Below are 57,671 nucleotides of genomic sequence, written 5' to 3' on the forward strand. Positions count from 1 at the left end.
AGATCGTCGGGGCGCGGGAGGGGCGGCTCAATATCCACGGCTACACCAGCCGCTGGCGCAGCGGAGCGGACGGGTTCCGGCAGTGGCAGGCGAAGGGCCAGATGAACCCGGCGTTCTACCAACGGGAAGCGGACCACCTGCGCCCGGGAGAGCCGGTGCAGCTGATCGCCATCAACCGGGCGACGGGTTACATGGGGAGCTTGATCACGGCGGTGAAGCAGGCGGGGAGCGGTAACAATCCCCACGAGATCTCGTTTCCGATCCGGGATCTGATGATGGGCCCGCCGAACCTGAAGGTGTGGGCGGAGCGGACCTCGAAGGTGGAGCAGGGCCTGACCCGTGGAGAGCAACCGGAACAGGCGATCGGCCACGAAGGGGCGGGCCTGGCGGACGACACGGAGATCACGGTCTACACCGAATGGTTCGACCGGAACGGCCGGGCGCTGCCGGAGGGGCTGGACGAACACGGCTACACGGGTCGCCTGGCCAAGGTGATCGCCCCCAACCGGCTGGCGGCGGCGGGGGGTGCGAGCGAGAGCGGCAACAGTCTGAGCCAGTTCGAGATCAAGACGGGGCGTCAGACCCAGGTGATCCGGTTGCCGGAAAGGATCCTGGGCAAACAACACCTGTATGTACAGGTCAGCGGCGAGCCGATGAGCGGCAACCCGGAGTTCGGGGCGAGCGGATTGCACCAGGGCAAGCTGCAATACCGGCCGGACCGCTACGTGCCGGTGAGGGTGCCGGTGTTCGATGAAGATAGCACCCTGCTGCAACGCCAGGCCTATCGGGAAGCGAAGCAGGCGTTCGACGAGGGGACGATCAGCATCGAGCCGGAGAAGCCGGAGCCGATTTACCGTTATGTCTATCGGCCGGAGTTTCAGTTCAGTGTGTATGACCTGGCGATGCGGGAGATCAGGCAAACCGATCTGGAAAACGAGGTGGAAAACCTGCTGCCCCTGGACAAGCCAGTAATTGCCAGTACGGATGCCATAATTGATTTACTTTACAGTCTAACCGCTCCAGAGTCGGGTCCACTCAACGCTTATAGCTATGACAACGACCGGGAACTTGTGTTTGCGCTGGGCGAGCAGGAGATCCGAGCGACGTTGGGTGATGATCAGCAACTCCGGTTCGACAGTGATAGCCTGGAACACTTGGCACTGTTGGATCTGACCCCGGAAGATTATCTGACGCTCCGGCTCTACAGTAACAACGATGCCGGGAATGTCCTGTGGGAGTGGGCATTTGGTTTAGTGCCAGGAATTGTCCCGACTTCAGCAGATATCAGTGCCGATCTATCAGAGCAGATTCTGACGCTCTATCTGCCGGGGTTTAATGCTTTAAGCAATGTAGACGGCAACACCTACAACACCACAATACGATGGTCTATCGAAGGCCCTCCTGATGCTCAGTTGGAAATTGCCGTCACCGAGTCCGACCAAGGCCTGCATGCTAATCGCTTAGTGACATCGCATCGTGCAGGTGATGAATTTTGGGTAACGGCTGAGATTATTGGCACCGATCATCCCAAATTTGAAAGTGGAGAAGAGTTTCGGGCTGGACCTTATACGGTGTATCCTGGCGAACCTGCCCAGATTCTCTTGACTTCAACGGAAGACGAACTTCCTGTAGATAATGCCGCGATAGCCACAATCCAGGCTGAAGTAGCCGATCAACACGATAATCATGTGATCGATGGCACGCCTATTGAATGGAACGTGGCTGAGCGTGGGCATCTGGAGCACGCCGAATGGAATGTTGAAGGTGGTCAAGCGGAGTTAGTGGCTCGGTCAGGTGATGAAATTGGTGAACTTGAAATTATAGCCCGTTCTGGGGAAGTCACAGAGAATATCATACTGCAACAAATCGGCTTTGATATGGTTTTCTCAGGGAGTGTGGCTAGTGCCGAAGTGGATGGTGCACCGATGCCTTTAACCGTGAGCGCAATGGATGCAACCGATGGTGCTGCCGTCAATTGGATTGCAACTCATGGGAAGGTCATAGGGGGAGAAACGCTGGCTGCTGGCCAAGCACAAGCCATGTTTTACCCTGGCCCACGGGGTGGAGATGGGACGGTTTTTGCCAGCATTGGCCAACAGTTTACGCGTACCCACATCCCGGTAAATTACCCGCCTGGTCCACCGGTCATAGAGGTGATAGAGCCGCTTCTCATTGGTGACCGTACAGTAGCCGGTTCTGAAGCGTTAGAACGTCTTGATGGCCGTACACGGATATTCAACTATAAAACGGAGACTGAACTCAGTGTCTCCGGGTTAATACCAGGTGATGAATATATAATGGAACTGGGTTCGGCTCGTGCGCCTAATTTGGAGCCTGTTGCCTGGTATTTTATGGATCAAATTGATGGGACACAGGCCCCTGATATCTATCATGACCATAACGGCCAGGTGACGGGTGATGTTGTTGTTGATACAGCTCAGGTTTCACGAGGAACCGGTAGTTACCACTTCACTAACGGCGTATTGAATATACCAGCCAATTCGGCTCTTAATTTCACCGAACAGTTCTCATTACATTTGGCTGTACGACCTCAAATCCTGGGAGCAGTCCCAATTGAGCTTGTGAATAAAGCCGGACATTACGGTATTCGCCTACTCCCGGATACAACCGGTTATCGAGCCGAGTTTTGGGTAATGACTGGACAAGGTGAGGAAGCAATACAGTCGCCTGCTCTCATATCCCCAGATCATTGGAGTACTGTTTCTGTAAGTGTTAAACCCGGGCTTCTTCAACTAAACGTATCGGGCCAAAACACTGAGGCCAGTCTGACAGGTTCTGTCCTGACGTCTGTTGCTGGGATCTCAATTGGTGAAGGCTTTAGTGGTTGGCTGGATGACTTGAAGATTTTTGATTTGAGCCGTGGCATGTTGGGCGCATTTCCCAATGGCGGTAGTAGTGTAACCCTGGTAGCGGATGCCAACGGTGAGATTAGCACGATAGTCCAGTCCTTGGGCAACCTACGTACCCACTCGCCATTGGAATGGATTACTGAGGCTAGGTTGTACTGGCGAAATGCGGCCGATCAAATTGAAGACCTGAACAGCACAGGTGGCTTTATTCAATATATGGCGTACTCATCGGCTGCTGAGTTGAACAATGTGTTAGCGCAAGTGCTATGGGATGAGGGGGAGGATAGTGCGGCTAAGACGGTGTCTGAGTTCGCAGCATCAATGCTTTTGTTGGGCGATGTAAGAGATATCGCAAAGTACGGCGGAAAGTGGTACTTCGGTCTGGCCGATGATGGAGAGAAACTCACGACGACCCTGGCCGGTATCGGTATTGTCACAACGATTTTCCCTGTAGTTGATGCTGGGATTACTGCACTTAAAATCATTGTGAGAATGGTGGCGGACGCACCGGGGCCGGTAAGGAGATTTTTTACAGAGTTCGGTCATAAAATAGTAGATGAGATAGGAAGCCTGAACTTCACGACGGTAGACCGATTCAGTGGTGCGCTGGTGCATATTGCAGGCAGTACCCAATTTCGTAGTTTTCTACAACGGAATCTGATCAAGAATCTTGATGATCTAGAGGCATTTGCAAAATTTCAAGAGCGCTATGGAGACCGCACGGATGCTCTCATACAACGCTTTTATACCGGTCTAGACAGCGTTGCGGATGATGTCCTTGCAGCTACGACGAAAGAGGGTAAGGTTCGCAACCTCGTCAAACTGGCGGAGGGCGTCAGTGAACAGATCGGCCGTAATCTCAGCGAAGAAGCCCTGGACGGCATGGTGGCCCTGATGAAAATACGTGGTATCAACAAGGGGCGTATCGACTACTTGGTCAATCATGTAGGCGATGACATTGATGCGGTGACTCAAGCCGCACATGGTGATATTCTGGAGGGAGTTTTAACAACGATCAAGCAGATTGATGAGTTGCCGAATAGGCCAGATAATTACACCACCTTTTATAAGCAAGTTGCGAATACGGACCCTAGGATGTCCAAAGGTGGTATTCATGCGGCAAGGGATATTGATGCAGGAGGGATTAATCTTAGCGATGTGGCGGCTTTTGAACAGAGAAGGGATGTGCTGGAGCTTCCTCCGACACCAACAGGAAGGAATCAACATAGGCGAGTTGATGTCGCATTAAATGATAATTCATTAATAGAATATAAAGACGCACAGCAGATACTCTCTAGTAGTCACGAGAAGCTGGAGTTTATCAAAGATATCTTGTTGTATAATAGTAGTGGGAGGCTTCCCAATTGGGTTATTCGAGGTACGGACCAAAAGGTGCAGCAAGTTCGGAATAAAATGCTGAAAATGTTGGGTGAAGACGGAGGCACCTTGGATGATGTGCTTGAGGAGGCAATTGAGAGTATGGATTCTGAAGCGGCAAGGAATGCAGCTTATAATAATATTGAGAACGTGATCAGCGCCCTGAGGGGAAGCGGAATTGTTCGAACACAGAGCTACTAATGAATTATTTGGTGAATGAGTTTTCGTTTTGCAGGTTACTACCAGCTCGTCAGCTGCTACTAGCCCCAAAGCTAGTTGGTGACAGGTTCATTGATAAGGTAGTTAGTCGTAAAAGTATCGTTAGCAAAGGGAGTCGTCGTGGCGGAGTCATAATATTCGACGAGGTCGGTTTTCTGGATATTCATAAGTTTAATACACCAGAACACTATTATTCTACGCACGGTTACACGGAAGAAAAATTTTTAATAACTGACAATAATGGCTCACTTTACACTTATCACTATGATAAACCAGATCCTGTAGAGTGTATTGAAAATGTAGGCCTCTATCCAATAAATAGTGAATCTCATTGGGTGGATGGAACTCATTCGATACATTTTCATGGAACGGAAGGTATTAAAAGGCACCGAATAAGCGGCAATAAATATTTTTGTTTGTTTGATTGGGAGAAGCGTGAGATTGTCTGGAAAAGTAAGCCTGAAGAAAATCAAGGATTTGGTTATGCGATTGGTGCAGGAAAATTAGTTTATCAGGCCCATCAAAATTATGGGACAGTTTATTGTCTGGAATTAATGACAGGCAAGAACTCTTGGCAAAAAGACCCACTTGATATACTAGTGTTAACTGGTGAGCAAAAGGAGTACTACGATCGTTCACAGAAAGGAGTAGTAGGGAATCCTAGGATATTTAAAAACCTTGTAATAGTTGGTATGCCGTTTTATTCGATAGTCGCACTTGATATTGAGACAGGAGAAAAGGTTTGGGAATACAAGCTGGCTAGCGATGAAGATCAGTATAAGCAGACTTTGTTTAATATTACTTCAACACCTTATCGCATGGCTGTTACGGAAAAAGGAAAAGTATATCGTTTAGAGTCGGCAGACGTAATTTGTGAATATGATAAGCATTGTCATGAACTATTCTTAATTGAATTGGATGCAACTACAGGGAAATTACTGCAAAGACTCGAAGTGAAGGCGCCGGAAGGTGACCTACAAGAACATATCATTGATCAGTATGAGAAGGAGTTAGATTTTGGTCGTGAGACGTATTGTGATGTAACCAATACACACTATCTGACATGTTTTGATGGTGGTCCGATTATGGCAATCAATTTGAAAACCGGGATTGTCGACTGGAATATAACCTTACCAACTGGTAGTCCCTTTGGACCATTTTTCGTGCTGAACAATCGTCTTTATACCTCAACAGGGTATACCCATTATATCTTTGAGGGTGAGGGGGGTTACATCTCGGACTGAGAGAGTTGCTGCCTAAACAAAAGAACAGCGGAGAGCAAAGCGGAGAGCAAGGACACCCGTAAAAATCTTGCGATCAACTAGCTCTTGAGATAGGGTTTTAGTTAGCCATCAAAAACAACAAGGAGGTTGTTATGACACGTGCACGCGAAACGCTGGTTTGCCTGGAATCCAACTCTCTACTATCACTGTATCTCCCGCTGTGTACGCCGTGCTTGGCTGTGCGGTGAAGATCCCTATACAGGGCAAAGCTTCGAGCATCGACGACAATGGGTATTGGATCGCCTACGGGAGTTAGTGGATATATTCGCAATTGATGTCTGTGCCTACGCTATTCTCTCAAATCATTATCACGTTGTTTTACATGTCAATGTAGAGAAAGCAAAAGAGTGGTCAGACCAACAGGTTATCGAGCAGTGGACCCGTTTATATAACGGCCATATGCTGGCAGACCGGTATTTGGCCGGTGAAGTGATGAGTAAGGCGGAATGGACTGCACTCTCAGAGCTGATCGAAGCGTGGCGATCACGTCTTTATGATATCAGTTGGTTCATGCGTTGTATGAACGAATATCTGGCACATAGAGCCAATGCTGAAAACCAGTGTAAAGGTAGGTTTTGGGAGGGGCGCTTCAAGAGTCAGGCTCTGCTTGACGAAGGAGCGCTACTGACCTGCATGAGTTATGTTGATCTCAATCCCATCCGTGCCGGAATGGCAAAGACGCTAGAGTAATCGGATTTTACATCGACCCAAGAACGTATCCTTGCCTATGCCAAGCAGCAGATCTCAGAGAGAGACGAACAAAGAATCAATCTACAGACGACAAATCTTCTCCCTCTTAAGCAAGGGGGAGAGGTGAATTCAGAGAAGTTAATAGACTTCGATCTGAATGATTACTTGCGCTTGGTGGACTGGACAGGACGAGCCATCCGCGATGATAAACAGGGAGCGATATCGAGTGATCTGGCGCCAATTCTAGAGAGAATCGGATTAAATCCAGATGCCTGGTTAAAAAGTGTATCTATCAGTTCGGCACGACATCATCGTCGAACAAGGTGAGCCCCCCCAAGAAAAGTTGACACCAGTCTCTCATGGAGAGGTGTCAAATGAGGAAGAATCATTCGATTGATTTAAAGATCAAGGTAGGATCTTGCTATGTTGCTTTCAGCTGCATTAAAACACGTGCCAGGAAAAACGAGCGAGAGGAGTTTATGGCGCCTTCGGTAGCGCACGCTGAAAGTAAATTCCTACTCGTTATCCCTATTCCTTTACTATGAAAACAGGTGAGGTTGACCCGTTGTTTGAGCACAAAGTCGCCAGCCGAGCGATGAAGTTAAGGGGCGATTCATTCATTGACGTCGACAGATTTTAGACTAGACTGATTCTTACATTGACTGGGTGGTCCCATCTCTGCCTACGCCCGGTCAACGATGGAATCCGTTACAAGCGGACGTTCTGGATAGAAACAAGAAAACGAACTCGCGCAGTCCATGCGGGGCAAGGAGGGGACAAATGCCTGAGACGAACCAGCTGTCTCGAGAGGTGATCAACGAAATTCTCGACGAATATACGAACTGGCTCAGTTACGTCAATATTGTGGGGATCGACGTAGGACAGGTACATGGCGATAAAATTGATGGGCCGACCGTATACCTCCTCGTCGATGCACTTAAACCGAGTTCACTGGCTAACGCGAACAGTAATAAGACCGATCAGGGCTATTTCGAGATACCGGCGACGGTAAGTGTCTCTGCGGCATTGGTCGATAGGGTGCCTGCTCTGAGGGCGGGTGAGATACCGGTTAAAGTGTATTTTGTTGAGGAAATCATCGAAGATGAACTGCTCGACGCCGAGGACGAACGAGTCGCTCCTGCTGTAGCTATGGTACGTCCCTGTCCAGGCGGTTACTTCATTCGGACAGAAGGCCTGTCAGGCCGTGGTTCGCTCGGAACCAGTATCGAATTCCGCGGCAAGTTCCGAATGCTTTCAAACAACCACGTCATTTCCAAGAACGGTAGCGTTGGTAAATGGGCGCATCAACCAGCAGTGGTAAACGGGACAAATCGCCTCGCAAAAGTCACGGGATTCGAACAGATAACCTATTACGCTACTAAGAACCCATCGAACCCAAATCGAAACCGACTAGATATTGCGTGGTGTGACTCCGACCCCACTATCACATCTCAGGAAGTCCGAGAGATCGGGGGCGTAGCAGGTATGCGCGACCCGGTGGTAGGCGAGAGAATTAGGATGTTTGGCGCAAGAACTGGCAGCAAGATCGAAGCGAATATCGCGAGCGTCACGTATCGTTACCGTTCCAAGGGCTCTCTCGGATACTCGTTCTGGGAGAATGGTATTCGGCTTGAACAAGGCAATCTTACACAGTCGGGTGATTCGGGCTCTGCATACGTTGCCGTATCCGATTCGAATCTAGTCGCATTACATAGGGCTGGAAGCGAGCAAAGAACAGTTGGCTGCCCTCTGACCTGACTGTTTTCGTCCGAGCGTGAAGCTCTCGTGATACAGACCCTCATGGCAACCCGCAAGCGTGCCACTCAAATCACCGTAATGCTGTTTTATGCTATCCCGATCGTACTCGCCAGAGGAAACCGCGATGTCTCCTAGAATTGATGTTTTTTGGAATGACGGTACACAGACGAAGTTTGCGGAAGATGGTATCGAACCTCAGGGCGATGGCGTACATGTCGTGTCGGTGTCTTTTGGAGACGGCACTGGCGAATTACAGGGGGTCACCATTAGTGGTGAACGACTGGGTGATTTGAAGATCGAGGGAGACGAAATCCACTGTACAATTGTGAACATCCCAGCACTGATCACTTTGCCGGACACCGATGGAAATGGGCGCTCAGAGGATAATTGGAGCAAGGAAATTTCGCTCATGATCCGCGGTAGCGCCGCCAATGGGTATACGGTCATTGCCGAACGTGGTGACATCCCATGGTTAAAAGACAAGGATCCCTTATCGGGTGATTTGGGCGACTGGATAGCCGCCGATGACGGCACCCTCACACATAAGACAATTAAGTACCTGCCGTGGAAGCGGCTGGGTATCGGGGAGCCAGATGACGATGAATACCTTAACTTTGCCAACATCGGTCTGTTCGTGCAAACAGGGGACAAAGCGGAAGCTTCGCCACAGCTGGTTTTCATTGTGGTGCCCGTCGGTAATGAACAAAAAACGAGCGATCCTAATGGTTCCGGATTTCCAGGTCCAAAGACGCTACTGAGCGATGTAAACCTTAAGCGGTTAAGAAATTTCAAGCTCATGGGCATATCGAACGTCTCATCAGTGAATGTGGTGCCAGTCATCAATTTCATTCAGGTGTCATCGGATGATCAAACCTACAAAGATTGGTTCACGTTGTTGCTGTGGCGCTGGTATGGAAGAGAGGTTATACAGAGTCACGACATCAGTTTCGATGACCTATGTAGCTTGATCTGGAACCCGACGGTAGCACTCGGGCGCGCAGGCCTTCGTCTGACCAGACATGGTCGGCCTTGGTTCCCAATTGCGGAGATCAAATTTTCTGGCGACGAGAACAACAAGCAGGGCGTTAGCCCGGTGTTGGTGTATCAGCGCCCGAAAGAGGGACAAGCGAGGCTCAGGAGTTTTTATCCCTACCAACGGAATTCCGAGGTCGATCAGCCTGCCTATAGCCGGGCGCAACTGTCCATCCTGTGGCAGTCGGAACCGACGGTACCAGCGCAGTGCAAAGATAAGAAAGCCCACGCTGGAGCCCGAGTGCCGGAAAAACCGTCCGCATTGCACGAATCCCAACAGGTCAATCTCGAGGCGACGCTGAAGGGGCAAGTGACCGGTGAGTGGTCGGAGAACGAGTGGGATAAAAAGAAGCCTGCGTTCACGGCAGTCGAAATCCTGAGGCAAGTCGAAGCGGCTTTGTCGTCTAGCCCGCGTGGTAGTGGCGATGGCTTCCATGCTGAATGGCACTACGGTAACTGCGAGCCCGAGCGCGATAGCGGAAGTTGGGTGAGCATCGGTTCGTTCGATATCAGGTTCAAACAGGAAGGTAAGGGAGGTGATATTGGTGAGGCGCCCGGATCCAGCAAAGGAGAAAATACCAAGACAGGATATGTGCATAGAGATGATGATGAACCTGGAGGGAATGTAAATCCTTCGATAGTCAAATGCGTGTTGCACGGGGTTTGGAATGAAAGCGAATGCGACCTGTTCCTGGAGTTTCAACTTCTCAACCTGAGATGCGAGTTTCGACTGGGAGCGGGGGCCGATCTCGATAACGCCCAGCTGGCGGCGAGGTTTGACGAAGCAAACCCGACAGAAAGTGCTCTGCACCGAGAGTCTGGTCCAGTTATTGATCCAGGTGGCAATGTGTTCGGTGGCCGCTTCGGCCTGCGTGTACGAACGGAGCGCGGTCGCAACGCGGTGGTGCAGTGCAACCTGGAACGCGATGAAGGCGAAGCGAACGACAGGTCGTCATTCTATTTTCAAGCAAGACCATTCACCATTGCATACGTGGACCCGCCAACATTCGACGCGGTGCGTGCAGGTTCGGATTTTGCCTACTGGCGCAGCGACGACCCTGAAGGCGCACAGTGGAGGGTGCCGGATGCGACGATGCGGTTCATGTTTCCACCACAGGCAGTGGGTGAGGAAATGGAGCGAGGCAAGCGTTTTTGGAACGCGGAGGCAGGTGAAGACGGTGCTCTTACCCCGTCTCAGTACATAGACAAGGACGCTGTACTAAAATACCGATTTTCACCACCGACAACGCTCACGATCAAACCGTCACTTCGCGACCGGCGGTATCACCCGGTACCCAACAACCTCGGTAACATTCTCAGGCAGGCGAACGTAATCGAGTTTGCGACTGAGATGGTTTACCCGCTAGCCACACATTTTAAGCGTGATATCAAGGAGAAACCTGATATCCGTATAGCCGAAACGCGTTCCTTTACCGGCCATCCGACCGAGAACCTGCCCGTGTACCCGGGCAAGGCCAGTACCGGGGCCAGTAGGACTTTTTTTCCAGACGTGTTTCCAGGTGATCTCGGTGCATGGGTAGAGGCCAACAAAGACTTAGTTAGAGCGCATTATGTCGAGAAACGGGCACTCCACAGCGCGTCGCGGGCAAACTTCGTTGCGCGCGTTGCCAAGTATCACCTATTTGATTCGCGTGCGAGGGGAACGGAACTCAATCTGACCAAGCAGTTGACATTCAATATCCGCGCACACACCAGTGTTGACAGAGAGGAACGCCAGACTCTTCTCGGAGTTACGCCGCCGGTATTCAATCCGCTGCCAACCTTTGTACAGGCATTCCGCGAAGATGGTAAAGAGGCATGGGAGTATACGAAACCTGACGGTGACCTGTCTGATAAGGAGCAGTACCTGATCGCCGCCTTTTTACAAGACGGCGATTGGGGAGATGAGAACAAAGGGGCAATTCGCGCCGGTATCGTGCATACGCTGGAATTCAAGTCGGAAGTCCTTGCCGTTCTCCGTAACCCAACAAGTAAGGTGGGAACGATCGACGCGCTCAGTTTCTCTGCCCTGGGGGCGACAGGGTCCATGAGTGTGGAGTTCAACGAAGGAAGGACTACTTTTGTCGCCGATGTTCGCGACGGCCAGATCGAACGCTTGGTAAAGACCACGATTGGACGCGCCGGCATCGTCTGGAACCGCTGTAAACACACCATCGTTTATGAACGGACTGTGGTCCCGAGTTTACAGTTCGAACAACAACAGGCGCCCATGTACGGGCGCCCAGTCATACGCAAGACAGCCGAGTACATCGAGCCGCTTCAGCCAGAGCGTGCCTTTGACCACGAAAATGACGCAGTCAAGAATCGTACCGGATGCCTTGCCGGTTGTGAATTTGTGACGCCACGGATCTATGTTGACGGCGCTTGGGGTCGTGATCTAGGGCATGGCTACGAAATTCCATTGTGGAATCCCAGGGACACCTCCGGATTCTACCCGAAGCCGGATATCGCTCTGAAGGCAATCGGTGCTGCGGGTGCGGATAGTCGGCAATGGATAAGAGATCCTGACGAAGTCGTCTTCTATGCCAACATGGAAGCGAACACAGGTAATAACCCGGACAAGTGGTTGGCGATGGCCGCCGTCGATGCGCCATTGGGACCCCATCGGGTCGGTGCACTATCCAAGCGGAATCTCGGCGCGGGCGAGTGGAAGGACCAATTGACCGGACGAAGTGCTGGGAAATCCGCGCGAGCCGGGGGCGCGCGCAGGCCGCGGTTCGATCTCCGCGTGACCTCGGAAGCGGCTGTCAACCTGCAGGCACAGCGGGGTGACACGGAGATGCTAGCGAGACTGGACTTGGTCTCCATCATGCGTAGCGACGAGACGTCATCTTTTAGAGACACCGCCTACAAGAGCAAACTGGATAAGTATAGCGGCCAACTGGACACGGCGGCCCGTATTGACCAGGTGCTGGCGCGGGTGCGTGGCTTCATTCGAAGCCTGCCGGAACATATCCTCAAACATCCGTGTGATGTCGCAACGGAGCGTGTGAAAAGCCAGGTGGAGGAACTCTTCGATACCGCCGTCGCGGATATCGGAGCCCTGACGATAAGCGCTGACAAATTACCAGCCGTGCCGGCATCCGATGTGATGCAGTCCTCCCTGGTACACGACCTGGGAAATCTCGGTCTTACCGGCCATAAAATGCTCGCCAGAGCCCTGCAACCACTGTACAAGGCGCTGAAGGAACTCAAGGCCGCGGACGCGTCAGCCCGAAAGCAGGCGCGAATGGAGATCGACGCGCATTGGCAGATGGTTGAGGCGCGCTTTGCTGATGCAGAGCAGGTACGCGGCCGGGTCATCAGATCGCTCGATGCGGGGAAAACGACTGTTAAAGAGATTGCAGATACCATCCAGACCATTATGGTTGAGTTGGATGGCATGGTTGGTACCCCCGACGATGATGCATTGAAGAAACTGATTAGTCAAAACAAAAGACTAATACTCGAATTGGAGCGTATTAACGAGCCACGGGTCCGAGCAGTTATCATCGCCCTGCGCGACGGTTTGAGGCAGGTCAATGCCTTCCTCAACCAGGCGATTGGCGTAGCCGACACCACGAAGACAGCGCTGGTCGATTCCTGCAAGAGTCTGATAGCACCGATAAAAGTAGCAGCCGACCAATCGGAAGATGGATTAAAAAATCTAATCGTAAAAGTGCAAGCTGCAAAGCCCGAACTTACCGTTGTGCGGGAAAAAATCAACGACCTTAATAGCAGGCTGGAGGGCGATGCGTTCGTAGGGGCAATCGCCGAGATCGAGACGGCACTCGTTAACCTGCAGCAAGGTTATACCCAAAGTGTGGAGGAGGTGAACACAGCCGTGTCTACCGCGGCCGAAGCAATCGTTGGGCAGATCCAATCCATCCGCTCGAAGTTGTTCAGTCAGGCATTGGCCAGATTGAACGATGGAAAAAAATACGCCAAAAAAATGCTCGAAGATATGAAGGTGGAGGTTGGGAAACGGATAAATGTAATTGTGGAGCATGGGGAGCGGCTTTGTGACCGCCTTGATAGGGTGGAAACCGAAGTGCGCGAATATCTGAAGACTCAGGAGCAGATCTTGAGCGAGAACTTCACCAATGTGCTAAACGAAACGATCGACGAGGCCACCCGGGAGCAGATCGAAGCGCTGGATGCCGAGTTCCGGGGGGTCGGGGCCAAGGTCGGTTCGGGTATAAAACTGGCAAAGACGATTGGAGAGTTGCCCAAGCTACCACAACTCACCTTCAACATCGATTCCACAGAATGCGTGTATGATGACCTGAAGCAACAAATTGAGACATCCCCGTTCGTTGCCAGGTTGAAAGAACTCGATGGTGGTCTCAAGGAACTTGGTCTGGCTGTGCCGTGCCAGGAATTCTTCGATCAGATCAAGCCTGAGGATTATCGCGGCCAGTTCAACGAAATATTCAATAACGTTGTCGGGGCGGACATGGGATTCCTGTTCAAGGATTTCCGACTGCCGAAACTGGATTCAGATAACATCAAGATCACTCACGGTACCGACAAATCTACGCGGACGGCTTGGGCCAAGGCCCGAGTGATTGCGGACTACCCTGGAGAGAAAACTGCATTCGAGTTTGCTGGCCTGGCCGCGCGAGTCAGCGGCCTGTCTTTGCGGGCGGACAGTGAGATCAGCACGTCGTTGGGCGGTGCGCGACGTTCAACGACTGACAGCAGCTTGCGCAGTAACTGGTCCCTAGATTTCAGCGGTACGCGCCTTGTCACATTTACCGACGTCACTATCCGCTACGATGGTCACGACTTCGACTTCGATCTGAATCCGGATAAGGTCCAGTTGCATCCTTCCCTGAAGTTCATCTCGGAAATCGCCGAGAAGTGGGGGGAAAAGGTTCCGCCTGCGATCGAGATAGTGAAGGATGCCAGTGGAATGCCGACCGGTGCACGCGCCAACCTCGAGACGGTAATGGATGCGCCTCCGCCACTCGGGCCGGTTACGATCGGTCCTTTGCGTATGGGGGGGGGAATCAGCCTGACCATTGCAAAGACCTTCGAGCTTGGAGCCCATGTGTTTGTCGGCCGAAAGCAGGCGCCGATTTTCGTACAGATCGGCTGGCTTGGCGGAGGCCTCTGGGTAGAAGGGCGTACCCGGCTTCTCGGTTCTGAAGTACGTTGCTCGGCGAGTGTTGGCATGGCGCTCGGATCGATGCAGTCGCTAACAGTTGCCGGGATTGCGCAGGGTAGTTACTCCATCCTGCTGTATACCTATCTAGAGATGACCCACGTCAATGGCAGTGCACTGACTGTCGGTATGTCGATGATGGGTAGCGCCAGGTTGCTCGGAGTAGCGACCGCGTATATCTCACTGCTGCTGGAAGTGACGCATCAATCGGGCGGCGGTACCCAGGGTACAGGTGTATTGGAGGCGTCGGTGGAGATATGTTGGTGTTTCACGTTGCGGGTCAACGAGTCTGTCGAGCAGGATCTTTGACTGGGGAAGAACAATGGCAGGATGGGATGATCTCAAATCCGTAGGCTGGGCACTGCAGCTGTCACGTGCAGAGTACCTCGATTTTTCGAACGACGACGGTGAATCGTGTGAAGTATACGCATTCAATGTCATCCGGCCGGTTGCTAATATTGAAGCCGGACCGGCGAAATGGGCTGGCGGTCGCGGGCCGGAAATAGAAGGTAAGGCGGTGCGGGAAGCGATGGGCCGGTTCATACATCCCTGGCGTTGGGATGATGTCGACTGGCACCTATTCGGACGAAAGGAATCGGGCGATCCGTGGAAAAAGGTTGAAGCAGTACTTGCTTTGGTATCCGGGATTGGTGGTGATATCGATTCCGGCCACACGGCTGAGGTCAGGGACAAAATCGAGACGGGCTTGGCACAGGTGACGGATCATTCGACTCACGCCTTCTCGGGCCACCCGGACGACGCCAGGGAAAGGCCGGGTAACGATGGGGTGGCGCGTTCGCTGAGCTGGGTACACGCGCTTGCCCCGTATACTCACCAGACTGCGCCCGTCAGTAACGCGATACTGAATCTAGCGGGATTTTTCAGCATACAAAAGCATGAGTTGGATGAGTACCAGGAGTATGTCGTATTCCCGACATTCGGTTATAAAGACCCAGACGGAAACAGACGAGTCGTTAGTTTCTTAACGGAACACACCGTGCCCCAGGAAAACTGGGGGGGTGTGTATATTGATTACAACTCAGAAAGTGTCAAGCTACCCGGTAAGAAGGTGCGGTTCATCACCCGATCTGCAAAGAGACAACCGACTGAAGTCCTACAGTTCGGTAAACAACCGGCCGCGAAGTTCAAACAGCTGAAGTCCTGGCGGCTGGGCGCTACCTATGGTGCGGCGTCGAGGGTGTACACACCGGATCGGGTCCTGGCGAACGTCGTGCTGGACACGTCGTCGGATAAGCGTGCCAAAACCGAAGAATGGGTGGCCGGCAAAGGCTTGGTGTGGCGGGCACGACTGGTGGCACTACTGGGCCTTGGGTGGGAAAGAAAGCGGAAGAGACTCAACGTTGACAGTGGAGATGATGCTGCCGATGTGGCCCCTGAGGTTGATCAGCATGTGTTTGAGGCCCTGATTGTGGAGTCGATGTTGATAGAGCTCTTCAAACGACCGACAGACATGCGCTGGCATGATCAGTTTCAAGTAGATCCGTTCGGTGACACCTATCGCGCTGAGTGGGGTGGCAGGGCTCTTTTTCAGTCATTGTTCACGTTCCTTACGGACAAAGTCATCAAAATTGATGATCGACACAAAACCGAAGTCGCCGGGGAGTATTTTGATCCATTCCGTAAATGGCGGCTACAGCGGCAGATTACCATTGACCACCCAGTTGTGCGTTGGCTGGAAGAGCTTTTGAAGCGTGACAGCGAGGACGTTTTCTGTGCCGGTGAACGACGGAGTTGGGCACATTTCGTCGTAGCGTTCACGGATGAGGAATTGCGCTTGGATATACACATATGCTGGTGGGCGTTTCTCGTGTCGCGATTTACAGCGCATCTCACGGAGGATGTGAAGGACGAGTTGATTCCAAGTTTCCTCGCCGCACTGGTAGCTAAGAGTAACCGTTGCTTGTCTTGGAGCAGCGCGCTGGGCGCGTTACAGCGAAGTAGCTACCACTCATCGACCCCTGGCAAAAATCTCATGAAGATGATAACTACGTTCGCCCGGGGGGGGGCTGTCACCGGGCTGGGCGATTGGTTAACAGAGGCCGCCATGGCGGGAACAGTTATCAGCAACAGGGCGCCGGTAGAGGAAAAGTCAAAATACCTTTTTAAGGCGTTCAAAAGTGCCATTGATGAAGCCCGACCGGAAAAGGTTCGGCCCAAGGATAGTGGCCTGCCGATAAAACTTGAATTCCCCGAGAACCATGAGGAAGGCTCGAGCGTGAAAGATCGCTACCTCCGTGGCTACGCATTGTTCCTTGCTGCCGGGGTGATCTATCAACAGGATGGCGCCCAAAAAATTACCTGGGATACGGAGCGTTCCAACTGGTTGACGAGCACCGCTTTGCGTATCCCAGGCAGCGCTGGACACTTGAAGCATGACGGCGGTGAAATCGTGCAATCAGTGTCTGCGGTTGGGTCGTCGCAGTCACAGGGCAGGCGGTTGATTGAGTTACCGTACGACGGTTTCCCGCTCTCATCCGCGCCTGAACAGGATGGCCTTGTGACGAATCGCCACCCGAGTACGCAGGAAAGGGACTTTGACGGGACCACTGCCTATGACTACCGGTGGCTGATGCCGAAACCGGGCCACGAACACCCGCGCGAATGGCAGTTACCGCTGCTGGGTTTCGGACTGGCTTATACGACTGAGGCGACACAAATCGATAACGCCGGGGGAATAATAGATGCTGATTTCCGCCAGCCGGCAGATGCCATCGAAAAGGCCACATTGCTCAAGACTCCGGCAGATATGGAACCACAAGAAGAGACGGTACAGGAGTACCGCTCCTGGCAGGCGCCGGGAGCACCTGAACCCTGGCATGATCATGAAGCTTTGGTTTTTGACCACCGGGACCAGACTCGTGCGGCCAGGTGGATGGAAAACCAGGCCACAGAGGAACTGCACCGTATCCGACAGGAACAGGAGAAGAAGGAGGTTCCGACTGCTGAGAAATCGCCAATTGCACTGCTTGCACCGCTAGGTAGTGACCTATGGGAAAGTTCACTCCGTCCGTCCTGTACGTTGAACCTCACGGCACCACACTGTGATGCGGATTTCATCGAGCGGTGGCTAAATACGGACATACTGATAACCGCGAGCAAACTGGGCGATGAGGCAAAAAAGGAACTCGTGAGTCATCCTGTATTGTTCGATCTGGGCCATGAGAGAATCGAAGAATTCAAACGTGACGTAGTGACGCCGTTGCGGCAGAAGAAAGACGACGAGAGTGTAAAAGACATCGGTTTCGTGGTGCAACCAGCCGTATCTGCTATCGGCGTTGTAGTGATTTTCGACGGTAATGACAAGGCGCCACCGAAGGTAATCGACCACAAGCCGTTCAAGGACGAGGGCGGTAAACTTTCAAGCTGTCATAATAGCCCGATAAAGATCGAGGTCTCCAGCGGTGATGCTAATAGTATTTCCGATGGCGGGACCAGAATAACTGTACGGCCCAACAGCTTTGTCCAGGTTCGATTCTATTCGCTTGTCCAAGAGGCGTTTTATTACGGCAATACGTCCAAAGCCCGCTTCGAATCCCGTGTCAAACAGGAAGCGGCCGGACAGAGCGTAATCACGGCATTTAAGGAGATGGGGGTACCGTCCGTTTGGGCCTCTGGAGTATTGGTTCGAGGTCGTGCCGGACCAGTTTGGCGACGTACAGGTCAATGATGGCATGCTCGACGTTCAGGCTCCATCGGAAGCGAACCCAAATGTAACCCCATTGCTATTCGAACAAGAAGATATCGACGCGACGTGGCTATACGGATTTCGGATTGAGACCCACCCGTGGCATTGGAACGGTATACCTGCGAGTTTTCCTGCAATAGACTGTAAAGAACCCAGTGAATTGATCGCCAACTACGCAGGCATCGAATCCGGGCAGAACGTGAAAACGGTGGTGCTCGAAACCGTGTTGAACAAAGGCCTTTGGTCGGTTCTTCCCAAACAGGCCATGGGCAGGTCGCGCGCACTGACGGACGCCGATCGCCCTGCCGAGCCGTGCATGTTCACGGCGCGCCCAATCGTACGATTCCGTGACTGGCTTAAACTTGGTGCGGCGCCGCTCACAAAATTGGAAAGGCAAGTTATTTCAGCCGGGGCCACGCAGAAGGGTCGGCTTGATTATTCACCGGAGCGCCGTATGCCAGCTCCACGGTTGTTACATTCGGTACCGCTATGCGCAAGTTACAAACCCGCGGAATCCTGTCCGGATGGCGAACAGGTGTTGCCGGATAGAACCCAGAATAGCCATATGCTTATCTTCGACGAACGCGGAATTGATCCGAGTACGCAGCAACGGTATGGAGGTGTCGGTAGTTACCTCGAGGTTGACCTGTTGCAGACCAGGGCCGTCTGTGTTGGAGCTGAAGAACAGTCGCTGAACGAGGTGGGTCTGAACCCTATTCACCATAAAGAGCAGGAATTGAATGATCAAATGGCGCTACGTCTGTTGGTATCAGATCCATCCGGCCTAACGGAGGACATTGTGCGTAATGCCAAGCCGACACAAATCGCTCTCTTCATTCATCCCGTCTATGAAGGACGGCGCGATCTTGGTGGGGAATGGATCATGGCTAAGATACGTGTGCGGCGCGTTATTATACCGGAAACGCGGTTGTACAACGACCTGGAATCACTTGGCGAAGATGGGGGTATCTGGAACTACCGCTTACCGCTCCGAATTGCAGGCGACAAACGCGTACCGGCCGATTTCGTGATGGATTTCGACTCTGCCCCGAAAGGCGTCGCACTACAATTCGCCGGCGGCTATGTCATTCGGTTACCTGAAGTGCCAGAGTGCGGAGAGTTAAGCGAACCGAAGCCACCATTTTGCGAGGAGGGGGTGTCGTGGCGTTACCTGGTTACCTGGCACGAAGGACGGTGGGGCGAGACTGGAGCCGTCCATTGGGGAGCTCAGGTGCTTCTTCAATGGCGGGATGAGACCAAACTGCAATGGTACACCGAGGATAAGATGGGAGCAGCGAAACAGAAGCCATGGAGCTTAAAATCGGGTGACCTCGACGTGAAACTGTCCCCGGAAGGGGGTGACGACGGCGAGCACCTTACCAGCGAGGTGCCGCATTTGCGACTGCAGGTAAAAGAAAAGGGGCCCGCAGCTTCAAAACTCATCCACGTGAGTGATTATACCGAGCCCTTCTGGGCATCGTTTATCGGTATGTTCGGCAATCCCCGGTTGTTACGTGCAGACCAGTACAGCATGTCCTGGAATGACCAAGATATGGAAATAGTACTGAAAGGGGCCGAGTTGCCAGTCGTTACCAGGCCTGCCGATTGTATCAGCAATATCGATAATCATGTTCGCTTTCAATTGTTGCTCGTTTTCCGGCCCGTCAACTCGATTACGCAGGGGGCACCGGAATACTCCGCTGGCGAACTCGTTGCGGTGTTTCAACCCAGTGATGCAGAAGGATCCCCCGGTGAAACGAAATTTGAAGTCTTTGATTACAATGGCGATGACTTGGTCGGTTGTTTCGGTTACCTGGTGTCTTTTCAGGTGGCATCGGCACTAGAAAACACAGACGACAATAGCGAATTGAATCGACTGACTGCGCTGTTCTCGGAAGACATAGAAGATAAATGGGATGACCTGCTGAAATTGATTTTTCCAAAGCAACCGGGCGAACCAGGGAGCGTGGGACACGTCGAGAGCTTGGTTCGACCATTGCCTGAGTCGCTGGGCCCCCTGTCGTTACGGATGCCGGAAAACGATCACGGTTAGTTTCTGGTACTTAATTACCCGCTGCCCCACTGGCACCTGATGTGGCACTCCTCGGTGGTTGGCACCATGTCGGCGGCGGGGATCCCATCTCCCCCGGGCAATGTTGACGCGACCGATGTATTATCGCCGGAGGTGGCCTGTCATCGGTCAGATGGGGCACCTGGCGCAGTCGCTAAAGGCCGCCCAACAGGATACGCTCTTGGGTATCAGGGTCAGGTCATCAGCGTAGCCAAGATGTACAGCTTATGGCACGACGTTGGGACAGTAACCGGCTTTAACCAGGGGTATGACGAGCTGGGCATATTATCTTATGCCCGACTAAGAGGCAGACTCTGACGGCACAGAGTGTGTTTGTCATTATATGTCGCTATCTGGTGTCGAGGATTGAAGGATGAATATGTGTCGATTATCGGATAGTAGGACAGGATTTTACCCTGTGTTCTGAGCCACAAGAACCTGTTGCCAATCAATAAGGATACAAATAGTGAAAAATATCATACCCATCTTGCTTATTACACTACTGGCCACCGGTTGCTCAATGCCGTTCAAGAACCCAATTTTCGAGCCGAATGATGCGCGGTTTAAAGGTTTGGAAACTTCCATGACCACACAGGAGAACAATGCTGCGACTCTCATTATGATCCATGGAATGTGCAATCACGACAAGAACTGGGTCGTTGGCAATCAGAAAAATTTTGCCAAATCATTCGGCTACCAGGTCGGTGGGTTGGAGAAGGTACTGGATGGTGGATTGGCAGGGGTGAGCGCTTACCGGGCGGACCTATTCAACGATCACCGACGGATTGCATTGTACGGAATTGTATATGCTCCAGTCAGCTTAGTTATCAAGCAGACCACACTCTGCCGTTATGTCAGTAAACCCACTGATGTATGTCCTTTCGATCCACCGCTCTATTCACGGACTCGTGCCAGTATTAACGCAGAAGCAATAAATGGCCTGATGAATGATTGCCTCGCAGATGCCATTGTGTACCAGGGTCCTGCGGGAAAAACTATGCGTGAGGGTGTTCGTTCAGCCCTGATTGAAATTCAAAAGAACCGTTCCACCGATCGGGAAGTATCGAATTCCCCGCTGTTCCTCTACAGCGAAAGTCTGGGCAGCAAGGTACTGCGCGACGCGGTGTTGTGCGCACCGGATGATAGGGCTGCGAGCTTGCTCTCAATGCTTAGTAATACATCTCAGGCTTTTCTCGCCGCCAACCAGATACCTTTTCTCAATCTCGGGCACGAACCCCCTGAATGTAATAGTGAGACATCACGTGAAGTACTACAGTCTCTCGCTGGTATAAAGGTAGATCTTAAGGGTGATTTCTCCGACTTATTGAACGTTATCGACGCGATGCGTGCCCAGAAGTCCGGGAAATCGGGCGTACCGAATTTAACCGGTGTCGTCGCATTTACCGATCCGAATGATCTCCTAAGCTATGAAATCGATCCGAGCGATTACGGTAACCGTTCGGTAGTTAATGGACTAATCAGTAATGACAGGACTTGGTTCGGCTTAATCGAAAATCCCTACACGGCTCACACGGGCTACAAGAACAACCCTTCAGTGCTAAACCATATTCGGTGTGGGCGTAACATACCAGCAATGAGTGCATGTGCGGAGTAAGAACCCGCTACAGCATTAAACTCAATTAACTTGAGCAACGGTGTGGGCAAATTAAGAAGTCGTCCATCTCTTTGTTCCGATAATAACATTGGTTTATTAATTAATTAATTAATTAATGAGTATCTCTTAGTGTTACTTGCGTAGCATTATTTTTTTTCGTATGTCGAGAGTGCTTGTATAGTGTCGTGTCTGCCAAGACAAGGTTGGATTTTTTATCGAGGTGATCGCCCAGATGTATCGTCCGTTTACCTAACCCGAAATCTACGCGGGATAAGTCTAGATTGCGGAGCTATGGATGTTTCAGTCGTTCGGCCACGACCATGAACAGACGCTTGGCCTCTAAAGAGCGGCAGGTTTCAAGTAACTACTACACGACATGTGGTCGGAGGGCCGTCAAGGACTCGATGATCTGCATGGCTTCGTCGAAGAATTGCCGCTTCGGGATGAGGTACATTATCTCGAACGCTGTCAATTCGAGGGTTGCGACGGCCAGTTCTACACCCTCGACCTTGACGGTTGAGAAAGCACCCTTGCCATATCCCAGTGCTTTAGGGGTAATGTCATGTATTAACAAGTAAATCTAGGTCTTAGAATCTCGCGGTCAAGTTTGGGCAAACTGGCCGAAATTCGAGATAAAAACATGTTGGTGTTTTTCTTCCGCTTGTTCCACCCAGCGTCCATAATGGCGCATGATCATCTCGGTAGTTTTATGGCCCATCTGCTGTGCGACAAATAAAGGATTTTCTCCCCCAGAAAGGAGTTGACTGGCGTAGGTGTGACGCGTCTGATAGGGGTTACGGTAACGTATCTTGGCGCGTGAGATGATGTACCTCCACGGTCGTTCTAGGTGTTCATAGTCGATGAGTGGTCCACGTTGCTTCATGCGAACGAAGACGAACTCGACACCCACACAGCTGTATTGTTTTTGATCATGTAAGGCTTCAAGTGCAGCCGGGATCAGAATGATATCTCGAGTTCCTGCCTTGGTTTTTGTTTCTTTGAGCTTTCGTTCGACAATGGCGCGCTGAATACGAACTGTCCCATTATACCAATCAATATCACCCCATTTGAGCCCAAAGAGTTCCGATGTACGTAATCCAGTATAAAATGCGAATTGGAGAATGTTCCTAATCCGTGGATCGTATTCTTTGGCAACGGTCAGTATGGTCTTTATCTCATCCTCGGTGAACGGATCGACCACGTAGCCAGTTTTTGCCTGCGTTCGACTGACTAATTTGCTGACTTTGATCTTGTCGAGTGGGTTCTTATCGATAATGTCGTCATTCAGGGCCTGGTCGAGAATGGCGCGAAGAGGTGTGAGGTCATTCCGAATACTCTTTAGGCTACCTGTGCGGTTTCGAATCCACTCGCGAATCGCCTGAGGAGTTAGATCGCGGGCACGATAATCCCCAAATTCTGGAATTAGATGTGCCTGGCAACTCTTTTTGTAACAACGATAGGTGCTATGTGGGTGAGTTCGCTCGATATCTTTCAACCAGTTTTCAAGCAACTCTTTAATCGTGATATTCGAAACTGCGTGGCCAAATAAACGGGCTCGCTTCGAATTGGGGAAATATTCATTGTAGCGGAATGTCCGGCGCTCAATGGCGTTTTCTACTTCCGCCTTTAGATTGATGGCGTAGCGCTGGTCAGCTTTCTTGTCAGGGTCAAGGCCAGTAAGCGTCTCTTTGCATTGCACGCCACGATACTGGAACTGGATTTCGATAGAGCTTACGCCGCTTTCGTAGTCCCTGATTCTTACGCCTCTCGCGAGCTTAACAGACCTTTCTCTACCCATTTTTCAACAGCCTCCGTGTTGATCCAAAGATTATTGTTTCGGACCTGGCAGTGGATGCCGTCCAACCAAATCCCTTTTTTGCGCCTAGCATGCACCGCATTGGCGGTATCTCCAGAAAGGTCGCAATACTTCAATAATTTAACCCATTTCATTGTTTCGATAGCTCATGCTTGGATGGTCTCATATCGTCCGGCATTCGCCTGTATGGTCCCAGCTATCTTGGAGCAGGCTCTGCACTTAATCAGGCTTGAAAGCCTGTACCGAGGGTCGATGTTTCGAGCTTGATTTAGCGTTTACCAATCGGTTAAGCGCAGGCTTGTACGGTCGCGATGTAATCAGGTCCTCATGTTCTCCCTGTGTTCGTAAATCCGCTGAAGTGGTTCTTCATCAGCGATGTCGCCAAATCCAGATCGGACTGCTCAGCTACAGTGTGGAGTTTATCTGTGGTACCCAGTATACCGATTCCCTGCACACCGGCCTACAGGGCGTAGGCCGCAAGCACAATCTCAATTTCGCTTCGGTGGGGTGCAAGTGGTTTAAGTGTAGCTTCAACGATTGCAAATACCCGAACGATTTTTTAAGTGTCACTCCGTTAGGGAATAGTCCGCAGGAAAACGATGTTCAAATATGAGCGCCCAGCGGTTGAGATTAGCGTATGCAAAGTGGAGCTAGAGTTGACCGAGCTAAATGAAACAGTTCTTTGTCTATCAAATTCCGCAATTGAACATCGGTCATAGCCTGTAAAAGCTGACCCAATGTACGTGCACTGATATGCAGGGTCAGATCACCGAGGTTCTAAAAAACCGATATATCGTACTCGCGGTGTAACCGGTTTCGCTCACGACCTTACGCGCCGTCGGCCCGGCATGGCCCTGTTCCAGAATGATCTATTCGGCAACCTCCAGGGCCATAACACAGATCACATCATGGCTATGGTCGCTCCACCGGGCCATTGTTCGATCCACAGAATAGGGTGACGTCCGTTAGCAATGTAAGCCATCGCGAAGGGGATAAGATAAATCCGTAAAACAACTATGAACGTTGTTCACAATAGGCGTTCATATATTACAAGTTGGTAGTAAACAAGCACAAAAACGGCTTTATATGGATGAGCTTTCGAACTCATTTATTTCCATCTATGTCCCTAACATGGGCAAGGAAGAAGATCAACAGGGAGAGGTAGTCATGAAAATCGATTTTTCCAGTGTCAATGTCGAGTACTTGATTCATGTTCGAGACATCGCCCGCGAGGATCCCGAAATGGCGGCTCCTCTGCTGGGAATGTCACCGGAACTTGCAAGTTTGCTGGCACAAGCACCTGCCGATTATCTGGCTAAAATCGCCCAGGTCAAGGTGCCGTTGATAGCGGCTCGTGGTGATACCGTGTGGTGGTACCGACTTTTCAAGGCACTCGTCGAGGGAAATACCGAAGAGGTTGATGCGGTACTCCAGGCTGCAAGTCTAACTGTTCTCTCCTGATTGAAACCGGTAGCCCGCCGATGTGCGTTGGTAATACCGACCGGTTGCTTGCCTTGATTGCCAGGAAGGAAAGCGAAGCAAACACGCCCGGTAACATAGACCTCGTCAATCAAGCACGGCATACGCTCGAGGCCGTTCATCTGGTTAAACTGGGTGCCCGGGCTTCATTGGTATGCCAGCTAACCGGACTGACGAAGAAGGTCGTCAGCGGACTCTATCCGCTGCTTACCGGGATGTCATCACCACCGGGGCAGGTCCCGTTCACGGATACCTGGTACTTGAAATGCAATCGACGTCTATTGCACGCGAATCTTGTTTGGCGATTGTTCCAGCACCTGGAAATAATCAAGCGCACCGCTGCCAAAGTGCTGATCCATGTCTACGAGGTCTATGTGGAGATCGTAGATGCCCCCCTTCTGAACCTGACACGCGCTTTCTTTGTACCCCGCTTGGTCAGGATCAAGGCCTGGTACGAACAGACTTGTGATCACTGCGGCATGTCCTATATCGGTCCACTCGACAATGGTGGGTCGGTCTGCCCGGCCTGCAAGGAATATTTCAACCATCGTTGCCGAAGCTGTGGTGGGGCGCTCGAATATCACCCTATGGGAAGGCGCAAGGTGGTCTGTTCGGAATGTTATGAACGCCAGAGAAGAAACAAGAAACGTCTAAATTACGGTGGGATCGATGGCTAGCCAGGTAGCAAAGGGTGAACTGGCAAAGGCGGCCATCGAAGAACCGGCTGCGATGCTGCTGGATGTGCGTTGTATCAGGCCCTATGAGCGCAATCCACGCCAGTGCGAGAATCCCGAATATGACCGAATTAAGGCCTCGATACGGGCTATCGGCCTCGATCAGCCGCTGGTTGTTACCCAGCGACCCGGTACTACTGACTACATCGTCCATTCGGGGGGCAATACCCGCCTGCTCATCCTCAAGGAACTGTACGAGGAGAACAGTAATGACCGATTCGCTCATGTGCGGTGCCTTATCAAGCCCTGGAACCGGGAATCGGATGTGCTTCTGGCCCATCTTCGGGAAAATGATCTGCGTGGCAGCCTGAGCTTTATCGACAAAGCGCGGGCCGTCTTCGATATAAAGCAACTGCTCGAAGCAGAACTGGGTATCGAGGCACTCTCCCAGAGACGGCTCGAGATGGCACTGCATGCTGGTGGATACGCGCTCAGCCAGGGATTGATCTCGCGCATGGGCTATGCGGTCAAGCGGCTGCTGCCCCTGATCCCGCGGGCATTGAACGCGGGATTGGGCAGACCGCAGGTACAAAGAATCCGCGCGCTGGACGACGCGGCGTTTCAGCTCTGGCAAAGACATAGCCTGGGTGACGAAGCGGCCTTCGATGAGGTATTTGCCGCCTTGTGCCGGCGTTTCGATGACCCCGACTGGGATACCGGACAGTTACAAGGTGCATTCGAGGCCGAGATCGCGGAGCAGGCGGAGGTCAGCATCAACAGGGTACGCGTGGAGCTTGATGCCCAGCTCGCTGGAGAGGTGCTGACGATCCCCGAGTTCGAAGATGACAACGGCACTGCCAGTGAGACAGGAGAAGCTGCAATCCCAGCGGAAAAACCCCAGATGCATTCGCTCTCGCTGCAAACTGAACCGAATGCTGTCAACCGGGGTATTCCCTGCGAAGATCCAGAACAGAACGTAGAGCACGATAGGGCTACAGAGGGCAATAGAGAGACTATTCCTGAGGCAACGGATCTTGCTGAAGAGGCGTCGTTGGAAGCGCCTGATTCCCCTGTCGAGCAGATCCTGACTGCCGGCCAATCCGCTCCCAGTGATCTCAAGTCCTTGCGGGCGCGCGCCTGGACCTTGGCGTCCCGTCTGGCGCAACGCAACGGTATCGGCGAGCTCGTGGAGCCGCTTTCCGGCAAGGGGCTGGGATTCATTCTGCGTGACGTGCCTGACCCAGCCCTGGCCGATCAACTGGATGACGAAACCCTGAGCCAGATCTCCATGGTCTGGTGGCATCTTGCCGCATGTGCGGAGATGACCGTGGCGCCGATCGCGTCCTTGGTGCCGATGCTGCCGGCGGAATCGGTGCTTCGCCGGGCGCTCGAACAGCAGGATGCGGGTCTGCTCTTCAGCGGGGTGTGGACGCTCGATCCCGGCAATACCGGCTACCGGCTGTGGCGTCGTGTGGGTGAACCGGACTGGCGTGACCTGCTCAACCTGATGGATACCTATCGCCGGATCAGCCATCTGGCGGACGAGACCGAAACAAGACTTTGGGAGTAGGGGGATGGAAGGCACCAAGGAATCCGATCTGATCACGGCGGTACTCCTGTACGCGATCCGCTGTCTGGCCGAAGGCGACTATCCTGCGCTGCGCACCATGAACTTCGGACCCAGGGAGATCGAAGCCCTGCGCGAGATGAGCCTCTCGGACCTCTATCGTATCGAGTCCCTGCGTGTCCATTGCCTGCAGATCGGTCTCGACCGGCAGAGCTATTGGCCCATGATGGACAATCTGCGCCAACAGCGTGAGTCGGAAGAGACACAACAGACCCTGATTGCGGCCGATGCGCCGCTGGAGATGATGCAGACGCTGTTTGGCCTGGGGCCGCGCGAGTACAGCCGCATGCGTCGCATGCTCTCGGTTGACCCCTCGGTGGGGCGTCCGCCGGAACCGGATGAGGAGAGCACGCATAGGCTGTGGCACGCCTGGGTGGACCGGGCTGCTGATCCGGTATCCGGGCCACTGTCCCCTCAAGCCTATCTCGAACTGCAGGCCGAAACCGGCCTATTGATGCGCGCGATCTGGAACCTGACCCAGCGTTGGGACCAGTATGGCGATTTGAACAACCACAGTGAACCGGATGCAGCGAAACGGTTGCGAGTCGATGAGTGAGTGTGGCTCAGCGGTTCGCCCCGAAACCCTGGCGCTGGATGCCCTGATACAGGCCACGATCGAACATGCCGGGGAGGGTGAGGTCCGACACGCCTCGGATTCGATGCTGTTTCTTGGCAACCGGCATACCGCCTTTCCTACGCTGGTGGTGCAAGACCCGGTACTCGAGCCGGTGGACAAGCTGGTATGGATGAGCATCCGGCTGCAGGCCAGCGAGACTGGCGGCAATACCGCATTCCCCAGTTACGCCTCCATTGCGCGGACAGCCAATGTCTCCTCCAAGGCCACCATTGCCCGTGCCATCGCCATTCTGCGCATCACCCGCTGGTTGACCCTCTGTGCACGCCTGCGGGGGAAGTGTGGCCGTTTCCAGGGCAATGTCTTCGCCCTGCATGACGAGCCCCTGCCACTGGGCGATGCACTCCATCTCGATTCCGATTACATGCAGTTCCTGAGGGAAGCCGCCGAACATCGCCATGCCCGGGTACGGGCCGTCGCCCGGGGAGCGCTGGCCACGATCGACGAGGACATCGAGTTGGGTCGTGATGTCTGCGCCGATGAACATCCGGTCACGCGTCGCATACAGGCGACCGAGGTGGTGGAAAAGGAGATGCCGCGTCGCTTCTTCGCCTTCAGCGCCAAGGTCATGACCGAGCTTCGCGGCCATTCATCCAGCCGAAACGGTCCGGATCACCAGGAACAAAATATGAACCCGGTGGAAGCGGGGGTGCAAAATTTACACCCTCAAAATTCAAACCCGGCCAGTTGTAGTTGTAGTGAAACTAATAAAACTACGACTACCCACCACAGCGAGCAGAAAAGATTTGTACTTCACGGGGAGGGAGAAGCGCCGTTGATCTATCCCCGGCGCCTCTCGGCCAACCAGCGTGAGCTGGCCGATCGCTATCTCAACCAGGTGCCACCGGACCAGCGCCAGGCCATTCTCGATGAACTGGAGGGGCGGATCCGCTCTGAGCAGCGCGGCATGAAACCGCTCTACGACGAGATGAGCTTCCTGAATTCCTTGTGCAAGGCATTGAAAAAAGGCGAGTTTGAATCCAACCTCGGGATCAGGGTCCATGAGGAGCGCATCGCCCGTGAGCGGGAATTACAGCAGGGCAAAGCACGATGTGCAGACCCATCAGCGATCCCAGGGCTTGAGAATTTACGCAGACAGATCCAGGCCGGGGAAGGCCCCATCGCCGAGATACGACAGACGCTCGGTATACGCAGACCGTCCAAACAGGCTAAGGATTCCAATACACCCTGATCCGCTATGCAGTGATGACACGGTCATCATCCACTCAGGCGGTGTTCAAACTTTGCACCCCCGTATCTTCAGCATAGGTGATGACACTGTCATCAAGTCTCCAGCATAAATCCCAACGGCCCGGAACCGAGTTAACGGTTGTCCACCTCCCTGTTTCATGGAGAGATAACGGCTGATTGCAACAGCCTCGGAGGATGGATGCACCATGAACTCACAACAAGCCATACCCCAGGAAAAGGAGAATACGGCAACCGGTGTGAAGCAGGCGGCTGACGGTCCCGGTGCTTTGCGGGGCCAGGCCTGGCTGACGGTGCAGACCCGCCAGGCACAGCAGCTGATCCGTGGCCGCAACAGCAGCACGGACAAACCGGCGATCATCGGATTGGTAGGCTTTGCCGATCGGTTGCGGGTGATCTGGCAGGCGGCACGTGACGACGATCCCTATGCAGACTGGTGGCTGATCAAGGTGCACCAGGCACTCGATCAGGCGCGTGGGTTCATCGGGAGCCACCAGGAGGAACTGGATAAGCAACTGGCGCAGATGCCGGCCTTAGAGGTGGAGGTGGCGCAATCCCAGCGGCCTTACCGGATCCGCCTCCAGTTCGCCAATCCCTACGCCTACCAGGGTGCTCAATTGATTGCCGCCTACGACACCCTGGTGCGTACCGTAATGACCTGTCGCCATATCGGCCTGTTGGACAACGAGGATACGGAAGGGATCGTCAAGCTGGGCGCACGCAAGGTTCGCGGGACCTTCGTCGTGCCGCAAGGGTATCGGTTACTGGGCATCGATCGAAATCGTCTGCTACGGGGTTCAGGGAGAGATCCACGGGCCTGCCAATTGATGGGCGAGCTGCCGGAGGAGGTGCTGAGCGGAGAAAGGCGCGCACCGCTCGTGCCCCGCAAGGTGGCGTTCCCGATGGCCGTCGCCAGGTCCCTGGCGCTCGAGCCCCTGTCTTACCCGGATCGCGAAAACCACGACGGTTAGTGGTTCGGGTATTCGCTGGTATGCCTGTGTCCACCACCGATAATGCGGCTCATGGCTAAGGCGAGCGGTTGCCATCGAATTGCCCTGCAACTCGAACCCCATATTGCACTGGAGGCGATCATCCTGAACCAGCTGGAACGGATTCCAAGCACCCGGCGTCAGGAGTGGCTGCGGGGATTGTTGGTTCAGGGATTTCTGATCGAGCGCCAGGCGCTGCAGAGGGTTGCCGTAGAGCGAACATCCCGAATCGGAGCGGGATTCTCCGACTGGTTGGCTGGCGAATCCTCCCGGCTGGCTGCTTCGCCAAAGCGCGAACCGATGCCGGCAGCAGAGAACAGGAACGACGCCGTTCACGATGCGAGAAAACCCTTCGCCCAATTGCGCCGGGTCATTGGATGACGGCAATGAACAGAGCGGCAGAAGGAACCCATGACCAAGCGGAGAGGTAATCCCATGACTGATGCAGCACCCATCAACCCTGTTCCGGTCGGTATCGACGATGGCTACGCCTATACCAAGATCGCATTACCGAATGGCCGCTTGTTCGCCATTCCCTCCCGCGGTCGGATTGGGCAGTCCGCTGTCACCTGGATCCATCAGGGGCAGCAACGCATCTTCGAATACGAGACGGAGGAGACGCACTATTCGGTTGGCACCCTGGATGGCGCGCCCACCCATTTCGAGGGTTACCCCTGGTCCGGTCTGAACCGGGTCATCGTGCAACACGCCCTGCAAGAGGCGGGGCTCGCCGGAAGGACCACCCATGCGGTTTCGGGTCTTCCCGTCAGTGCCTTCTACCGCAAGAGCGGCGAACGCCGCCAGGAGGCGATCAGCAAGAAGCAGGAGAGCCTGAAACAGGCTGTACGCCCGCTGGCGGATGTCCTGCCCGCCGGTATCGCCTTCCACGAGGTGATTCCGGAGGCCCTGGCCGCCTGGTATGACTATGTGATCGTGGAGCAGGAGGGCAAGGCCTTGCTGGATGATGCGCGTCTGGCCGTTCCGCTCGCCATTGTGGATATCGGCGGGCGCACCACCGATTTCGTGGTAGTGAAGGATCAGGGGGTTGTCCATGGCTCCTCCGGCTCCCTGCAAGGCGGCCTGTTGGATGTGAAACAACAGGTCGCCAACGGCATCCAGGCACGTTTCGATCTCGAGAGCCTGGGCGAACGGATCGTCTCCCGTGCCGTCGAGCACAAAAGCGTGCGCCTCCACGGCAGGGACTATGACGTGGCATCCCTGGTCGATGCGGCCAAGCACGAACTGGTGGAACGGCTCCACGCGGAGACCCGCCGGCAACTGGGTCTGGGGAACGAACTGGACCGTATCCTGTTCGTCGGTGGAGGAGCGGTGGCCCTGGCTGAACATATCGCCGACTGGTTTCCCCATCAGGCCATCGCGGAGCATCCGGCCTTTGCCAATGCCCGCGGCATGCTCAAGTACCTGCGCTATGTCTGCGAGGCCTCCGATGCGGACTGAACGAGACAACAAAACCGGTTCTATCCGTGGCCACTGCGGTTCAGTGGCAACCGAGGCACCCCCGGACCGTGCAACCGGTGCACAGCGGCATAGTTTCTTACAACTGTCGTCGGTCCATCTTCAAGCAAATGGAACGGCTTTCCATTTCAACCACCCTGCCCGGGAAGCCTTCCCGCCAGGGACGCGCTGGCTCCGGGTCTTCCAGCCTTAAGGAGAAAGCGCTATGTCAAGCAACGAAACACAAAAATATTTCGATCTTCACACCACCGGCATCGGTTATCTCAACCGTGTCCAGGAGGTGACGCCCAAGGAGGGAAACCCCTTTCTGAGCGTCACCATCGCGGCCCTCAGGGGCAGCGTCGACAACGTCCAGTACACCCATTTCGAGTGTCACGTGTCCGGCAAGAAGGCGCAGCAGGTCGTGCGCGAGCTCAAACCGGCCGTCGAGGGCAAGTTGAAGGTGCTCATGGGATTCACGCTCAGTGATCTGTATGGCGAATCCTTCACCTTCAAGAACGGTGACAAGGCCGGCGAGACCGGTGTCAGCTTCAAGGCTCGACTGTTACGTGTGTCCTGGGCCAAGGTCGACGGCCAACCGTTCTACACCGTGCAAGACGACAAGGTGTAAATCCACAGCCGGCCGGGTAATCCCATTACCCGGTCACCTTCCAACCCATCGGGGGATCATACCCCGAGGGACTGGTCTCCCCGTCTTTTCGAGGAGATCCGTCATGAAAAGTACGGAAACAACCGAACCCACGACGGAAGAGGACCGTTTCGAAGGTCTCACCCCGTCCGAACTCAACGATATGGAGAAGCAATCACTGATGGCACTGGCATTGGCGACATTGGCGGAGCAACACAAACCGGGAGAGATCCTGGGCAGTCCGGAGGACACCCGCCGGTATCTGCAGATCCGGCTTGCTGACCGCAAGAACGAGGTGTTCGGCTGCCTGTTACTGGACAACCGGCACCGGATCATCGCCATGGCCGAGCTGTTCCAGGGCACCATCGATGGCTCATCGGTCCATCCGCGGGTCATCGTGCAGAAGGCGCTGGAGCTCAATGCGGCCGCCATGCTCTTTTTCCACAACCATCCATCGGGCGTTGCGGAACCCAGCCAAGCGGATGAGGCGATCACCCGCCGGCTCAAGGAGGCGCTCGCACTGATCGATGTGCGTGTCCTCGACCACTTCGTGGTCACCGCCGGTGAGAGCGTCTCGTTCGCGGAGCGTGGGCTTATCTGATTTTCACAAACCCTGCCGGGGAAGCACGCCACTTCCCCGGCAGGGAAGGAGGTGTGACCCGGTGCTTGTTCAACCAAGGAGGAACACCATGTCCGAATCTTCAACAAAGACGACTGCCGAATCAGTTTTCGGTGAGGTGATAGTCAGCTATACCCGGGCCCAGGCCATCGAGGATGGCGTACTGGTCGACGCGGGTCCCATGGCTAAAGAGGCCGGGTTCAACTGGCCTGTCGCGCTGACATCCGCCGTCTGGGCCGATTGCGTAGCCTGGAACGACGATGACAGCAGGCAAAAGCCCTTCCAAGACCAAGCGGGCAGGCTTTGGGATGTGTTGTTTATGGCGTCCCAGGCGATTCGCACCAGCCGAGGATCCGGTGACCGGCAGCTGTTCAAGCTCCACCGGGTGCCGCGTGACGGCAAGGCGATGAAAGCGGAGCTCGTAACGCTGAAGCTGATCGTCGGGCCGGGTGATCAGGGTGAGCCTGTCATCACCATCCTGCTACCCGACGAAGATTAACAACGCCGGAATCCTCCGGCATCTTGCCCCTGGCCACTTGGGATAAAGTGGCACGCTCTACTTCTTGGCAGGCAGCAGCCCACTACTACCCTCATGCGATACCGTGACACTGCTTGGTCACGATCTGCTCGATACGCTGCAGCGCCGGATAGTCACCAAATCGGGCTTTAAAGGTCGCTTTTGTCGCAGCCAGGTTCTCCAGTAACAGGGCCGCGGTTTCTTCAACCAGGTTGGCAAGAAAGCGTGGCCTGATGTCACACTTTCTGGCGAACTCGTTCCAATGGGCTGGCGTGATCACACTGGGATTGCGTTCTCCACCAACCTCAAAGGCGAGATGGTAGTCGATACGTTCAATCGCGCGGGTAGAGACCAGATCATAGAATGGGGCCAGGCGGATCTCGCCGCTGGGCAGGTGCAGCAGGGACAGGTTCTTGGCGTGGCCATCGGAGTTGCCTGCCAACACATTGAAGATCTGCCAGCGCAGCAGATGCAGGGCATCGGCGGCCGGGTCACTGGAAGCGTCCTGTACCAGGCGATAGCACTGGTCAAAGGCGGGTCCACCGTTCTCCTGGTATTTTTTCTCATGCCCATACCCCAGGGCCTGGCAGAAATCCTCCTGATGCAGCCGCTGCACCTCCCCCTGTTCATCCCGAATGCGATCATAGCGTGCGATCTGCGCGTAACGGATCTGCTCGATTGAGTGTAGCTCGATATCCGCCACCGGCAGACCGATCGCTCCGGCCAGTAAAGTCGTAAAGGTCTCATAGGCGGGCAGGTGACGATAGTCCGCCAACTCGAATTTCAGGATGTGGCTTGACGGCGCTTCTCCCTGGGGCAGGAAATAGGTGTCGTCTCTCAGCAATATGGGGCATTTATCCTGGGCACCGGCAAGGGAAAGCCGGGGACGCTCGTCCTCCGGCCAGGTCGCATAGATCTGGCCGCGCCGGGCCGCCAGGTTGGCCAGATCCTTATCGGTCAGGCGACGGTAATGATGCTCACCCGAAGGTGTTCGCTCTACGGAGAGGATCGACAGTGCGCCCGCACACTCGCCGCCGATGGCGCGCAGCAGATCAAAATCCGTGTTCGGGATTTTCAGGTCGCGGACGATGTGTTCTCTGACGCCCCCCTCCGGGAGCAGGTTGGCGAAAAAGCGATGGGCGAGGGCATCTTCGGCCGCGAATTCATCGTGTCTCAAGGGTAGGGTATGAGAGATCGCGAAGCCGCCGGCGATCCACTCAGGATCGTAGCGAAACCCGATGGCGCCGACTGGGGTACGCCACAGATAGCCGACCAGGCGTTGCTCATGCCAGACGTTGAGGGCATCGGGGTCGATCACGACGTCTCCTCCCGGGTATTGCCGGCGCGGGAACCCGGTGATGGGGAGGGCGAGCCACCCCGTGGCTGAATGATGACCTCCAGCCCCAGGGTTCGCAGCGCCTTCAGGATCTTGCCGATCTCGGCGGTCTCTTTACCCCGTTCGAATTCGGACAGGAAGCGCGTGCTGAGGTTACCGAGCCCGGAGACCGTTTCCAGGGTCAGGCGCCGGCTTTTTCGATGCGCACGTACCAGCCGGCCGAGCGCTTCGGCCGTTTGGACCTTTCCGTATGTGATGTCAGTTTTCATTCGGATCGCACCTACTAAAAGATATCGTACGGTAAAAAATAGCACTTCAAGTAAACTAGATCAACAAAAAAATACCGTACGTGATAAATATAATATTCGGTACTGTATTGACTCAAATAATATTACGTACGGTAAAAAAACAGGCTTAGGCCATCTTATACGACGGTATGAGCAGGCGTAATAGCGTATCCCACGTTCTCCACGTGCGAACATCCATTATCCCGGTCCGCTGTCTAGAGTTGCAGCTGTCCACAGAGTCCCCAGGCCTTGCCCGCCACGGCGTAGCGAGCCCCCCACTCGCGCAGCCAAGAGCGGGGCCGCATAAGCGGCGCCTGTGGACCCCTGTGGGCAGGTGGTCATGCTCCGAAGGACTGTATCAGCCGACTGAAAGCAAGCCCTGTGACAGGCAGTCGCCTGACGCAGGGTTTGTCTGATCCGAAGAGGTCCTCGTCACTGGCAAGCGCAGCGGGGTAGTGACGAGGGCGGCGACTCAGGAAATAGCGCGCGAAGCTGGCAGAATTTTTCAGTGAAAGGCCAGTGATGACCAGCGATACTGCCGCCCTCGACCGATTTTAACCGTGGCCACTGCGGGTACAGTGGCGCCCAAGCGCATCCGGATCCTTTAACGCGCAGCAGCGAAAGCCGTGGATCCATCTTCCAAGCCGAGCCGATCACGGGATCGGTTCATCCTCGCAGGCGCTGGCCTGCATTCACTCGACGAACCGTGACACCCGCCCTTAGCGGTGCTGTTCATGTTCATTTTTCATCATCCGCGGACATGTTCCGACTAACTGAAAGGAGGTGATTAACCACACTCGAAGAGCGCCCGTGAAGGGCTTGTTGGTCCACGCTGGACCTGTTTCCTCCGGGAAAAACCGGCGTTGCCTAGACCAGGCAGCTTTAGGTCGCAATGGGCGTAGTGTCCCATGACCGTACCGCGCGCCCTGAGCGTTGTTGAAAAACGACGCGAGGAAGTGCCCTTGGGGTATACGCGGGACCGAATGGCCATGGCCACCGGTTGGGTCAGAAACACTTACCGATATGCGAGAACACTTTTGAGAGATCTGAACTACCAACTCAAGCAGATTTGCCGTCGAAACCGGGACGGCAGCTTTACAACCCAGCGAGACCGGGAGCGGCTGCTGACGCAGATCGCCGACCAGCTCCATGATCTGGGTTACCGTCATATGAGCGCACAGTCGCTCAAGCCCAAGCACATCGAGGCTTTAGTCAAAAACTGGCAAGAAAAAGAGCTGTCGGCCGGGGCAATGAAGAACCGGCTGGCAGTCATTCGCTGGTGGGCCCAGAAGGTCAATCGTCAGAATGTCGTTGCACGATCGAACGACCACTATGGTGTTCCTAACCGGCAGTTTGTGACCAACGAATCCAAGGCCCGTAGTGTGGGGGCGGAAGAACTTGGCAAGATTCGAGATGCCCGAGTTCGGATGAGCCTGGAACTACAGCAGGCCTTTGGCTTGCGCCGCGAAGAGGCGATCAAGTTCATACCGGACTACGCAGATCGCGGCGACCATATCGTCCTCAAGGAAAGCTGGACCAAGGGCGGCAAGGCCCGAACCATCCCGATACGGATTGAGGCACAACGTACCGTTCTCGATCGTGCGCGACAGTTGGCCGGTAAAGGCTCGCTGATTCCCAGCGCAAAGAACTACCGACAGCAATTGCGATTGTACGAAGCCGAGACTGCCAGGGCAGGGTTATCCAGGATGCATGGTCTTCGTCATGCCTATGCCCAGAACCGTTATGAGGAACTGACCGGATGGCGATCACCCGCGGCGGGCGGTCCTCCAGTCAAGACGCTCACGCCGGAACAAAAACGGATCGATCAGCAAGCCCGTCTGTCGATCAGTCTCGAGCTCGGGCACGAGAGACCACAGATTGTGGCTGTGTATTGCGGGACGTGAATACAGCCACGAAAACACTGCGCCGGTGAGAATGGATTATTTATTTTCAGTACCCAAGCGCACCTTCATGATGCCGGCCAGGTTGTAACAAACCACTGAGGCCGAATCCACTATGAAACGATCACTCTTTAATCTTGCTCACCCTGGTGCAGTAACGGCGATAGGTATCGCCGGCATTTGTACTGTCGCCAGCATGAGCGTTCATGCAAGCGATATCCAGTCAGGCCGGTATTCGATGTATTCGACAGCTCCGACCCAGGCGCAGGCGAACCTGTTGGAAGCGACCGTTACCGTTCAGTTGCCAGCGCGGATCCAGACCATCGGAGAGGCAGTGCGGTATCTCCTGCAGCGCAGTGGATATCGGTTGGCTGCTACTGAATCCACTGCGCCGGAAACGCTCGCGTTATTTGCGCTTACGCTCCCGGCCGTGCATCGCCATCTTGGGCCGATGACATTGCGCGAGGCGCTGGAGACACTCGCCGGTCCAGCCTTCCATTTAGTCCAGGATCCTGTTCACCGACTGATCACATTCGAGCAGTGTGCAGTGAAGCAGGTTGCTGCCCACGAGACCATGAACATGGCTAATGTGGAGGTAGCGCAGGATGACGACTGAGCAGCAACCGGAGCAGATCAATCCGTCAGAAAAGGAGAGCAAGCAGGATAAGGCAGAGAGGCAGCCAAGATCCCGGCGGCTGGCTTACAAGTCCGTACTGACCGCCGTTGTGGTCGGTATCGTTGTCATCAGTGCGCTGTCGCTTTCCAGGATCCAGCGGCAAGATGAACTCCAGATACAGGACTCCAATACCCCAACCCGGGAGATGATCAAAATACCGGAACTAGGGGTAGGTGCGGACGAGGACAAAGTCGAGCAGATCGATCAGAGGCTGACATCATTGTCTGGCCGGATCGGCCGCGGTTTCGAAGCGCAAGTGGCCCTGAGTGCGGATGTGAAGAAAAGCCTGGCTTCCGTGGCCGAAGGTGTTCACGCGATCAAAGTGGCCGTTGCTGATCTCACGGAAAGTAACCATGCCCTTCGCCAACGTATTGACGAGTCCATTGCGCGGATGAATACCCTCATCAAGGAGACTCAGATGCGTAAGGCCGCCCAGAAAAAGCCGGTGGCCAGGCCGAAACCTGCACCCGCCAAAACTCCACCGTTTTATGTCGATGCCATCGACGTTTGGGATGACATGACTTACGTGGCCATCTCCCAGGCAGGCCGCGTTGCATTTTTGAAGTCCGGCGAACAGCAATCAGGCTGGACAGTGGCTGGCATCGACCGCCTCAAGGGCAGGGTCGAATTCAAGGGGCCGCATGGCCAGAACCATTCCATTTCATTGCAGAGGTAGAACCGATGGAAATCGTATTAGCCGTGTTATTGCTCTTCGGTGGTTTTGCGCTGGGATCCGCGACAGCAGAGAAAAATGATGGTGCTGAACCATCCAGCAATAGTGCATCTCGTATCCAAACTACGGCAGATTCCGTTCCCGCTACACAGGGGATGTGCGGGTGTCTGTCTGACAAATCGGGAATGTACCGGGATCTGACGATGTCCTATATCGTCCAGAGAGACCAGGCAGCACCGAAGGCCGATACGTGTGAAGGGGAATGCGCCGATGAGTAGACGATGGAGATCTATGGTATTTCTGGGCGCTCTTATCACGTCGACTACTGCGATTGCTACCGAATTATCACATACACAGATTGAGGAAACCCGGCAGGATAGCTCGCAAAAAGCCACGAATGTTTTATCAGCCACGGATGTGGCGCATGCCCGTCTGTGGGGTTTGTCGGAGACGGAGTGGCGCCGTTACAAACAGTTGATGCAGGGTATTCGCGGGAGTATCAGCCCGGCGACGATATCGCCCATCGAAGTGCTCGGTATTCATGCGCGTGATGATGCGGAGCGGCAGCGATATGCCGAGGTGTGGGCGCACGCCATGTATGAAGACGCCGGCCGTATCCTTGCGTTCCAGCGCGCGTACGATGCAGCAACCAAGCGCCTGTATACGAGTATGTCGCTGATCGACATCAGCCGGTTGCCGGGTAAGACCGAGGTGAAAAATCCCTTTCAGTCCGGAGACCGCCTGTTGTTCTTTACTCGCCCGGATTGTCCGGCCTGCGATCTGCTGTTGAATAAGCTGTTAAAGCGGATCGACGAAGTCAACGGTATCGATATTTATCTCACCAATGTCGACAAGGGCGATGATCGCGCCGTCAGGGACTGGGCGTCCAATCACCAGATTGATCCCGACTGGGTACGCAGCCGGCGGATTACCCTCAATCATGATGGCGGTGCCCTCGACAAACTGACCCAGGGGCAGGGTGACGTCCCGTCCGTATTGCGCCGTCGAGGCGAGGACGTCTCAAGACTACCGGTTTCGGAGCTCTAGCTTATGGTGGCGTTGATGCGAGTTTTCGGCTGGCCGGTCGTATTTGCCGTTATCGTTTCGGCCGTTCTGGCGCTTCCTTCCATAACCAGGGCGAATGAATCCGTGCCAGCGGGTTATCGCATGATTGCGGCGGAGCATGGAATACCCCAGAGCGTTCTGTTCGCTGTGGCACTCACTGAAAGCGGTAAGCAGACGGGACAGACCGGTACCCTCCGGCCATGGCCCTGGACATTGAATGTGGCCGGTCGGGGTTACTTCTTTGATTCCCGGCAAGCGGCCTGGCAGGCGTTGATGACGTATCTGGAGGAGGGGAAGCGCTCCATCGATATCGGCCTGATGCAGGTCAACTGGCGTTATCATCAGGATCGGCTCGGGACCCCGTGGCAGGCACTCGATCCGTATCACAACATACGCGTGGGCGCCGGGATTTTGCAGGATTGTTACGCCACGCGGCAGGACTGGTGGGGTAGCGTCGGCTGTTATCACTCGCCGAAGGATTCTTACCGCGCAGACCGGTACCGTCGCCGTGTTGTCTCCCACTGGCAGCGCATCGTACAGGAAGGATGACTTGATGGGTCGATTCAATCTTTATTACCGCAAGGTTTTGGTCATGAGTTGCTTGCTCGTACCCGTCATGGCCCAGGCTGATCTGACCGTGATCCATGACAGTGGCAATACACAATCCATTGCGCCTTTTCTGGAGGTTTTTCAAACCCAGGATGGTTTGCCACAGCAAAGTCCGGTTCCTACAAAACCCCAGCTCGGGGCCGCTGACCCCAAAGCCTGGTTGCCGATTCAATCACCCGGCCTGGCACCGGGACCGGTGCAGGCTCGTACGCATCACCGGCCGTTCACGCGGCCATTTTTCTTGATCGGGTCAGACAGCCGTTCCCGACAGTGGCTACAGACACACCGCGATCGGCTCAAGGAGATCGGTGCGGTCGGGATGCTTGTGCAGGCAGAGACGATGGATGATTTACGAACGATTGCCAGATTGGCTGACGGCATGTCTATCCTGCCAGCCTCGGGCAGCGACATCGCGAAGGCACTGAGCGTTTCGCATTATCCGGTGCTGATCTCTGCGCACGGCATCGAGCAGTGAGCGCGCATCCCATCGAGGCCCTGCTGCGGCCCCCAGTCGAGCTGTGGTCGGCCTTGGTGGCCTTTGCGACGGCAGGGATAGCCATTCTGGCGCCTTGGGCGCTGATGATGCCGCCGGGTGTCGCCTATGGTGCCGGCGCCGTACTGGGACTGATCGGCCTGATCCGGGGCCGACAAGCCTGGCGGGTACTGCGCTACCAAGGCAACATGCGCCGGCTGCCCATCTATAAGGTACGTTCCCGCAAGATTCCCCTCAGCCGCCGCAAGCTCTTTTTAGGACGGGGCTTTCGCTGGACCCAGAAACACACGCAGCGATTGCGCGATACCATCCGGCCGGAGGTCCAGCGTTACGTCCAGCCGGGTACTCTGTATCAATGGGCGCGCCGCAAGGAGGTCGCCTGGGAATCGGTCCCGATTCTGAGTTTGTTGGCGCAGCTGTTTCGGGTCCGGGCTTGGTGGAATCCGCTGTCGCCGTTGCCGGCCGTCGGTGGCAAACCGGCCCTACACGCTGTCGAGCCTGACGAGCAGGATGTGTGGATGGACATCGGTGAGCGGGTGGGTCATACCCTGGTGTTGGGGACCACTCGCGTCGGTAAGACCCGGCTGGCCGAGATCCTCATCACCCAGGACATCCGCCGCGGTGACGTGGTGATCGTCTTCGATCCCAAGGGGGATGCGGGTTTGTTGCGGCGTGTGTATGCCGAGGCCAAACGGGCCGGACGGACCAAAGACTTCTATATGTTCCATCTGGGATTTCCGCAGGTTTCGGCTCGCTACAACGCCATCGGTAACTTCTCGCGCATCACCGAGGTCGCCACCCGCATCGCCAATCAGTTACCCAGCGAAGGAAATTCAGCGGCCTTTAAGGAATTCGCCTGGCGATTCGTCAACATCATTGCCCGCGCACTTGTGGCGCTAAACCGCCGTCCGGACTATCAGCAGGTCCGACGCTACATCAACGATATTGAACCTCTGTTCACGGAGTATGCCGAGGCGCATCTGGATACTCACGGCGCCGAGGACTGGAAGGAACAGGTCGAGGAACTGTCGAGCAAAATCTCGGAACGCAACCTGCCGGCAGCCCTGCGGGGGCGCAGTAAAGAAGCTATCGCGCTGATGCGGCACCTGCAGACACAGGACCTCTATGATCCTGTCCTCGATGGGCTGGTGTCTGCCTTCAAGTACGACAAGACCTACTTCGACAAGATCGTCAGTTCCGTCGGTCCGCTGATGGAGAAGTTGACTACGGGCAATATCGCCGAACTCATCTCCCCGGATTATCTGGATAAGAACGATACGCGTCCGATCTTCGAATGGATGGAAGTCATCCGACGCAAGGGGATCGTCTACGTCGGTCTGGACGCCCTGACTGATACAACCGTGGCCAGTGCAGTAGGCAATTCCATGTTCGCTGATCTGGTGTCGGTCGCAGGACACATTTACAAGCATGGCGTGGACGGAGAATCCATCGACACCCCGCCCACCATCTCCATGCATGCCGATGAGTTTAACGAACTGATCGGTGATGAGTTTGTCCCCCTACTGAATAAGGCCGGTGGCGCCGGCTTTCAGGTCACGGCCTACACCCAGACCTGGTCAGACGTGGAGGCACGCATCGGCAATCGTGCAAAAGCAGGGCAGGTCGCAGGTAACTTCAACACAATGATCATGCTGAGGGTGAAAGAGCTGGCTACAGCCGAGATGCTCACTGACCAACTACCCAAGGTTGAGGTGTTCACATTGATGAGTGTCTCGGGTGTCAACGATTCCTCGGAGCCGGGTTCCGGGATCGATTTCAGCTCCCGCAACGAGGATCGAATCAGTGTTTCAGAAGTCCCGTTGCTTACACCGGCCGAGTTGATAACCCTACCCAAGGGACAGGCCTTTGCCCTCCTGGAAGGTGGCCAGCTATGGAAGATTCGCATGCCGTTACCCGCGACGGACTCGGATATGCCTGAGACGCTCACCGAGATAACCAATGAGATGGAGCGCACCTACATCACCAACGATCACTGGTACCGCGTGCAGGAACCGTGGTGGGGAGCCGCGCCGGACGTCAGCGAGCCCGAGGTAGAACCGGAGGGCTCCGATGGCTGAGGCCGTGGCTGATCCTCGTCGCCGGGTAGTTCAGCAAGGGCTGTTTTCGAAGGCCTTATCGGCTGTAGCGAAGGTCATCCTGTGGTTATTGTTTTCGCTTTTGTTCTCGATCATCGTGGAGTGGGCAGGCATGGTGCTTTGGTGGCCGGATGAAGGAGTCGATCACAGCCGCACCATGCTGGTTACGGAAATCAGCTACCTCGACGATGATTTTCGTCGCAGTGTTGTGACTTCCGATCCAGCACGATTCGCCAAACGGTTTGCCGATAATTCCTACCACTACCTTTTCGAGGTGACTCGGTTTGTGGATTTCATCCAATGGGTGTCACTGCCTCCGCGGAAGTACGAGCAGGGCGTCAGGGCGACGCTGCATAAAGTCTATAAACCCATGGCAGAGTACGTACTGGCCATGATGCAGGTGACCCAGGTGTTCTCAGTGCGCCTTGCCATTTTGACCCTGGCGATGCCGATATTTTTACTGTTTAGTCTGGTTGCGCTCGTCGATGGATTGGTACAACGCGATCTGCGTCGATGGGGTGGGGGGAGGGAGAGTTCCTTTGTCTACCACTATGCGAAGAAGGCTGCACTGCCTTTGGTTGTCCTGACCTGGGTGACCTATCTCGCCTTGCCTTTTAGTTTGCATCCGACCTTCGTCATCTTGCCGTTTGCAACCTTGTTTGCGCTGACGGTAGCGGTGACGGCGAGTACTTTCAAGAAATATCTATAAGATCACAGAAACTTGTAGGAACTTGCGAGAGTTAACTTTCTGTTTAAATTCCAAGATGTAAGCAACCGGCTTTGCCGGTGGGATCCCATAAGGTCTGCCGTTCTGTGGTAAAGGAATGAGGTAGATTCTCCTCTGAACCCGCCAAGGACAAGAGGAGAATCCAAATGAGAGAATGGCATAGCCAACTCCCGTACGGTGGCGTTGTTATTGTACCGAAATAGAAAGAAGGCAATATATGGTGAGGAAGCCGATAGGAGGGGAGCTGAAAGGTCTCCGTGGATAATTTGGCGTGGAATTAGTAGAAGGGCATACGATGCCTGATCATGTCCACCTCTGTTTGAGTATTCCACCGTAACTCAGCGTTGAGTACACGACTGGCCGATTGAAAGGGAAGTCTACAGTTAGAATTCGCTGGGAATATATCAAAGTACGGGGGGGCAAAGGGTTTTCATTTTTGGTCGACGGGGTGCTGTGTGAGCACGGTTGGACTGGATGAAGCCAAGGTAAGGCAGTATATCCGGCATCTGGAAGAGACAGAACGTCGGCAAGAAGGGTTTGATTTAGACGACTAACGTTACTGATGCATGTCCAACGGCCCCTGTGTCGCCCTTACGCCAAACGCTCCCCCTAGGTGCTACATCATGCCCCCCGCGATGCGGGTGGTGCCTGACTCTCTGTGGAGATACATTTCTGCCTATGTTTCCAAACCGGAGGTTATCAATTAATTGTTTCGAATATCACAAGTATGTAATGGACCGCGGTGCAACCAAACCAGACTCTAAGTGATTCATGCTCAACCAATTGATGTACGGGAAAGCAGACGTTCACGGCGTGTTGTTGCTTTTGAAGAACATGGTTATACAGTTTCGATTTGGCCGGTCTGCCGTGTAACTAGTATGTAACATAACTATCTGCACGGTTTATCGAGTGACGGTAGAGGTAGGTGTCAGAAAATCGCTCAGCGGTGTGTTAGAAAGCCCCGGTTGGTCCGGGGCTGAAGTGGAAAAGGGTTTGACCGCTAAGATCAGAAGTCTACGTGGTTACTCCTTGCTGACAAGGAAAGTAGACAGACTCTGAATCGATACTATTGCCAGAACCGGGGCGTGGCCGATCAAATCACCGGAGGCACTCAGGAAGTATGCGACCAGGATCAGTAGCGTGAACCATTTTCGGGTGTTGGGGCCCACTATTACAAAAGCCACTTTCCCTTGCGGAAAAAACGCTGCGTAAGTTTCCAGCACATTAGCGATGAGCAACGGCAGATAAACGAGAGGATTCACTGCATAGGTCGCGTAAGCCACATGGCCAACGCTCCGCAAGACACGAATGAAGCGCTCCTGGAAGACTCGAGTGGTTGCTTCACTTGTTTCTTCTGCGAAATCTACTTGTGCTATACCGCTAAGCACGTACGACGCAATAATTACCAGGAGAGGCAATGCTTGGCCGGTCTGCAAGTGACTCCAGTGATTGGCAAGAACTTGCGAATATGCTGATGCTTTCGCCACATGGGCGGCAAAAGCCGCTAATTTGAAACGAACATACATGGTAACCTCCGAAAAGTCACTATATTTCAGTGTGTTACCCACAGGCCGGGGAGGCTGTATGGAGGGTAAACCTCCAAATCTGCTAGACTTTTCTGGCCCAAGCGCAGTCTTCACGGGTTCTGTGGAGTTCTGTGACGCGGGAAGAGGTGTCGCCTGGTGAAATAGGCCTCATCAAAGGCGGCACCTCGCCATCATCACCCCAATCAGAACTCTGATTGGGGTTTCAATTTATCAATGCATATCAGATATGTAACGGAAGGCTGAATATAAAAACTATCTACGCTGCCTTAGTAAAAGTGCATTCAATTTCCGGAATGGAATTCTTCGTAGAAAACTTTTTCGAAAAGAAAAAAAGATTTTCCTCGACCTTTATTTGAAGTGCTCCCGTACCGAAGGTAGCGTAAGTCTAATTGATAGGCTGTTTAGCGCATGGACATTTTTTCAGAGCTTATTGCAAAACTACAACCAAGGCTCTTCTGGAGAAGAGCTACCGTCCTATTTCATGTGCCATCTACGTGCATAAAAAATAGGGGTCAGAACGTTCACTCGGAAAATGGGTTTTTCATAGATATTGCAGATGCGGTTTATGCAAAAAATAAGGGACCAGTATATTCGTCTCTCTTGGGCCAGCCTGCAGCAGGGTGGTCTGCTATTAGATATTTCTCAGTGGGCTTTGCTAGTCAATTTGAAGTGACGATAGATTCTTTCGAGGAACTTGATCAAACTACTTTTTCAGATCTTGAAGAAGGGGTGGATGAGTTTTTAAAAAACCTGTCAGATAGTGACCGGCACAAAGCGTCAGATGCCGATGGTTTGGTATGGAGGGATGATTCGTTTACGCCATCAAATGGCTATATTTTTCACGTACCCCTATCTCCAAATGCGCACTTATATGAAGGAATTGTTGAGCTTCCTGTGTTTGGTGAAGCATATGTGATTTGCAATAACAATGCCCTAGACAGAGAACAAAGATACAAACTGATAAAAACTGGCATAGATGCAGGTGGCTGGATTTTTGCCGAGCTCTCAAGTCTCGTGATGGGAGTGAATAAATATAATTCAGGAAGGAGTGGGCAGTCCCGTACTGATATAGATAGAACAAAGCAAAGGCTAATTCGAGAAGATTATACCTTCTTGCTACTTCGGTTCTTGATGCTTCACGAGTGGCTATACAACGACCATTCTGCGTATAGATTGTTGCGGTTGGTTCATCCGAGACCGGGCGAGATCTATGACCGCTTTGGGCTGGTTCCTCCTGCTGTTAAGCGTGAGTTCCAAGATTTTGATGCTTCACAGCTAGTCGAGAAAATTGTTGATCAGTTTCTTGGATTTATCTATAGCGTTGATGATACTCAATTCCACTATTCAGAGGCTTTCCTTTCAAGGATCAAAAAAAAGTTTGTTTTGATTTGCAAGATGCTCATTGTGGCCATTACAGGCGAAAGAATGGATGTGGTAGATGGGGATATTGGTATGGGCAAAGCGATAGGGCTGCAGGTGCCAGATACTAAAGGCAGTAGCATCCTTGATGAATACTGCAGTCTGATTATTGATGAAGATCAAGTTCCCAATTTAAAAAAGAAAAATGAAGCAAATATTGCGAAATCACTTGTGGACTTGTTTGAAAGGCCTGATGGTGGCGGTAAGCTACAGGTGAGGCCTAACTACGTGCATTTATACACTAACGAGGGCGGGCATGAATATCACAGTATTAGAGATGCAAAGGGTGAGTCAGCTAAAAAGTTGAGAGAATCTTTGGGATGCTCTTCTGAAGATAATGATATCGAGTTTTTTTATCATATCTTCAAGGATGATAAAGCATACAAGTATATTTCCAGACTAACCCAAATAAGGTGGTATCGTGTCATAAAAGATACCTCCGAATCCTGAAGCGGGGTGTGATATGAAATTATCAGGTTTAGACATATTTGTTGTTTTTACATATTTTGCATTTTTGCTTGTGCTGGCATTGTACTTTCGTTGGAAAAAGATTGTTTTCTCTGATTTTTCCGTGGCTGGGAGATCTGTTTCTAGCATGCTGGTAACACTAAGTTTGCTAGCTACCCTTATAGGTCCAGGTTACTCGATTGCTCTAGCTGATAAAGGCATGAATTATGGGTACTTGTATTTCTTTATATTTTGCTTCTTTTCTGTTCAGTACGTCTTGACCGGATTGTATTTTGCGCCACGACTTCAGGAACACACCGATTGTCATTCTTTAGGAGATGTGTTGCGCAAAGCCTACGGAAGCCACATGCAGGTTGTCGTGGGGATAGTATCACTCGTTCTGACTGTGGCTTTTTCCGCAATAATGGCGAAAGTGGGAGGTAGTATTCTATCCGGCATACTGGATATTGAGTTTAATACAGCGGTTCTCATAGTAACATTTATCGGGGTTCTATATGCGGTCACAGGAGGGTTGAAAGCCGTAATATATACTGAAGTTGTTCAGGCTGTGCTCATACTAGTGGCCACAATACTTCTGTTGATGTTTATGCTGGAAGAAAAGCAAGTTCCTGTTGACTGGATGGCGAGTGCGCTTGCTTCTACGGATAAAGCGATAGAGAGCCATACTGTTATCTCCCTTATCGGTCTTTCTCTTGCTTTTTTGCTGGGAGAGTTTTTAATACCGCCGTACGCAAACAGAGCATTTGCTTCTCGTACAAAAAGTATTGCATCAAAGAGTTTTATTGCCGCAGGGATTATGTCGGCGGTATGGTTTTTTATTGTTGTAACGATTGGAGTATTGAGTGCGTATTTTATAAACCAGGGTGGAGATCAAGGTGCTTTTATTGGCTCTGGATTCGCAGTGCTTCCGTCCGGTTTGCTAGGGCTCTTTGTCGTCGCGTTAGCTTCCATTGTTATGTCGACTCAGGAGTCGTTGTTCAACGCAGGAGCAACCTCCTTTGTTAGGGATATCATGAGGAATGATGGGGCTGATGAAGTAAAAGACTTAGCGTCTGTTCGTATAGTTACACTATTCGTATCGGCATCTGCGGTGTTTGTCGCAATTTACGCTCCAAACATATTATCAATACTGTTGGCTGGTTACGCGGTATGGGTTCCAATTGTAGCAGTACCTCTAGCATGGTATTTGCTGACTGGTAAGACGGATATTGTGGTGGCGTATTCTTCTGTAATAGTCGGTGGGGTTCTCAGTATCTCTTCAATGGTGATTGATCCTGCGGCTATTGAAAATGGCTTGGCAGTATTCGTTGGAGTATTTGGTAATGCTGTAGGTGCTGCGTTCGGTTTGGTATTTCGCTCTAAGCGTGGGTAAATATTTGTGAACAATAACCAATTGGCCAAAGTGCTGAAGGACATAGTGGCTAAGGAAGCCGGTGGGTTTTCCAAGAGTGTACTTCAGACAGGTCATTTCATGCTCAACTATCGAATCCAGGAGAGCGCATCTGGTAAGGCTTTGGTGGCCGATGACCATAACATCTCACTAAGACAATTTTCTGAGGAAACATGGGAGGTGGGTAGAGATCTTGTTCGGCTGAATCATATAGAAAGGCTTCTTCTATTAGTGAATGACTGGCAAGAACTTGAACCATTTAGACCCGGTATTACTGATCACATGGTCTTTCAGAAGTTAAAAAGTGATGCGCTGGAGAAATATTATGCAGAAAATCCGACCTTGCCTTATTGTTTGAGAGAGGCTCCGGTGAAGGAGGATTCCATTGAGAGACGCAGTATTGATTGCTGGATGTTTTCAGAAAGTGCTTTACGTGATGAATTCCGTATTAGTGTCATAAAGGAATTAGAGCCTAGGTTTGAATTTATAAGAAAAGTAAGAGAAGAGGGGAAAAGTTATGTTAGGTTCTATCGGGCAGAAACGGATTTAAAAGAGTTCCATGATAATAATGAGTATAATTTATTGTGTGAGAATACGACTGACTGTGCCGGTGAGGTGGTTCAGTTGCTTAACAATATGAAGAAGCGGTCTGTCGATTGTTTTGTTAACTTCTACCCTATGTCGTGTAGGAGGTATGTAAACATAGGTTGTCTTATTGCCGAGGCTGTTCTTCCAAAAGAAAGGAAAATGAAAGTTGTGAATGTAGCGATAGGAGATACGCTTGCTGATTCTGCAATAAAGGTGAATATATATACGATGTAACCATTGTTCGATCCATGTTCACACCAAAGTAGTAGTTGGTTTTTTTATTCATCAATGAGTGGAGAATTGCGGATCTCAATAACCATCATAGTTAAGTCGAGAGTCTACTTCCAATCGCCCCCATCATGTTAGGGCATTGAGTTGGCAACCGAACGGCAACGCATTCTCTGTTAGCCAAGATAGTAGGGTGTCATCACTTAATTCATACTGCCTTACGGTTTATTCTGGCGCTAATTCACAACCAACGTAACATTTTGGGTGGCTAGGTTGTTGCTCTAACCACCTTCTATTGTGGTAATAGGAAATCCCACACCTTTCTGATCTGATTTTCCATATCTAGTCCTCCCCGAATCCCCCACCATGCGCGTCATGCGCAACACGGGGAGGACATCCATGCAAATTACCAATCTGCTGGTCTCAGGACTGTTGGCGGCTGTATTGCCGGTTCAGCTTGCCATTGCTGACGCAGACGGTGAGCGGGCGGCACTCGCCCGGATTATCCACGAACTACAGGCCATCGATCCGCTGATAACGGAAGCGGCTACTCAAGCCAATCCGGATGCCCGTGTACGTTTCCAGTATGAGTGGCTGCGCCAGGATCTTGATCGGATTCGACTCGGGATCCAGGAACACATCGATGCACCACGTTCTGAACCCCGGACTTTCCCGCCGCTGCGCGGCGATTACCGTCGGTGATGTCAGGTCATGACGGCAGCTCAGAACACGGCATTTCAAGCGGGCTCCGGTTTTACACCGGCCACGTTGCTGACCGGCATCGCATCGGTCGTGCTGGTGCTGGCCTTCGTCTGGGTTATTTGGGTCTTGCTGGGCACCTTCCGTGCCTGGCAGAACGGGCAGGTCGTTTTGTTCGATGTGGTCTGGTCGGCACTGCGCGCCAGCATCGTGCTTATGGTGTTGGGTTTTTATCTGCGGTAGCGGCCGTTGGCCACTGTCGCAGGGGTTCGGGGAGTTCCCCGTATTTTTAACAGGGGGGCAACCCCGTTACCTCGGAGAGAAAGTAATGATGAAGAAAGCAGTAAAAAAGGTGGTAACCGCAGCTGGGTTGCTCGCAGTTACGGCAAGCCAGTCGGTATTCGCGGCGTTGCCGACCCCGGTGGCGCCCAGTACCGCACCCGCAGCCGGTGACTGGATTGGGCTCATTTCGGGTTACATCAAGGATGGCGGTCTGGTCCTGGGTCTGGCGATCGCTGTGCTGGGCTTCCTGTGGATTGCCTATCTCGGCTTCGCCAAGTTCAACGAGGCTCGCCAGGGCAAGGCCGAATGGGCCGAAGTGGGCGTGCTCGGCATCGTCGGTGCGATCGTACTGATCTTTGCCAGCTACCTGCTCACCGAAGCCGCGGGCGTCATCTAACCGATGTCGGGTCGAGACGACATTCTGGCCGATCGGCTCAATGTAGAGCCGGCGATTTTCAAGGGCTGCTCGTCGTCCGAACTGGGCATCATCGTGGGTGTGGCCGCGCTCATCTGGTTATCCGTTAGCCTCCTCCTGGCGGGTTTGTTGGGCGCGGTCACCATGGGGTTCGGCATGGCCGGTGTCGGTGTCGTGGGAACAGTCATCGTTATGGCGGGGCTGTTCCAGCGGCTGAAACGTGGCCGACCGGATGGTTACTACCAGCAACAGATTGCCATCTGGTTGTCGGACCATGGTTTGCGCAGCTCGCCGTTCATTCGGCGCAGTGGCGCCTGGGATATCGGGAGAACACGGTATGCGACGTTACCGCACCGAGATCGATAACGTTCGCGCGCACCTGCGCTCACTATGTGTGGTGATCGGCCTCCAGTTCGTCGTGATCCTGGTTCTCTGGTTTGGCTGGAGTCAGGCGCCGAAACAGTTGACGGTACATGTCCCTCCTGATCTGCGTTCCGGGGCGACGCTTTCGGTCGACGAAGTGCCGGCGGCTAATGTGTATGCCTTTGCCTTTTACATCTTCCAGCAGCTTAACCGCTGGCCCGACGATGGAGCCAAGGACTATGGCAAGGCCATCTTCCGCATCTCTCCGTATGTGACGCCGCGATACCGGACGGAGCTCATGGCCGACCTGGAACAGAAGGGCCGTAAGGGTGAGCTGGCCTACCGGGTGCGAGGTGTGCATGAGATTGCCGGACACGGCTACGAGGAACGTCGCGTCGATGTACTCGCGCCAGGCGTTTGGGTGGTCTGGCTGGATCTCGATCTGTTCGAGTCGGTGAAAGGCATGACGGTGAAGAAAACCGCCATTCGCTATCCCTTGCGGGTGGTCAGTCTCGCAGTCGATCCGGAAGCCAATCCCTGGGGGCTGGCGTTGGACGGCTTTGCGAGTGACGGGCCGCGCCGGCTGGAAGAATCAGAACTCGGTGTAGATGCCGGGCAAGAACAATAGCAGGAGCAACCCATGCGAAAAAAAACATCGAACCATTCCGTAATGACTACCTGGCTGGGTGTGACGCTGCTCTTGATGCAGTCGCTCGTGCATGCCGAGACGGAAACGCTTGAGCGGATCGAGTGGAAAAAAGCACCGATCCGGTTGGAACTCGCAGTTGGTCAGGAACAGCGGATTGAATTTCCCGCCGCAGTAAAGGTGGGTGTGCCGGCCTCCGTTCAGGGTGTGTTGCGCACGCAGAGTGTCAACGGGATGGTCTACCTGTTGGCGCACACGTCCTTCGGATCCAACCGGCTCATGGTGCGTGAACTCGATAGTGGGCGTATCTACCTGTTCGATGCCACGGCTACAGAAGAAGGCGGGCCAGGTCATCCGATTCAAATCTATGTGTCGGGTGAACAGGGCAATGAGAAAGATCAGGCGACTGCCGGACATGAGCCGGAACAGGAGCGGCCTGATTTTATTCAGCTGACCCGCTTCGCCGCCCAACAGCTCTATGCCCCGGCTCGCCTGGTCAAAGACCAGCCCGGTATTGTCCGGGTGCCGGTCAGCCGTGATCCTGTCGATCTGTACCATGGTGGCGTCGTCGAAGGGGTCCCGCTGGTAGCATGGCGCGCCAAGGGTCTCTATATCACCGCGGTCAAGCTCACCAACCGTACCGAACAGGCGCTAACACTGGACCCACGCAACATTCGGGGTACCTGGCTGACGGCAACCTTTCAGCACCACCGTCTGCTTCCCAAAGGCGATGAAGCTGATACCACGGCTGTGTATCTGATCTCCGCCCGGCAATTCGGCGTTTCGCACTAGGGCTTACCATGGCACAAACAACCTCCAACCGACTCTTACCCCTGCTTGCCGGCGCCGTTGTGCTGATGCTGGTATTCGTCACCCAGAAATCCTGTTCGCAGGAACCTGAAGATGCACTCGTTCTGGAGAGCGTGCCCCAAGCGCCTGCGCCGGATGCGGACAGTCCTGCCGATACCATCAAGACGCTGACGGCCAATGTCGCCTCCATGACCACGGAAGTACAGGCTTTACGCAAGGACAATGACCAGCTGCGCAAAGAGAACCGCGATCTGCTGGCCAACCGTCACCAGATCGAGGAGAACGTCACAACCCGGGTCAAGCGTGAGCTGCTCTCCCATGAAAAAGACCGGGAGTCACGCGACCGGATCGATGCCGGTGTGCTTTCTTCCCTGACGGCACGTGTGGATGCGCTGTCTCAGTCTCTTTCCCAGCGTTACCCCAACCAAAGTGGCAGTGACATCCCGGTGGGTCTGGGCCTCGATGACGTCGGAGAGGGGGCTACAACTTCTGACAGCCTGATCTGGGTCGAACCGCTGGATAGTGTCGACGATGCTGCGTTAGAGGCCAATGGAAACAGTCTGCTGCAGAGGGTAGGTCAGTCGACCGGAAGTGCGTTGACATCGGCGACTGAAAAGACTCCAAAAATTAAACAGGCACTGACTCAGGAACTCAGCACCGTCCATCCCGTTTATACAGTTCCCCGAAACGCCACCTTGATCGGTTCAACAGCCATGACGGCCCTGGTCGGCCGGGTGCCGGTGCAAGGACAGGTTCGTGATCCGATGCCGTTCAAGGTTATCACCGGCGCAGATAACCTGGCCGCCAATGGCCTCACAGTGCCGGGCGTTCAAGGCATGGTGTGGAGTGGGACCGCTGTTGGAGACTGGACGCTTTCATGTGTGACCGGTCGCCTCGATTCGGTCACCTTCGTTTTCGAGGATGGCACCATCCGAACCATTTCCGGCGATGACCGAGGCAATCAGGGAGGTGGCGCAGAAAAGCCGCTGGGCTGGATCTCCGACGAACAGGGCATCCCCTGCATCACCGGTGAACGCAAGACCAACGCGCCGGCGTTTCTTAGCCAACGGATCGGTGTGATGGCCATCCAGGCGGCTGCGGAAGCGGCGGCTAATGCCGAGACAACATCGGTGGTGAGCAATGCGGGCAGTGTCAGCAGCAGCGTCAGCGGCGATACCGGCCGCTTCGTGTTGGGCAAGACCATTTCCGGCGGTAGCGAGGAAGTGTCGAAGTGGCTGTTGGAGCGCCAGTCCCAGAGCTTCGATGCCGTCTTCGTCCCGGCCGGCATCCGCATTGCCATCCATGTTGACCTGGAACTCCCTATTGATTTCGATACCACTGGCAGGAAACTGACCCATGAAACCGACCTCGACCCCTATCGCCGCACTCGGCTTGATTAGCCTGGTGCTGGCCGGTTGCGCCAGCACCAAGGATACCGTACTACCCCAGGATGGCCCTTCGATGAAGGCTATTTATGAGGGCCACGTGCATGAGATGAATGCCGACAATCCTCAGGTCATTCGTGGTGAGTTGGGCAGCCGGTCCATCGTCTCGGGTGACGCAGCGCTGCATGGTTATACACGAGATGCTTTCAACGAGATCGATGTGCTGTTTCCTCGCCTGCCTAATCCGACGCTGGTGATGTACATCTTTCCGCACCTGGCCGGTGGTGCCGGCGCACCGGTGCCCGGCTATACGACCGCCTTCCCGATGTATGAACAGGTGGAATATGCGCTACCCGGTGAAGTCCGTAGTCAGCAGGGTGGTGGCCGCCGGTGAGTTTCATGAAATCAGTCCCTACGCCCTCAAGGCGAGAGGAGCAAAGCGAAGACTTGCCTGTCACCACGAACCAGGTCAAGCAGCTGTATGAACGCCCGCCGTCGTTTACCGACTTCTTGCCGTGGATGGAATACAACCCGGCAAGCCGTACCTTTCTGCTGGAAGACGGGATCAGTGTCGGCGCCCTGTTCGAACTGATCCCAGCCGGTACCGAGGCACGTACACCCGCGTTCATGACCCAGTTGCGCGATGCGATCCAGACCGCGCTGACCGATGCCATTCCTGAAGAAGACGACGCACCGTGGATCTTGCAGATGTACGTCCAGGACGATCCGAGTCTTCAGGGGTTCGAGAAGGAGATCGCGGACTATGCACAGCCCGGTGCGCGTGAGTCAGGCTATACCCGCCACTTCCAGCAAACATTGTCGGAGCATCTCGCCCGGATTACCCGTCCGGGTGGTCTCTTTGAAGACACCGCGGTGACCGGTACCCAGTGGCGCGGCCAGGTCCGGCGTGTGCGGGCCACGTTATACCGTCGTCTGAAACCTAATGGTCGGGTGCCGTCCGCTGTGGAAATCGAGGAATCCCTGAACGATGTGGCCACCAAGTGGGTAGCCTCACTGGCCTCGGCTGGGATTCGGGTACGCCGTGGTACGGGTCGGGACCTCTACGAATGGTTGCTGAAATGGTTCAACCCAAGGCCTGAAATTACGGGTGGTGATCCCGATAAGTTGCTTGAGATTGCCCCCTATCCGGGGGATGAAGACCTGCCGTTTGGGCATGATCTTGCCGATCGCCTGATGCTGACGATGCCTCGCTCGGACAATGCCTCGGCGACCTGGTGGTTCGATGACCTACCTCATACGTTGGTGACCATCCAGGGACTGCGCCGGGCGCCCGAAGTCGGTCACATGACCGCAGAGCGCCAGGCCGGCGATCATGTCTTCTCACTGTTTGACCGATTTCCTGAATACACCGTGATGGTGCTGACCCTGACGGCCAAGCCTCAGGACTTCACGCGTAACCACATCGCCCAGGTCAAACGGGCCGCAGTGGGGGATTCCGCGGAGGCCGAACTCACCAAGGAAGACGCCGAGGCCGTGGAGCGGGAGATGGCACGCGGTAACAAGCTCTATCCGCTGGGCATCGCGTTCTATGTGCGTGGGAACGATATGAAGACCCTGCGCGCCAATGTCAATCAGTTGAACGCGTTGTTGTTGCCCAACGGGCTGCAACCGATTCTCCACGAAGCCGATCTGCTGGCACTCGACAGCTATATTCGTAACCTGCCCATGGCCTACGATGCTGCCTTGGAAAAATCCAGTCGCCGTTCACGACTGGTGTTTTCCAGTCATACGGCGAATCTGCTACCCCTGTACGGCCGATCCAAAGGTACCGGCCATCCGGGTCTGGTGTTCTTCAATCGGGGTGCCGAACCTCTTGTGTTCGATCCCCTGCACCGGGCCGACCGCAAGAAGAACGCTCACATGCTGATCCTCGGTCCCACCGGCGCCGGCAAGTCGGCAATGCTGGTTTATCTGCTGCAGCAGATGGCCGCCATATACCGCCCGCGCATCTTCATCATCGAGGCTGGCGGTTCCTTCTCGCTGCTGGGTCAGCAGTTTCAGGCTCATGGCCTGGCGGTCAACCAGGTTACCCTGAACCCGAATACCGATGTCAGTCTGCCACCATTCGCCGGTGCCTTACGTGTGTTGCAGAAGGGGCGTCAGCAGTCTGTGCGCGATGATCCGGACGCACTGGAAGAAGACGACAAACTGGGTGAGGAGGGCACCGGCCGTGACGTGCTCGGCGAAATGGAGATCGCGGCCCGTATCATGATAACCGGGGGTGACGAACGCGAGGATGCGCGCATGACCCGGGCCGACCGGCTGTTGATCCGTAATGCGATTTTCCTGGCGGCCAAAACCGTCAAGGAGACAGGCCGCGATCAGGTGCTCACCCAGGATGTCGTCGCTGCACTCCAAAGTATCGGTCACGATGAAAGCCTGCCGGACCACCGGCGCAACCGGGCCATCGAGATGGGTGACGGCATGGCGCTGTTCTGTTCAGGCCTCGCCGGACACTTTTTTAACCGTCCGGGCACGCCCTGGCCCGAGGCGGACATCACGATTCTGGAGATGGGAATACTGGCCCGGGAAGGCTATGAAGATCAGCTCACCGTCGCTTACATCTCCATGATGAGCCATATCAACGATCTGGTAGAACGCCACCAGCACGATGCAAGGCCGACACTGGTGGTGACCGATGAAGGGCACATCATTACCACCAATCCGTTGCTGGCCCGTTATGTGGTCAAGATCACCAAGATGTGGCGAAAACTGGGTGCCTGGTTCTGGATTGCCACCCAGAATCTGGAAGACTTCCCCGATGCCAGTCGCAAGATGCTCAACATGATGGAGTGGTGGCTGTGCCTGGTGATGCCCAAGGAAGAGGTTGAACAAATCGCCCGCTTCAAGGATTTAACCGATGTGCAACGCAGTCTGTTGTTGTCGGCTCGCAAGGAGCCTGGCAAATATGTCGAGGGTGTCGTGCTTTCCGACAATATGGAAGCGCTATTTCGTAATGTCCCGCCGCCGCTATCCCTAGCGCTTGCCATGACCGAGAAACACGAAAAGGCCGAACGGGCAGCTATAATGAAGGATAGGGGCTGTGGTGAGTTGGAGGCTGTACACATTGTTGTGGAAGGTATTGCAAAAACTCGTGGTGGATAGTTTGTTCTCAAATTAAGTAGAAATGTAACAGCCGATCATGTGCAATGATCGGTGGTACGTCCCTATATATCGAAGAGGAGATTGACCTCCGTCCCAGAACCGGGGGATACTGAAGCCAACCAAGGATAGGGGCGTTTATACATAAATTTACGTCGTACACGGAAATTAAGTTCAACCTTACCACAAGATAGGGAGATCTTTATGAATGTACATTCCAGCCGCCGAAACTCACTCCTGCCATTTAAGTTTTTTTCCCAGCTGGCTATATTCGCTTCAATGATGTCATGCTTCGCGATTGCATTGGCAGGCGAATGGGAACTGCCGCCAGAATGGCAAGAGGCCAACCTGAATTCTCACCAGATAGTTGTAGCGCGCGGTGACGCAGTAGCGCGTTGGTTGCCCGTTGATGAACATCCGAGTATCGCTCCGCATGCTCATCATCTCTCTTTTGGACTAATGTTGCTCGAAGGTCGGATCGACCTTCGCTTTCGTGAAGCAGAAACTGCCGCCTACCGTCTCCGGTTTGAGGTGCATTCAGGGCCTCTTGGCCCATCTGTTTCGGCTACCCTGTCAACGACCGCTCCAGGCGAACCCGACAAAACCCTTGTCGAAAACGTGTTGAAGGGGTTCGAATTAAAACGGTGGTACGCAATCGGCATTGAGCATCGAGTAGTTGAAGATGAGGACTATCCAGAACCCACAATTTCCTTAGAGGTAAAGGTCGACGGCGCCACGGTGCTTACCACCCACTCACGAGGTCCCCTACCGCCAGGTGGCACTTCGTTTCGGTCCTTTAGTAGTTCAAACGCTTATCTAGACATCTTTCACGATAAGCTGGACGCAGCCGCCAGTGAATTGCGCAAGCGTCCGATAGCTCAGGGCTTCCCGAATGAGCACGGAGCGTTCATCACTGCCAACCGAGACGTCTTTTATGAAACATACACATCTATGGGGCGGCATCCGGTACTAGTTCCAGAACGCCAAGT

At 53.9% G+C, this 57,671-nt stretch carries 46 protein-coding genes (2 of these 46 cut by a window edge); 41 read left to right on the forward strand and 5 right to left on the reverse strand.

Annotation, left to right across the window (positions count from 1 at the left end; translation table 11 throughout):
- From AB8516_RS00645 to AB8516_RS00680, 8 genes are all read left to right on the forward strand, one after another.
- A protein-coding gene (locus AB8516_RS00645; protein WP_369157062.1) for a hypothetical protein crosses the window boundary here: on the forward strand, window positions 1–4,448 show its 3' portion. It extends 1,450 nt beyond the left edge of the window; the window shows 4,448 of its 5,898 coding nt (coding positions 1,451–5,898); its start codon lies beyond the left edge, outside the window; its stop codon occupies window positions 4,446–4,448.
- Between the two features lie 11 nt (window positions 4,449–4,459).
- Window positions 4,460–5,710, forward strand: coding sequence for a PQQ-binding-like beta-propeller repeat protein (locus AB8516_RS00650; RefSeq protein ID WP_369157064.1), 1,251 nt, complete (start codon window positions 4,460–4,462; stop codon window positions 5,708–5,710).
- A gap of 138 nt (window positions 5,711–5,848) precedes the next feature.
- Complete coding sequence (locus AB8516_RS00655) at window positions 5,849–6,439, forward strand: transposase (RefSeq protein ID WP_369157066.1); 591 nt, start codon at window positions 5,849–5,851, stop codon at window positions 6,437–6,439.
- 780 nt (window positions 6,440–7,219) lie between these two features.
- Window positions 7,220–8,197 carry a hypothetical protein gene (locus tag AB8516_RS00660; RefSeq protein WP_369157068.1) on the forward strand — a complete coding sequence of 326 codons (978 nt, stop codon included), beginning with the start codon at window positions 7,220–7,222 and terminating at the stop codon, window positions 8,195–8,197.
- 124 nt (window positions 8,198–8,321) lie between these two features.
- Window positions 8,322–14,705: a hypothetical protein gene (locus AB8516_RS00665; RefSeq protein ID WP_369157070.1), complete on the forward strand. Its 6,384-nt coding sequence runs from the start codon at window positions 8,322–8,324 to the stop codon at window positions 14,703–14,705.
- A gap of 13 nt (window positions 14,706–14,718) precedes the next feature.
- The gene (locus AB8516_RS00670) at window positions 14,719–18,084 is read left to right on the forward strand and encodes a hypothetical protein (protein ID WP_369157073.1); all 3,366 of its coding nucleotides are present in this window, start codon (window positions 14,719–14,721) and stop codon (window positions 18,082–18,084) included.
- Window positions 18,050–20,155 (forward strand): hypothetical protein, encoded by a 2,106-nt coding sequence (locus tag AB8516_RS00675; RefSeq protein ID WP_369157076.1) that lies wholly within the window; start codon window positions 18,050–18,052, stop codon window positions 20,153–20,155. Before AB8516_RS00670 ends, AB8516_RS00675 begins: the two co-directional genes overlap by 35 nt.
- Window positions 20,156–20,639: 484 nt before the next feature.
- The gene (locus AB8516_RS00680) at window positions 20,640–21,788 is read left to right on the forward strand and encodes a hypothetical protein (protein WP_369157078.1); all 1,149 of its coding nucleotides are present in this window, start codon (window positions 20,640–20,642) and stop codon (window positions 21,786–21,788) included.
- A gap of 367 nt (window positions 21,789–22,155) precedes the next feature.
- Here the strand turns inward: AB8516_RS00680 and AB8516_RS00685 are convergent, their stop codons facing one another.
- Both AB8516_RS00685 and AB8516_RS00690 read right to left on the reverse strand, forming a co-directional pair.
- A complete protein-coding gene (locus tag AB8516_RS00685) occupies window positions 22,156–22,362 on the reverse strand; it encodes a type IV toxin-antitoxin system AbiEi family antitoxin domain-containing protein (protein ID WP_369157080.1) in 207 nt (68 codons plus the stop codon).
- A 27-nt stretch (window positions 22,363–22,389) separates the two neighbouring features.
- Window positions 22,390–23,586, reverse strand: coding sequence for a tyrosine-type recombinase/integrase (locus AB8516_RS00690; RefSeq protein WP_369157082.1), 1,197 nt, complete (start codon window positions 23,584–23,586; stop codon window positions 22,390–22,392).
- 1,185 nt (window positions 23,587–24,771) lie between these two features.
- Between AB8516_RS00690 and AB8516_RS00695 the strand changes: the two genes are divergently transcribed.
- The 11 genes from AB8516_RS00695 to AB8516_RS00745 all read left to right on the forward strand — a co-directional run bounded on the left by AB8516_RS00695 (window position 24,772) and on the right by AB8516_RS00745 (window position 33,438).
- Window positions 24,772–25,065 (forward strand): hypothetical protein, encoded by a 294-nt coding sequence (locus tag AB8516_RS00695; RefSeq protein ID WP_369157084.1) that lies wholly within the window; start codon window positions 24,772–24,774, stop codon window positions 25,063–25,065.
- 20 nt (window positions 25,066–25,085) lie between these two features.
- Window positions 25,086–25,760, forward strand: coding sequence for a FlhC family transcriptional regulator (locus AB8516_RS00700; protein WP_369157086.1), 675 nt, complete (start codon window positions 25,086–25,088; stop codon window positions 25,758–25,760).
- Window positions 25,753–27,327, forward strand: a complete 1,575-nt coding sequence (locus AB8516_RS00705) for a ParB family protein (protein ID WP_369157088.1) — start codon at window positions 25,753–25,755, stop codon at window positions 27,325–27,327. The genes AB8516_RS00700 and AB8516_RS00705 overlap by 8 nt, the downstream gene beginning before the upstream one ends.
- Window positions 27,328–27,331: 4 nt before the next feature.
- Window positions 27,332–27,940, forward strand: a complete 609-nt coding sequence (locus AB8516_RS00710) for a DUF2857 domain-containing protein (protein WP_369157090.1) — start codon at window positions 27,332–27,334, stop codon at window positions 27,938–27,940.
- Complete coding sequence (locus AB8516_RS00715) at window positions 27,933–29,210, forward strand: STY4528 family pathogenicity island replication protein (RefSeq protein ID WP_369157092.1); 1,278 nt, start codon at window positions 27,933–27,935, stop codon at window positions 29,208–29,210. The genes AB8516_RS00710 and AB8516_RS00715 overlap by 8 nt, the downstream gene beginning before the upstream one ends.
- 205 nt (window positions 29,211–29,415) lie before the next feature.
- Complete coding sequence (locus AB8516_RS00720; RefSeq protein WP_108272979.1) at window positions 29,416–30,198, forward strand: PFL_4669 family integrating conjugative element protein; 783 nt, start codon at window positions 29,416–29,418, stop codon at window positions 30,196–30,198.
- A gap of 51 nt (window positions 30,199–30,249) precedes the next feature.
- The gene (locus AB8516_RS00725; RefSeq protein ID WP_369157095.1) at window positions 30,250–30,597 is read left to right on the forward strand and encodes a hypothetical protein; all 348 of its coding nucleotides are present in this window, start codon (window positions 30,250–30,252) and stop codon (window positions 30,595–30,597) included.
- Between the two features lie 54 nt (window positions 30,598–30,651).
- Entirely contained in the window at window positions 30,652–31,674 is a 1,023-nt protein-coding gene (gene parM, locus AB8516_RS00730) for a plasmid segregation protein ParM domain-containing protein (protein WP_369157097.1), read from the forward strand.
- A gap of 223 nt (window positions 31,675–31,897) precedes the next feature.
- Window positions 31,898–32,302, forward strand: coding sequence for a DUF3577 domain-containing protein (locus AB8516_RS00735; protein ID WP_369157099.1), 405 nt, complete (start codon window positions 31,898–31,900; stop codon window positions 32,300–32,302).
- Window positions 32,303–32,405: 103 nt separating this feature from the next.
- Complete coding sequence (gene radC / locus AB8516_RS00740; RefSeq protein WP_369157102.1) at window positions 32,406–32,921, forward strand: DNA repair protein RadC; 516 nt, start codon at window positions 32,406–32,408, stop codon at window positions 32,919–32,921.
- Window positions 32,922–33,009: 88 nt separating this feature from the next.
- Entirely contained in the window at window positions 33,010–33,438 is a 429-nt protein-coding gene (locus AB8516_RS00745) for a DUF6573 family protein (protein WP_369157104.1), read from the forward strand.
- A gap of 91 nt (window positions 33,439–33,529) precedes the next feature.
- Here the strand turns inward: AB8516_RS00745 and AB8516_RS00750 are convergent, their stop codons facing one another.
- Window positions 33,530–34,774, reverse strand: coding sequence for a type II toxin-antitoxin system HipA family toxin (locus tag AB8516_RS00750; protein ID WP_369157107.1), 1,245 nt, complete (start codon window positions 34,772–34,774; stop codon window positions 33,530–33,532).
- Window positions 34,771–35,106 carry a helix-turn-helix domain-containing protein gene (locus AB8516_RS00755; RefSeq protein ID WP_369157109.1) on the reverse strand — a complete coding sequence of 112 codons (336 nt, stop codon included), beginning with the start codon at window positions 35,104–35,106 and terminating at the stop codon, window positions 34,771–34,773. Before AB8516_RS00755 ends, AB8516_RS00750 begins: the two co-directional genes overlap by 4 nt.
- An 881-nt stretch (window positions 35,107–35,987) precedes the next feature.
- Here AB8516_RS00755 and AB8516_RS00760 point away from each other — a divergent pair.
- The 9 genes from AB8516_RS00760 to AB8516_RS00800 all read left to right on the forward strand — a co-directional run bounded on the left by AB8516_RS00760 (window position 35,988) and on the right by AB8516_RS00800 (window position 43,656).
- Window positions 35,988–36,983 carry a phage integrase N-terminal domain-containing protein gene (locus tag AB8516_RS00760; protein ID WP_369157111.1) on the forward strand — a complete coding sequence of 332 codons (996 nt, stop codon included), beginning with the start codon at window positions 35,988–35,990 and terminating at the stop codon, window positions 36,981–36,983.
- A gap of 193 nt (window positions 36,984–37,176) precedes the next feature.
- On the forward strand, window positions 37,177–37,596 hold the full coding sequence (locus AB8516_RS00765) for a pili assembly chaperone (RefSeq protein WP_369163207.1): 420 nt from the start codon (window positions 37,177–37,179) through the stop codon (window positions 37,594–37,596).
- Window positions 37,586–38,332: a hypothetical protein gene (locus tag AB8516_RS00770; protein WP_369157114.1), complete on the forward strand. Its 747-nt coding sequence runs from the start codon at window positions 37,586–37,588 to the stop codon at window positions 38,330–38,332. The genes AB8516_RS00765 and AB8516_RS00770 overlap by 11 nt, the downstream gene beginning before the upstream one ends.
- A 267-nt stretch (window positions 38,333–38,599) precedes the next feature.
- Entirely contained in the window at window positions 38,600–39,376 is a 777-nt protein-coding gene (locus AB8516_RS00775; RefSeq protein ID WP_369157117.1) for a TIGR03759 family integrating conjugative element protein, read from the forward strand.
- A gap of 15 nt (window positions 39,377–39,391) precedes the next feature.
- The gene (locus AB8516_RS00780) at window positions 39,392–39,943 is read left to right on the forward strand and encodes a lytic transglycosylase domain-containing protein (RefSeq protein WP_369157119.1); all 552 of its coding nucleotides are present in this window, start codon (window positions 39,392–39,394) and stop codon (window positions 39,941–39,943) included.
- Window positions 39,944–39,986: 43 nt separating this feature from the next.
- On the forward strand, window positions 39,987–40,478 hold the full coding sequence (locus AB8516_RS00785; protein WP_369157121.1) for an integrating conjugative element protein: 492 nt from the start codon (window positions 39,987–39,989) through the stop codon (window positions 40,476–40,478).
- Window positions 40,475–42,574 (forward strand): type IV conjugative transfer system coupling protein TraD, encoded by a 2,100-nt coding sequence (gene traD / locus AB8516_RS00790; protein ID WP_369157123.1) that lies wholly within the window; start codon window positions 40,475–40,477, stop codon window positions 42,572–42,574. Before AB8516_RS00785 ends, traD begins: the two co-directional genes overlap by 4 nt.
- Window positions 42,567–43,301, forward strand: coding sequence for a TIGR03747 family integrating conjugative element membrane protein (locus AB8516_RS00795; protein ID WP_369157126.1), 735 nt, complete (start codon window positions 42,567–42,569; stop codon window positions 43,299–43,301). Before traD ends, AB8516_RS00795 begins: the two co-directional genes overlap by 8 nt.
- Window positions 43,302–43,590: 289 nt before the next feature.
- Window positions 43,591–43,656, forward strand: a complete 66-nt coding sequence (locus tag AB8516_RS00800; RefSeq protein WP_369163209.1) for a hypothetical protein — start codon at window positions 43,591–43,593, stop codon at window positions 43,654–43,656.
- A 685-nt stretch (window positions 43,657–44,341) separates the two neighbouring features.
- Here the strand turns inward: AB8516_RS00800 and AB8516_RS00805 are convergent.
- Window positions 44,342–44,845 (reverse strand): hypothetical protein, encoded by a 504-nt coding sequence (locus AB8516_RS00805; protein ID WP_369157128.1) that lies wholly within the window; start codon window positions 44,843–44,845, stop codon window positions 44,342–44,344.
- A 429-nt stretch (window positions 44,846–45,274) separates the two neighbouring features.
- Between AB8516_RS00805 and AB8516_RS00810 the strand changes: the two genes are divergently transcribed.
- The 13 genes from AB8516_RS00810 to AB8516_RS00870 form a co-directional block, all read left to right on the forward strand.
- Window positions 45,275–46,735 carry a hypothetical protein gene (locus tag AB8516_RS00810; RefSeq protein WP_369157130.1) on the forward strand — a complete coding sequence of 487 codons (1,461 nt, stop codon included), beginning with the start codon at window positions 45,275–45,277 and terminating at the stop codon, window positions 46,733–46,735.
- A gap of 13 nt (window positions 46,736–46,748) precedes the next feature.
- Entirely contained in the window at window positions 46,749–48,125 is a 1,377-nt protein-coding gene (locus AB8516_RS00815) for a sodium:solute symporter (protein WP_369157133.1), read from the forward strand.
- Window positions 48,126–48,131: 6 nt separating this feature from the next.
- Complete coding sequence (locus tag AB8516_RS00820) at window positions 48,132–48,965, forward strand: hypothetical protein (RefSeq protein ID WP_369157136.1); 834 nt, start codon at window positions 48,132–48,134, stop codon at window positions 48,963–48,965.
- Window positions 48,966–49,358: 393 nt separating this feature from the next.
- Window positions 49,359–49,661 (forward strand): RAQPRD family integrative conjugative element protein, encoded by a 303-nt coding sequence (locus AB8516_RS00825; protein WP_369157139.1) that lies wholly within the window; start codon window positions 49,359–49,361, stop codon window positions 49,659–49,661.
- Between the two features lie 9 nt (window positions 49,662–49,670).
- Entirely contained in the window at window positions 49,671–49,901 is a 231-nt protein-coding gene (locus AB8516_RS00830; RefSeq protein ID WP_369157142.1) for a TIGR03758 family integrating conjugative element protein, read from the forward strand.
- A gap of 85 nt (window positions 49,902–49,986) precedes the next feature.
- The gene (locus AB8516_RS00835; RefSeq protein WP_369157144.1) at window positions 49,987–50,337 is read left to right on the forward strand and encodes a TIGR03745 family integrating conjugative element membrane protein; all 351 of its coding nucleotides are present in this window, start codon (window positions 49,987–49,989) and stop codon (window positions 50,335–50,337) included.
- A 3-nt stretch (window positions 50,338–50,340) separates the two neighbouring features.
- Complete coding sequence (locus AB8516_RS00840) at window positions 50,341–50,721, forward strand: TIGR03750 family conjugal transfer protein (protein ID WP_369157146.1); 381 nt, start codon at window positions 50,341–50,343, stop codon at window positions 50,719–50,721.
- Window positions 50,630–51,346, forward strand: coding sequence for a PFL_4703 family integrating conjugative element protein (locus AB8516_RS00845; protein WP_369157148.1), 717 nt, complete (start codon window positions 50,630–50,632; stop codon window positions 51,344–51,346). Before AB8516_RS00840 ends, AB8516_RS00845 begins: the two co-directional genes overlap by 92 nt.
- Window positions 51,347–51,358: 12 nt before the next feature.
- A complete protein-coding gene (locus AB8516_RS00850) occupies window positions 51,359–52,156 on the forward strand; it encodes a TIGR03749 family integrating conjugative element protein (protein ID WP_369157150.1) in 798 nt (265 codons plus the stop codon).
- An 8-nt stretch (window positions 52,157–52,164) separates the two neighbouring features.
- Window positions 52,165–53,574 carry a TIGR03752 family integrating conjugative element protein gene (locus AB8516_RS00855; RefSeq protein ID WP_369157153.1) on the forward strand — a complete coding sequence of 470 codons (1,410 nt, stop codon included), beginning with the start codon at window positions 52,165–52,167 and terminating at the stop codon, window positions 53,572–53,574.
- A complete protein-coding gene (locus tag AB8516_RS00860) occupies window positions 53,531–53,953 on the forward strand; it encodes a TIGR03751 family conjugal transfer lipoprotein (RefSeq protein WP_369157155.1) in 423 nt (140 codons plus the stop codon). The genes AB8516_RS00855 and AB8516_RS00860 overlap by 44 nt, the downstream gene beginning before the upstream one ends.
- A 5-nt stretch (window positions 53,954–53,958) precedes the next feature.
- The gene (locus AB8516_RS00865; RefSeq protein ID WP_369157158.1) at window positions 53,959–56,685 is read left to right on the forward strand and encodes a conjugative transfer ATPase; all 2,727 of its coding nucleotides are present in this window, start codon (window positions 53,959–53,961) and stop codon (window positions 56,683–56,685) included.
- A 201-nt stretch (window positions 56,686–56,886) separates the two neighbouring features.
- Window positions 56,887–57,671, forward strand: partial view of a hypothetical protein gene (locus tag AB8516_RS00870; RefSeq protein ID WP_369157160.1) — the 5' portion only. It continues 1,861 nt past the right edge of the window; the window shows 785 of its 2,646 coding nt (coding positions 1–785); the start codon lies at window positions 56,887–56,889; its stop codon lies beyond the right edge, outside the window.

It is taken from the genome of Candidatus Thiodiazotropha sp. LNASS1 (assembly GCF_964212655.1).
GTDB lineage: Bacteria > Pseudomonadota > Gammaproteobacteria > Chromatiales > Chromatiaceae > Thiodiazotropha.

Excerpts from the sequence above, each read along its gene's own strand:
- parM (WP_369157097.1), top strand. The coding sequence starts at position 30,652 with ATGACTGATGCAGCACCCATCAACCCTGTTCCGGTCGGTATCGACGAT.
- AB8516_RS00780 (WP_369157119.1), top strand. The coding sequence starts at position 39,392 with ATGCGAGTTTTCGGCTGGCCGGTCGTATTTGCCGTTATCGTTTCGGCC.
- AB8516_RS00830 (WP_369157142.1), top strand. The coding sequence starts at position 49,671 with ATGACGGCAGCTCAGAACACGGCATTTCAAGCGGGCTCCGGTTTTACA.
- AB8516_RS00760 (WP_369157111.1), top strand. The coding sequence starts at position 35,988 with ATGACCGTACCGCGCGCCCTGAGCGTTGTTGAAAAACGACGCGAGGAA.
- AB8516_RS00845 (WP_369157148.1), top strand. The coding sequence starts at position 50,630 with ATGGTTTGCGCAGCTCGCCGTTCATTCGGCGCAGTGGCGCCTGGGATA.
- AB8516_RS00835 (WP_369157144.1), top strand. The coding sequence starts at position 49,987 with ATGATGAAGAAAGCAGTAAAAAAGGTGGTAACCGCAGCTGGGTTGCTC.
- AB8516_RS00665 (WP_369157070.1), top strand. The coding sequence starts at position 8,322 with ATGTCTCCTAGAATTGATGTTTTTTGGAATGACGGTACACAGACGAAG.
- AB8516_RS00860 (WP_369157155.1), top strand. The coding sequence starts at position 53,531 with ATGAAACCGACCTCGACCCCTATCGCCGCACTCGGCTTGATTAGCCTG.
- AB8516_RS00840 (WP_369157146.1), top strand. The coding sequence starts at position 50,341 with ATGTCGGGTCGAGACGACATTCTGGCCGATCGGCTCAATGTAGAGCCG.
- AB8516_RS00670 (WP_369157073.1), top strand. The coding sequence starts at position 14,719 with ATGGCAGGATGGGATGATCTCAAATCCGTAGGCTGGGCACTGCAGCTG.
- AB8516_RS00710 (WP_369157090.1), top strand. The coding sequence starts at position 27,332 with ATGGAAGGCACCAAGGAATCCGATCTGATCACGGCGGTACTCCTGTAC.
- AB8516_RS00865 (WP_369157158.1), top strand. The coding sequence starts at position 53,959 with ATGAAATCAGTCCCTACGCCCTCAAGGCGAGAGGAGCAAAGCGAAGAC.
- AB8516_RS00795 (WP_369157126.1), top strand. The coding sequence starts at position 42,567 with ATGGCTGAGGCCGTGGCTGATCCTCGTCGCCGGGTAGTTCAGCAAGGG.
- AB8516_RS00770 (WP_369157114.1), top strand. The coding sequence starts at position 37,586 with ATGACGACTGAGCAGCAACCGGAGCAGATCAATCCGTCAGAAAAGGAG.
- AB8516_RS00745 (WP_369157104.1), top strand. The coding sequence starts at position 33,010 with ATGTCCGAATCTTCAACAAAGACGACTGCCGAATCAGTTTTCGGTGAG.
- radC (WP_369157102.1), top strand. The coding sequence starts at position 32,406 with ATGAAAAGTACGGAAACAACCGAACCCACGACGGAAGAGGACCGTTTC.
- AB8516_RS00825 (WP_369157139.1), top strand. The coding sequence starts at position 49,359 with ATGCAAATTACCAATCTGCTGGTCTCAGGACTGTTGGCGGCTGTATTG.
- AB8516_RS00815 (WP_369157133.1), top strand. The coding sequence starts at position 46,749 with ATGAAATTATCAGGTTTAGACATATTTGTTGTTTTTACATATTTTGCA.
- AB8516_RS00720 (WP_108272979.1), top strand. The coding sequence starts at position 29,416 with ATGAACTCACAACAAGCCATACCCCAGGAAAAGGAGAATACGGCAACC.
- AB8516_RS00735 (WP_369157099.1), top strand. The coding sequence starts at position 31,898 with ATGTCAAGCAACGAAACACAAAAATATTTCGATCTTCACACCACCGGC.
- AB8516_RS00725 (WP_369157095.1), top strand. The coding sequence starts at position 30,250 with ATGGCTAAGGCGAGCGGTTGCCATCGAATTGCCCTGCAACTCGAACCC.
- AB8516_RS00660 (WP_369157068.1), top strand. The coding sequence starts at position 7,220 with ATGCCTGAGACGAACCAGCTGTCTCGAGAGGTGATCAACGAAATTCTC.
- AB8516_RS00695 (WP_369157084.1), top strand. The coding sequence starts at position 24,772 with ATGAAAATCGATTTTTCCAGTGTCAATGTCGAGTACTTGATTCATGTT.
- AB8516_RS00810 (WP_369157130.1), top strand. The coding sequence starts at position 45,275 with ATGGACATTTTTTCAGAGCTTATTGCAAAACTACAACCAAGGCTCTTC.
- AB8516_RS00785 (WP_369157121.1), top strand. The coding sequence starts at position 39,987 with ATGAGTTGCTTGCTCGTACCCGTCATGGCCCAGGCTGATCTGACCGTG.
- AB8516_RS00765 (WP_369163207.1), top strand. The coding sequence starts at position 37,177 with ATGAGCGTTCATGCAAGCGATATCCAGTCAGGCCGGTATTCGATGTAT.
- AB8516_RS00690 (WP_369157082.1), bottom strand. The coding sequence starts at position 23,586 with ATGGGTAGAGAAAGGTCTGTTAAGCTCGCGAGAGGCGTAAGAATCAGG.
- AB8516_RS00775 (WP_369157117.1), top strand. The coding sequence starts at position 38,600 with ATGAGTAGACGATGGAGATCTATGGTATTTCTGGGCGCTCTTATCACG.
- AB8516_RS00855 (WP_369157153.1), top strand. The coding sequence starts at position 52,165 with ATGGCACAAACAACCTCCAACCGACTCTTACCCCTGCTTGCCGGCGCC.
- AB8516_RS00705 (WP_369157088.1), top strand. The coding sequence starts at position 25,753 with ATGGCTAGCCAGGTAGCAAAGGGTGAACTGGCAAAGGCGGCCATCGAA.
- AB8516_RS00805 (WP_369157128.1), bottom strand. The coding sequence starts at position 44,845 with ATGTATGTTCGTTTCAAATTAGCGGCTTTTGCCGCCCATGTGGCGAAA.
- AB8516_RS00715 (WP_369157092.1), top strand. The coding sequence starts at position 27,933 with ATGAGTGAGTGTGGCTCAGCGGTTCGCCCCGAAACCCTGGCGCTGGAT.
- AB8516_RS00700 (WP_369157086.1), top strand. The coding sequence starts at position 25,086 with ATGTGCGTTGGTAATACCGACCGGTTGCTTGCCTTGATTGCCAGGAAG.
- AB8516_RS00850 (WP_369157150.1), top strand. The coding sequence starts at position 51,359 with ATGCGAAAAAAAACATCGAACCATTCCGTAATGACTACCTGGCTGGGT.